Origin of the sequence: Marinobacter lipolyticus SM19 (assembly GCF_000397065.2) — a bacterium.
Taxonomy (GTDB): Bacteria; Pseudomonadota; Gammaproteobacteria; order Pseudomonadales; family Oleiphilaceae; genus Marinobacter; species Marinobacter lipolyticus.
In genome coordinates, this window is sequence record NZ_KE007325.1 from 553672 (window position 1) to 598755 (window position 45084).

General features: G+C 57.5%; 36 protein-coding genes and 1 riboswitch. Of the genes, 28 read left to right on the top strand and 8 right to left on the bottom strand.

The genetic code is table 11. The features are described 5' to 3' along the window. The first annotated feature begins 159 nt into the window (after window positions 1-159). The 3 genes from MARLIPOL_RS11935 to MARLIPOL_RS11945 all read left to right on the top strand — a co-directional run bounded on the left by MARLIPOL_RS11935 (window position 160) and on the right by MARLIPOL_RS11945 (window position 4676). On the top strand, window positions 160-1962 hold the full coding sequence (locus MARLIPOL_RS11935; protein ID WP_012138388.1) for an acyl-CoA dehydrogenase: 1803 nt from the start codon (window positions 160-162) through the stop codon (window positions 1960-1962). 162 nt (window positions 1963-2124) lie between these two features. Then, window positions 2125-3231: a zinc-binding dehydrogenase gene (locus tag MARLIPOL_RS11940; protein WP_012138389.1), complete on the top strand. Its 1107-nt coding sequence runs from the start codon at window positions 2125-2127 to the stop codon at window positions 3229-3231. Between the two features lie 29 nt (window positions 3232-3260). After that, window positions 3261-4676, top strand: coding sequence for an aldehyde dehydrogenase family protein (locus MARLIPOL_RS11945; RefSeq protein WP_012138390.1), 1416 nt, complete (start codon window positions 3261-3263; stop codon window positions 4674-4676). 233 nt (window positions 4677-4909) lie between these two features. On the opposite strand, the gene MARLIPOL_RS11950 is transcribed toward MARLIPOL_RS11945, so the two are convergent. Continuing rightward, on the bottom strand, window positions 4910-5431 hold the full coding sequence (locus tag MARLIPOL_RS11950) for a QsdR family transcriptional regulator (protein ID WP_012138391.1): 522 nt from the start codon (window positions 5429-5431) through the stop codon (window positions 4910-4912). A gap of 115 nt (window positions 5432-5546) precedes the next feature. Here MARLIPOL_RS11950 and MARLIPOL_RS11955 point away from each other — a divergent pair, with 115 nt between their 5' ends. From MARLIPOL_RS11955 to msrB, 5 genes are all read left to right on the top strand, one after another. Then, window positions 5547-6527, top strand: a complete 981-nt coding sequence (locus MARLIPOL_RS11955) for an NAD(P)H-dependent flavin oxidoreductase (RefSeq protein WP_012138392.1) — start codon at window positions 5547-5549, stop codon at window positions 6525-6527. Window positions 6528-6662: 135 nt separating this feature from the next. Continuing rightward, window positions 6663-6959 carry a hypothetical protein gene (locus MARLIPOL_RS11960; protein ID WP_012138393.1) on the top strand — a complete coding sequence of 99 codons (297 nt, stop codon included), beginning with the start codon at window positions 6663-6665 and terminating at the stop codon, window positions 6957-6959. 36 nt (window positions 6960-6995) lie between these two features. After that, window positions 6996-7706 carry a response regulator transcription factor gene (locus MARLIPOL_RS11965; RefSeq protein WP_012138394.1) on the top strand — a complete coding sequence of 237 codons (711 nt, stop codon included), beginning with the start codon at window positions 6996-6998 and terminating at the stop codon, window positions 7704-7706. A 3-nt stretch (window positions 7707-7709) separates the two neighbouring features. Then, window positions 7710-9185, top strand: coding sequence for a sensor histidine kinase (locus MARLIPOL_RS11970; RefSeq protein WP_012138395.1), 1476 nt, complete (start codon window positions 7710-7712; stop codon window positions 9183-9185). Between the two features lie 124 nt (window positions 9186-9309). Continuing rightward, window positions 9310-10485 carry a peptide-methionine (R)-S-oxide reductase MsrB gene (msrB, locus tag MARLIPOL_RS11975; RefSeq protein ID WP_012138396.1) on the top strand — a complete coding sequence of 392 codons (1176 nt, stop codon included), beginning with the start codon at window positions 9310-9312 and terminating at the stop codon, window positions 10483-10485. On the opposite strand, the gene MARLIPOL_RS11980 is transcribed toward msrB, so the two are convergent. From MARLIPOL_RS11980 to MARLIPOL_RS11995, 4 genes are all read right to left on the bottom strand, one after another. Next, window positions 10474-11199 (bottom strand): 3'-5' exonuclease, encoded by a 726-nt coding sequence (locus MARLIPOL_RS11980; protein ID WP_012138398.1) that lies wholly within the window; start codon window positions 11197-11199, stop codon window positions 10474-10476. The genes msrB and MARLIPOL_RS11980 overlap by 12 nt on opposite strands. Further along, window positions 11192-13066 carry a putative nucleotidyltransferase substrate binding domain-containing protein gene (locus tag MARLIPOL_RS11985; RefSeq protein WP_012138399.1) on the bottom strand — a complete coding sequence of 625 codons (1875 nt, stop codon included), beginning with the start codon at window positions 13064-13066 and terminating at the stop codon, window positions 11192-11194. The genes MARLIPOL_RS11980 and MARLIPOL_RS11985 overlap by 8 nt, the downstream gene beginning before the upstream one ends. Before the next feature lie 123 nt (window positions 13067-13189). Next, window positions 13190-16192 (bottom strand): parallel beta-helix domain-containing protein, encoded by a 3003-nt coding sequence (locus tag MARLIPOL_RS11990; RefSeq protein ID WP_012138400.1) that lies wholly within the window; start codon window positions 16190-16192, stop codon window positions 13190-13192. Window positions 16193-16208: 16 nt separating this feature from the next. Next, window positions 16209-18659 carry an amidohydrolase family protein gene (locus tag MARLIPOL_RS11995; RefSeq protein WP_228677613.1) on the bottom strand — a complete coding sequence of 817 codons (2451 nt, stop codon included), beginning with the start codon at window positions 18657-18659 and terminating at the stop codon, window positions 16209-16211. Between the two features lie 220 nt (window positions 18660-18879). On the opposite strand from MARLIPOL_RS11995, the gene cobU reads away from it, so the two are divergent. Beyond that, window positions 18880-19404: a bifunctional adenosylcobinamide kinase/adenosylcobinamide-phosphate guanylyltransferase gene (cobU, locus tag MARLIPOL_RS12000; protein ID WP_012138403.1), complete on the top strand. Its 525-nt coding sequence runs from the start codon at window positions 18880-18882 to the stop codon at window positions 19402-19404. A gap of 6 nt (window positions 19405-19410) precedes the next feature. Here cobU and MARLIPOL_RS12005 read toward each other — a convergent pair whose 3' ends face one another. Both MARLIPOL_RS12005 and cobT read right to left on the bottom strand, forming a co-directional pair. Next, a complete protein-coding gene (locus tag MARLIPOL_RS12005; protein WP_012138404.1) occupies window positions 19411-20016 on the bottom strand; it encodes a histidine phosphatase family protein in 606 nt (201 codons plus the stop codon). A gap of 9 nt (window positions 20017-20025) precedes the next feature. Continuing rightward, window positions 20026-21081 (bottom strand): nicotinate-nucleotide--dimethylbenzimidazole phosphoribosyltransferase, encoded by a 1056-nt coding sequence (gene cobT, locus MARLIPOL_RS12010; RefSeq protein WP_407638088.1) that lies wholly within the window; start codon window positions 21079-21081, stop codon window positions 20026-20028. 283 nt (window positions 21082-21364) lie between these two features. On the opposite strand from cobT, the gene cbiB reads away from it, so the two are divergent. The 11 genes from cbiB to bluB all read left to right on the top strand — a co-directional run bounded on the left by cbiB (window position 21365) and on the right by bluB (window position 36622). After that, window positions 21365-22306 (top strand): adenosylcobinamide-phosphate synthase CbiB, encoded by a 942-nt coding sequence (cbiB, locus tag MARLIPOL_RS12015; protein WP_036191540.1) that lies wholly within the window; start codon window positions 21365-21367, stop codon window positions 22304-22306. Then, window positions 22303-23328, top strand: a complete 1026-nt coding sequence (gene cobD, locus MARLIPOL_RS12020; protein ID WP_012138407.1) for a threonine-phosphate decarboxylase CobD — start codon at window positions 22303-22305, stop codon at window positions 23326-23328. Before cbiB ends, cobD begins: the two co-directional genes overlap by 4 nt. Before the next feature lie 11 nt (window positions 23329-23339). Next, a riboswitch (cobalamin riboswitch) is annotated at window positions 23340-23554 on the top strand. Between the two features lie 147 nt (window positions 23555-23701). After that, window positions 23702-25504, top strand: a complete 1803-nt coding sequence (locus MARLIPOL_RS12025; protein ID WP_012138408.1) for a TonB-dependent receptor plug domain-containing protein — start codon at window positions 23702-23704, stop codon at window positions 25502-25504. A 22-nt stretch (window positions 25505-25526) separates the two neighbouring features. Then, the gene (locus tag MARLIPOL_RS12030) at window positions 25527-29741 is read left to right on the top strand and encodes a cobaltochelatase subunit CobN (protein ID WP_012138409.1); all 4215 of its coding nucleotides are present in this window, start codon (window positions 25527-25529) and stop codon (window positions 29739-29741) included. After that, window positions 29735-30631 (top strand): cobalamin-binding protein, encoded by an 897-nt coding sequence (locus tag MARLIPOL_RS12035; RefSeq protein ID WP_012138410.1) that lies wholly within the window; start codon window positions 29735-29737, stop codon window positions 30629-30631. The genes MARLIPOL_RS12030 and MARLIPOL_RS12035 overlap by 7 nt, the downstream gene beginning before the upstream one ends. Window positions 30632-30703: 72 nt before the next feature. Continuing rightward, window positions 30704-31618 (top strand): FecCD family ABC transporter permease, encoded by a 915-nt coding sequence (locus MARLIPOL_RS12040; protein ID WP_323807375.1) that lies wholly within the window; start codon window positions 30704-30706, stop codon window positions 31616-31618. Next, entirely contained in the window at window positions 31618-32388 is a 771-nt protein-coding gene (locus tag MARLIPOL_RS12045) for an ABC transporter ATP-binding protein (protein WP_012138412.1), read from the top strand. The genes MARLIPOL_RS12040 and MARLIPOL_RS12045 overlap by 1 nt, the downstream gene beginning before the upstream one ends. A 20-nt stretch (window positions 32389-32408) precedes the next feature. After that, window positions 32409-33740, top strand: a complete 1332-nt coding sequence (locus MARLIPOL_RS12050; RefSeq protein ID WP_012138413.1) for a cobyrinate a,c-diamide synthase — start codon at window positions 32409-32411, stop codon at window positions 33738-33740. After that, window positions 33733-34344: a cob(I)yrinic acid a,c-diamide adenosyltransferase gene (gene cobO, locus MARLIPOL_RS12055; RefSeq protein ID WP_012138414.1), complete on the top strand. Its 612-nt coding sequence runs from the start codon at window positions 33733-33735 to the stop codon at window positions 34342-34344. Before MARLIPOL_RS12050 ends, cobO begins: the two co-directional genes overlap by 8 nt. Before the next feature lie 13 nt (window positions 34345-34357). Then, window positions 34358-35872 carry a cobyric acid synthase gene (locus tag MARLIPOL_RS12060; protein ID WP_012138415.1) on the top strand — a complete coding sequence of 505 codons (1515 nt, stop codon included), beginning with the start codon at window positions 34358-34360 and terminating at the stop codon, window positions 35870-35872. Between the two features lie 39 nt (window positions 35873-35911). After that, a complete protein-coding gene (gene bluB / locus MARLIPOL_RS12065; RefSeq protein ID WP_012138416.1) occupies window positions 35912-36622 on the top strand; it encodes a 5,6-dimethylbenzimidazole synthase in 711 nt (236 codons plus the stop codon). Window positions 36623-36628: 6 nt separating this feature from the next. Here the strand turns inward: bluB and MARLIPOL_RS12070 are convergent, their stop codons facing one another. Next, a complete protein-coding gene (locus tag MARLIPOL_RS12070; protein ID WP_012138417.1) occupies window positions 36629-37612 on the bottom strand; it encodes an integron integrase in 984 nt (327 codons plus the stop codon). Between the two features lie 340 nt (window positions 37613-37952). On the opposite strand from MARLIPOL_RS12070, the gene MARLIPOL_RS18420 reads away from it, so the two are divergent. The 8 genes from MARLIPOL_RS18420 to MARLIPOL_RS12105 all read left to right on the top strand — a co-directional run bounded on the left by MARLIPOL_RS18420 (window position 37953) and on the right by MARLIPOL_RS12105 (window position 44971). Continuing rightward, entirely contained in the window at window positions 37953-38153 is a 201-nt protein-coding gene (locus MARLIPOL_RS18420; protein ID WP_222102464.1) for a hypothetical protein, read from the top strand. Further along, window positions 38122-39198 (top strand): LPO_1073/Vpar_1526 family protein, encoded by a 1077-nt coding sequence (locus tag MARLIPOL_RS12075; protein WP_012138418.1) that lies wholly within the window; start codon window positions 38122-38124, stop codon window positions 39196-39198. The genes MARLIPOL_RS18420 and MARLIPOL_RS12075 overlap by 32 nt, the downstream gene beginning before the upstream one ends. Window positions 39199-39308: 110 nt before the next feature. After that, window positions 39309-39752: a sulfurtransferase TusA family protein gene (locus tag MARLIPOL_RS12080; RefSeq protein WP_012138419.1), complete on the top strand. Its 444-nt coding sequence runs from the start codon at window positions 39309-39311 to the stop codon at window positions 39750-39752. Between the two features lie 213 nt (window positions 39753-39965). Beyond that, a complete protein-coding gene (locus MARLIPOL_RS12085; protein WP_012138420.1) occupies window positions 39966-40286 on the top strand; it encodes an antibiotic biosynthesis monooxygenase family protein in 321 nt (106 codons plus the stop codon). A gap of 547 nt (window positions 40287-40833) precedes the next feature. Beyond that, window positions 40834-43299 (top strand): SIR2 family protein, encoded by a 2466-nt coding sequence (locus tag MARLIPOL_RS12095; RefSeq protein WP_036191553.1) that lies wholly within the window; start codon window positions 40834-40836, stop codon window positions 43297-43299. Between the two features lie 142 nt (window positions 43300-43441). Next, window positions 43442-43663 (top strand): GDCCVxC domain-containing (seleno)protein, encoded by a 222-nt coding sequence (locus tag MARLIPOL_RS18820; RefSeq protein WP_012138424.1) that lies wholly within the window; start codon window positions 43442-43444, stop codon window positions 43661-43663. A gap of 88 nt (window positions 43664-43751) precedes the next feature. After that, window positions 43752-44435, top strand: coding sequence for a hypothetical protein (locus MARLIPOL_RS12100; protein WP_012138425.1), 684 nt, complete (start codon window positions 43752-43754; stop codon window positions 44433-44435). 131 nt (window positions 44436-44566) lie between these two features. Continuing rightward, window positions 44567-44971, top strand: a complete 405-nt coding sequence (locus MARLIPOL_RS12105) for a hypothetical protein (RefSeq protein WP_012138426.1) — start codon at window positions 44567-44569, stop codon at window positions 44969-44971. Window positions 44972-45084 lie beyond the last annotated feature (113 nt).

The window sequence follows — 45084 nt, forward strand, 5'->3', positions numbered from 1 at the left end:
AGCCGCGTAGGTCGGATTAGGCGAAGCCGTAATCCGACAGTCGGGTTACGCCGTTGGCTAACCCGACCTACATGGTCAATCCCGCAATCGTAGCTCGTAGGTCGGATTAGCAAAGCGTAATCCGACAAAACCGCTGACATTTACCAGGAGTGTGAGGTCATGGCACAAAAAATCATCAACACTCAGGACCTTGCGTTCCAGCTGTTCGAGCTTCACGAAGTCGAACAGACGCTGGGATATGACCGCTATGTCGAGCACAACCGTGAAACGCTTCAGGCTGCACTCGATCTGGCGTTGAAGGTGGCAGCTGAAGAGTTTGCGCCCCACGCCCGCCTGGTCGACGAAGACGAGCCCAGGTTCGAAAACGGTCGGGTGGAGATGCGCCCGGAGGTCAAGAAGGCGCTGGACGTGCTGCGTGATACCGGCCTGATGGCCGCCGGTCAGGATTTTGAACGTGGTGGTATGCAGCTCCCGGCAGCGGTAGCGCAGATGTGCGTGGGGCTGCTCAAGGGCGCGAATGTGGGTACCCAGGGCTACGCCGGGCTGACCATTGCGGCGGCGAACCTGATCAAGGCCCAGGGCAACGAGTACCAGCAGAAGAAATACGCCGAGCCGATGATGGCTGGTCGGTTTTTCGGAACCATGTGCCTGACCGAGCCCCATTCAGGTTCTTCCCTGGGCGATCTGAGGACCCGGGCGGAGCCGCAGGATGATGGCAGTTATCGTCTGTTTGGCAACAAGATTTTCATATCCGCCGGTGACCACGAGTTGAGCGAGAACATCATCCACATGGTGCTGGCCCGCTTGCCGGATGCCCCTCCCGGGGTAAAAGGGATTTCGCTGTTTATCGTGCCGAAGATCCTGGTCAATGAAGATGGCAGTCTTGGCGAACGGAACGACGTTGCGTTGGCGGGGTTGATTCACAAGATGGGGTACCGGGGTACCACCTCCACCATGCTCAACTTTGGTGAGAAGAGTGGCGCTGTCGGTTATCTGGTGGGCGAGCCCAACAACGGCCTGGCGGCCATGTTCCACATGATGAACGAAGCCCGCATAGGCGTCGGCCTGGGGTCAGTCATGCTTGGCTATACTGGCTACCTCCACGCCCTCGAATACGCCCGTGATCGTAAGCAGGGCCGCCCGGTTGGGGAGAAAGACCCCAACACCCCACAAGTGCCATTGATCCGCCACGCCGATATCCGCCGTATGCTGCTGACCCAGAAAGCTTACGTGGAGGGCGGTCTGGCCCTGTGCCTGCAGGGCGCCACGCTGGTGGACGAGAAAAAACACGGAGCGACCGAGGAACAGCGGCAACTCGCCGCCGGCCTGCTGGATCTGCTGACGCCAGTCATCAAATCCTGGCCGTCCCAGTTCTGCCTTGAAGCCAACAGCCTGGCAATCCAGGTGCATGGTGGCTACGGCTACACCCGCGAGTATCCCGTTGAGCAATTCTATAGAGACAACCGCCTCAACCCGATTCACGAGGGCACCCACGGCATCCAGGGCATTGACCTGCTGGGCCGCAAAGTCTCCATGGCCGGTGGCAGGTATTACGAAGAACTGATGGACCGAATAGAAGCCACCATCGGCAAAGCCCGTGATGTCGAACGGCTGGCACTGTGTGCCGACCATCTGGACCGGGCCGTAAAATCCCTGGCCACGGCGACGGACGCCATCAACGCAGAGAAAGCCAACGGCAACGTGGAAAAAGCCCTGGCCAACGCTTCGCTCTACCTGGAAGCCTTCGGCCACACCGTCGTCGGCTGGCTCTGGCTGCGACAGGCCCTCAAGGCCGTTGCCGGACTGGAAGGAAACGGTGAGCAGACAGCAGAATTCTACGAGGGTAAGGTGAAAGCCTGTGAGTATTTTGCGCGCTACGAGTTGCCGAAAGTGCTCAGCCTGTCCGGGTTACTGAGCGCTGTGGATACCACGGCGCTGGGCATGCAGGACTCTGAGTTCTAGCGGATATTGAGTTTGTCAAAACGGTCGTGGGGCGGGGTGCCTTTTCTGGCGGGAAAAAGATGTCTGAGCGCAGCGAGTTATTTTTCCCATAAGAAAAGGCACCCCACCCCGCGACCAGTTCCCAAAACAAGAAGGCTACGTAAAACCAAGGAGCAAAACAGAATGGACAGAAAGGCAAAGGCAGTCGTCTGCCGCGAGTGGGGTCAGCCCATTCAGGTAGAGACCATCACCGTGGAAGGCCCTAAACGGGATGAGATTACCATCAAAATCGGTGCCTGCGGCGTCTGCCACAGCGACCAGTCCGCCACCACCGGCAAAATCCCATACCCCGCGCCCCTCGTACTTGGCCATGAAGCCGCCGGCGTCGTCATAGAAGTGGGCGAGGGCGTCACCGCCTTCAAGGAAGGTGACCACGTCGTCAGTTCCTTCATCTCCATGTGCGGCAAGTGCCGCCAATGCGTACGTGGCCGTCCTGTACTCTGTGAAAACGCCCGCAAGGCCATGTTTACCCTGCCCGATGGCACCGTTCGTACCAAAGGTGCGGATGGCGAAGACCTCAACGTCTTCGGTGCCTGCGGCGTAATGGCCGAATACGCCACTATGCACGTGGATAACTGCGTCAAAGTGGACGACACCATACCCATGCAGAACGCCGCCCTGGTGGGCTGTGCGATGATGACCGGCGTTGGTGCCGTATTCAATACCGCGAAAGTCGAGCCCGGCTCCCGCACAGCCGTCTTCGGTATTGGCGGTGTCGGCCTGAACGCCATTCAGGGCTGCGTCACCGCTGGCGCGGAAATGATCGTTGCAGTGGACAACAACGAGAAAAAACTGGCAATGGCCCGGGAGTTCGGCGCCACCCACACCGTCAACATCAGCGAAGTGGAGGACGGCGCCAGGGCCGTGAAGAAACTCACTGGCGGTGTCGACTACGCCTTCGAATGCGTCGGCGCCGGCCCGGTGGTGGAACAGGCTTACAAATGCCTGGGCCGTGGCGGAACCGCCGTGGTGGTGGGCGTCTCCGACCCCAAGGACAAAACCTCAATCACCACCCTGACATTGCCCGCGGATGAGCGGGTGCTGAAGGGCAGCTGGCTGGGCTCCGCCCGCCCCCAATACGACTTCCCCCGTATCCTGGGGCTGTACAAAGCGGGCAAACTCAAGCTCGACGAACTGGTCACCCGCACCTACCACATTGATGACGCACCCCAGGCGTTCGATGATATGTTGGCTGGCAAGAACGCGCGTGGCGTCATCATTTTCGAGTGACAGTTCCAGAGAGACACAGGAGTGATCAAATGAACAATCTCAGCAAGAATTACATTAACGGCCAATGGGTGAACTGGACCGGCGACACCATTGATGTCCACGAATCGGGTACCGGTGAGGTGATTGCGAAAGTCCCGGCCTCCGGCCGCGAAGAGATGGAGCAGGCCATTGCCGCTGCCGATGCCGCGTTTGCAACCTGGTCCGAAAGCACCCTGGAACAACGCATCAAGGTGCTGGAGCAGCTCCACGCAGGACTGAAAGAGCGCGCAGGTGAAATCGCGGAAACGGTATGCCGTGAAGTGGGCATGCCGATCAAACTGGCCACCGGTATCCAGGCGGGGTTGCCGGCCACGATCACCAAGACCTACCTGAACCTGCTGCCGGACTTCCCGTTCAGTGAGCAGTCCGGTAACTCGGAAGTGCAGTACGCGCCTGTGGGCGTGGTGGGTTGCATCACACCGTGGAACTACCCGCTGCACCAGGTCATCCTGAAAGTGGTGCCGGCCATTGCCGCCGGTTGTACCGTGGTGCTGAAGCCCTCGGAAATCGCACCCCAGAGCGCTTATATCCTGGCGGAGATCCTGGACGGCACCGACCTGCCCAAGGGCGTATTCAACCTGGTGTGTGGTGAAGGCCACACCGTCGGCGATACTCTGATCAAACATCCCGACGTCAACATGGTGTCCTTCACCGGCTCCACCCGCACCGGCAACCTGATTGCCCATGCCGCTGCGGATGACTTCAAGCGCATTGCCCTGGAAATGGGGGGGAAATCCGCCTCGGTGATCCTGCCGGACGCGGATCTGGCGGCAGCAGTAAAAGGCACGGTAAACAACTGCCTGCTCAACTCCGGCCAGACCTGCACCGCGTTGACCCGCATGCTGGTGCCGGCGGAACAGCACGACGAAGCCTGTGAACTGGCCGCTGCTGCCGTCGCCAAAATGACCCCGGGCAACCCGCTGGAAGAATCCACCCGCCTGGGTCCGCTGGCCTCGGCGCAACAACGTGACAAGGTCATCGACTACATCAAGCTCGGAATCGAGGAAGGTCATACCCTGGTCGCCGGCGGCCCGGAAGCGCCGGAAGGCTGTGATAGAGGTTACTTCGTCAAGGCCACGGTATTCGGCAACGTCAAACCGGACAGCCGCCTGGCTCAGGAAGAAATCTTCGGCCCCGTGCTGTGCGTGATTCCCTACAGCGATGAGGCAGAAGCCATCCGTATCGCCAACGGCACCCAGTACGGACTGTCCGGCGCAGTCTGGTCAGCGGACGCCGACAAGGCGAAACAAGTGGCCAGCAAACTGCGCACCGGCCAGGTGTTCGTCAACGGCGGCGCGTTCAATCCAATGGCCCCGTTCGGCGGCTTCGGCCACTCCGGCATTGGCCGCGAGTTCGGCAAATGGGGGCTCGAGGAGTTTCTGGAGGTCCGGTCGCTGCAGTTGTAAGGGCCGATAGCCGGGTGTCGGATTACGCTTCGCTAATCCGACCTACGGGAATTGTACGAGGGCTTCATCATGTAGGTCGGATTAGGCGAAGCGTAATCCGACAGAAGCCCTCAGCAGTCAGGTCGGTCACGGGGTGGGGGTACCTTTTCTGCCGGGAAAAAGATGTCTGAGCGAAGCGAGTTATTTTTCCCAGAAGAAAAGGTACCCCCGCCGCGGGACCAGCCCCCCAGGTTCTAGGCTTTGCCGCCAAGCAGAATTCGCACTGCCGTACAGGCGTCTTCCAGCTCCTCATCACGGGGTTCGCGGCCGTTGATGATGTCGCTGTACAGACAGGATTCGGCCAGGCGCACCATGAAGTAGGACAGGCTGTTGACGTTCAGGGGCGGGTGGATATGACCGGATGCTATCTGGTCCCGAAGCGTGCGGGTGTTGGCTTCCACCGTGCGGCTGTGAATGGTGGACTGGGATGAGGTCAGGATCTTCAGCGCGTATTCGGGATCCTGATGGATAAACCGCCGCAGAGGTTCGGAGTGGAGCAGGATCGAGTTAACGTGTCGGTACACCCCAACCACGAAATCCACACCTTGCCCGGGAGTTGTACTCAGGGCTTCCAGTCTCAGGGGTTCGTAAAGTGACCAGAGCACTTCCCCCAACAGTAAATCCTTGTTGCCGACCCAGCGAAACAGGGTGGCCCTTCCAATGTTCAGTTCTGCGGACAGTGATGCCAGGTGAATTCTTTCACCCTTCAGCCACATCCTCCTCGCTCGCCGGAGTGCGTCAGCAGGTGTTGCTCGTGTTGTTGTTTTTTCTGTCACTGCAACCTCGTATCGCTATTTGATCTCATTCTAACGACATAACAGGAAACCCGCTATGAAGACCAGAATCACCGAATTGTTTGGTATCCGTCACCCGATCATCCAGGGTGGTATGCACCATGTCGGCTATGCGGAGCTGGCTGCAGCCGTTTCCAACGCCGGTGGCCTCGGTATTATCACCGGATTGACCCAGCCTACCCCGGAAGACCTGTCCAGGGAAATTGCACGTTGTGCCGAGATGACCGCCAAGCCATTCGGCGTCAACCTGACGTTTTTACCATCCTTCAAGGCGCCTCCGTACCCGGATTATATCCAGGCTATTATCGACGGCGGTGTGAAGGTGGTGGAAACCGCCGGGCGCAGCCCTGAGCAATACATGCCGCAACTGAAGGCAGCCGGTATCAAGGTTATCCATAAATGCACTTCCGTGCGCCATGCTCTGAAGGCCGAAAAAATCGGCTGCGATGCGGTCAGCGTGGATGGATTCGAGTGTGGCGGTCACCCCGGGGAGGATGATATTCCCAACTTTATCCTGTTGCCCCGGGCTGCGGAGGAGCTCACCATCCCGTTCGTTGCTTCCGGCGGCATGGCTGATGGTCGTAGTCTGGTGGCGGCCATGGCCCTGGGGGCCGAGGGGATGAACATGGGCACCCGGTTTCTTGCCACCACCGATGCCCCCATTCATGACAACGTCAAACAGGCCATCGTCGAAGCCGACGAGCGGCAAACCCGGCTGATCATGCGTAACCTGCGCAACACCGAACGGGTGATGAACAACGCCGCCGTGGAGGAAATCATCCGCATCGAGAAAGCGAAGGGCGGGGCCGAAACCATTGATGATATCCGTCACCTGGTGACCGGCGTGAAGGGCCGGCTGGTGCTGCAGGAAGGCAAGATGGATGAAGCCGCCTGGAGTTGCGGCATGGTGGCGGGTCTGATCCACGACATTCCCAGTTGTGAGGAGCTGATCGGCCGCATCATGGATGACGCCGACAACATCATTCGTCAGCGTCTGCTGGGTAGTCTGGAGGGATGAAGGCGACGTGACAGATTTGTGAACTTTCCGCTATACACTGTTTAACACCCTGTGATTATCCCGTGATGGCGCGCCGCCAGGATGGGTACCGAGCGTGCCAGTCCGGCAGGCCAAAACCCTTACGGAGACATCACAATGAACAAGTTCACGACAGTTGCAGCCATGTGCCTATTCGGCCTAATGGCCAGTGCGGTCCAGGCGGATGAAATGGCGTCCGAAGGTGGCATGATGGACGACGACATGAAGGAGTCCATGGCTCACGAGAATATGAAGAAGGATGACATGTCCGACTCCATGGGCGATGGTATGAAAGACAACATGTCCGGAGATGATATGGGGATGAAGGACGATGGCATGGGCATGAAGGACGACGAGGCCATGCACGATGACATGAAGGATGACGGCATGGATAAGTCGGACTCAATGAATTAACCGGGCGCTTCCGAAGGACACGAGAACCAGTAACCTATGACACGAAACGTATTGATTGTTGAGGACAATCCAGGCATTGGCGAGCTGGTGCGCATGCATGTGGCGGATCTCGGCATGACCCCCATTCTGTGTGACCGGGGCGATACCGGCCTTGAGCGTTTTCGTGAAGGGGATATTGATCTGGTGGTTCTTGACCTGATGTTACCCGGAATGGACGGCCTCTCGGTTTGTCGCGAGATCCGCTCCGGCCCGGGTTATGTGCCCGTGCTGATGCTGACCGCCAAAAGCACCGAACTGGACCGAGTACTGGGCCTGGAAATGGGGGCGGACGACTATCTCACCAAACCCTTCAGCGTGGCCGAGTTGTCGGCGCGGGTGAAAGCCCTGTTCCGGCGTGTGGATGCCATGGCGTCTGCTCCGGCCGAAAACACCGGTAACGTCGGGACGGGAGAGTTGCGGGCCGACGGTTTACGGATCGATCCGGATCGCCGCCGGGTGTTTGTGCGGGAACAGGAGGTGGAACTGACAGCCCGGGAGTTTGACCTGCTCTGGCACTTTGCCAGCCATCCCGGCCGGGTGTTCAGTCGTGCCCAGCTTCTGGACAAGGTCTGGGGTTACAACCATGAAGGGTATGAACATACCGTCAACACCCACATCAACCGTCTGCGGGGGAAGATTGAGCAAGATCCGGCCAAACCAGAGTTCATCGAAACCGTCTGGGGGGTGGGCTATCGCTTCCGGGACTGATCCATGGTGAAGACCCTATACACCCGCCTGGCTCTGGGCCTGTTCCTGCTGTTACTGGCCGTCGGCCTGCTGTACACCTTTATCAGCCTCTACTCATTGCGGGAGTACAACGCCTCGGTGAATCAGGAGCTGCACCGGGATCTGGCGAAAAACCTGGTGGCGGACAGAAATCTGGTCAGCGAAGGACAGCTTGACCGCAGTGCCCTGAAAGAACTCTTCGCGCTGTACATGACCATCAACCCCAGTATTGAAATCTATCTGCTGGATCTGGATGGCACCATCCTCTCCTACTCCGCAGACCCGGCCAAAATCAAGCGCAAGCAAGTCTCTCTGGAACCCATACACCGACTGATGGACGACATGAGCCGCTATCCCGTGCTGGGCGATGACCCGCGCAGCCATGACCGGCAGAAAGTGTTTTCTGTGACCCCGGTGCCATCAATGGACAATCCGGAAGGCTATCTCTATGTGGTGCTGCGGGGTGAAGAATACGACGCTGCGGAAACCATGGCCCGGGGTGGCCAGCTGCTGGAGCTGAGTGCCTGGGCCCTGCTGCTCAGTCTGGCGGTGGTCATGATTGCGGGGTTGGCGGTCTTCCGCCTGCTGACCCGACGGCTGACATTGCTGACCCGGCTGGTGGAGGCGTTTGAGCACAGTGACATGAGTCATCCGCCGGTCAATACCTGGCGTGACAGGCGGCCGGTAGTGCGTGACGAGATCGACTACCTGGGAGCAACCTTTGATGACATGGCACGCCGCATTGCTTCCCAAATTGAGCAACTGACGGAAAAGGACGCCCAGCGCCGCCAGCTGGTGGCTCAGGTGTCCCATGACCTGCGCACGCCAATGGCCTCAATGCAGGGTTACATTGAAAGTCTGAAATTACGGCGCGACCGCCTCAGCCCGGAAGAGCAGGACCGATTTCTCGACATCGCCCTCAAGGAAGGTCGACGCCTGAGCCGTCTGGTGGATGAGCTGTTCGAGCTGGCGGCACTGGAAGCCCGGGAAAAACAGCCGGTGCCAGAACCTTTTCCCCTCGCTGAGCTGGTGCACGATGTGGTTCAGAAACACGGCCGGGAGGCCCGCAACAGGCAGCTTGATCTGACCGTCAATGGCGACCCGGATCAGCCCCTGGCCTATGCGGACCTTGCCATGACCGAACGGGTGCTGGACAACCTGATCGGTAATGCCATTGCCTACAGCCCTGCCGGTGGGCGAATCGAGGTGGTTTTCGGGCAGGAAAATGGCTGGCCGCAAGTTTGTGTGCGGGACAGTGGTCCTGGCATTCCGGAGCAAGACCTGCCCCATATCTTCGATCCCTTCTATCGCGGTGAATCTTCTGATGGGACTGGCGGCCATGCCGGTCTCGGACTCGCCATCGCCCGCAGGATCATGTCGCTCCAGGGGGGTGATATTGACGTTGCCAACCTGCAGTCCGGTGGCGCTTCGTTTTGTATACGATTACCGGTGGCGCCCTGAAGCTGAACTGTGTGCATCCGTACTGATCTCTCCGACGTTATACAAACGTAATAAACTGGAGAAAAGGGTGTGATGAATTCCGTGCAGACTGGTTACAGTAATCAAAGGGCAAGAGGTTAAAGTTATGAAACGGTATCTGTTACTGATGTCCATGGCGGTGGCCATAGCACTCACCGGTCTCCAGGTGGGTGCTTCCAACGATTCGGACTCAAAATACGCACCCGACGATCCAGACCTGGCGATAGCTACTTTCGCCGGTGGGTGTTTCTGGTGTGTTGAAGAAATGTATGAAGAGAAAGTGCCGGGGGTCGTCGAGGCGGTATCCGGGTACAGCGGTGGCGAGGAAAAAGATCCCTCATATAAACAGGTCTCTGGCGGTCGTACCGGACACACCGAGGCTGTCCAGGTCTATTACGACCCGGATGTCATCACCTACGAAGGCCTGCTCCAGGCTTTGTGGCGCACAGCAAACCCGACCGACGCGAAAGGCCAGTATGTGGACCGGGGCAGCCAGTATCGGCCCGCGATTTTTTATCACAATGAAGAGCAGAAGCGTGCTGCCGAAGCTTCGGTGAAGGCGTTGAAAGAGTCCGGTCGTTACGACGATCCGGTGGTGATTGAAATCGTACCTTTCAAGTCCTTCTATGACGCGGAGGAATACCACCAGGATTACTACAGCAAAAATCCGGTGCGGTACAAGTTCTATACCTTCAACTCTGGCCGTTACCAGTTCATCGAGAAGGTCTGGGGTGACGAGCAGGATGTTGATTACTCTCAGTATCAGCCTGAAGAGGACACCATGAAGAACGACGCGCGAGACCTGCAGTCTTTTGTGAAGCCGGACGATAAAGAGCTCAAGCGGATGCTGACCAAAGAGCAGTATTACGTGACTCAGGAAGATGGCACCGAGAGGGCGTTCGCAAACGAATACTGGGACGAGAAGCGTCCGGGATTGTATGTGGATGTCGTGTCCGGAGAGCCGCTGTTTTCCTCCAGAGACAAGTACAAGTCCGGCACTGGCTGGCCCAGCTTTACCCGTCCGATTTCAGAAGATGCGGTTGTGGAGAGAGAGGACCGCTCCCTGTTTACGACCCGCATAGAAATTCGTAGTGCCATTGCGGATTCTCACCTGGGGCATGTGTTCAATGATGGCCCCGCGCCCACGGGTCTGCGCTACTGCATGAACTCGGCCGCCCTCCGCTTTATCCCACTGGAGAAGATGGAGGAAGAGGGTTATGGCGAGTACATCAGTGAAGTGAAACCGGACAGCGATAACTCAATGGCGGCATCAAAGCCATAGGTCCTTGACCGCGGTGTCCAGGCTGAAATGATGGCGAACCTGGGCCTGCAGTAACTCCGCCGTGGCAATGGCGTCAATCAGCGCGTTGTGCGGCGGGTAGTGAGGCAGGCCGTATCGGGTCCGGCTATCGGCCAGGCGAATGGAAACCGGCTTCATGCCCTTCAGCTTTTGCCACCGGGTTGGCTGTCGATTGGGATACAGATGTGCTTCGATGGCCATGGTGTCGATGACCGGAAAATTGATGCCCTCATTGAGTCGCCATTTCAAAGCCACATCGAAGAATGGCCGTTCGATACTGCGATAATGGACCACCGCAATCCTTCCGGCCATGGCTTCCAGTATTTCCTCCAGAACTTCGCTCAGATCCGGTGCCTTGTCGATGTCTGTGTGGGTGATGCCGTGAATGGTGATGGAGGTCTGATGCAGTGGTAGCTGTGGTCGTACAACCCAGTGGCGGCCCCGGCCAAGCTGTATGCCATCTATGGAAAACGGCACCAGACCAATGCTGACAATGGAATGCTGATCAGGGTTCAGTCCGGTGGTTTCGAAATCCAGCGCCACCAGGGGAGCATCGGCCAGGGGGGTCTCCGGTGCTACGCATCCGGCCTGATAAAAGACTTTGAGCCGGGGATCCCTGGCATTTTCCGCAAGCTGAATGAACCGGTCTGGCCAGGCGTCGTTGGATTTTGAAACGGGATCCTTCTGATCAGCCATGCCGGCCCACCTGGCTATGGTACCGGAATTTAAGGAATTTCTGGGCGTTGCTGACCACCTGAAACGCGTCTTTCAGGTGGCTGCGTTCAAACGGGGACAATTCTTCCGGTCGAACGTTGTTGTCCGGCTCCCGCCCGGCTTCGATGGCCAGCGCCTGGTGGCGGATGCGGACGATGGAAATGAACTCCAGAGCGTCCCGCAGGTTGCCCACGCCGTCGTCCGGAATCAGTTTGGTTTCGGCGATGGCCTTGAGTCGGTTGAAGGAGTTCTGGGCCCGGGACCCGCACGCCAGGGCATGCACCCGGATCAGGTCTGACAAAGGCGCAGTGCCTCGACGTTTCAGGTTAAAGGTGTTGTTCTGCTTGCCGTCTTCTTCCATCACAAAGGTGCGGAAGAAGCCCAGGGGCGGTGTGCGGTTCAGGGCGTTACGGGCCAGCATGGCGAGGAAACGCTGACTGTTGCTGGCTCTTTCCGCCACCAGGATTTTCAGCTCCTCTGCGAATTCGGTTCGGCCGTAGATGCCGTCAAGATCGAAGAAGATATTGCTGTTCAGCAGGGCTTCCGCCTTGGGATTGTCGATCCAGTCAATAAAGTAGGACTTCCACACCTTCAGCGGCTGACGCCACTTTTCGTTGGTGGCCATAATGTCGCCGGTACAGTAGGTATAGCCACAGGCATCCAGACCGTCGCTGACGAATTTCGCCAGCGCCAGGAAATAGGCATCGTGTTCCGGGGGGTTAAAGCTGTCGTCCAGGATCATGGCGTTGTCCTGGTCGGTCACTACCAGTTGTTCGTCCCGTGCCATGGAGCCCAGGGCCATGAAACAATAAGGCACTGGCGGCGGCCCCAGCTTCTCTTCGCCGAGCTCCAGCAAGCGCTGGGTGAAACTGCGGCCGATGCCGGCCATGGCGCTGCCAATCATATGGGAGTTGGCATCTTCGTTGACCAGACGAACAAAACTGTCACGGACATCGCGACTGATCTTCTTGAGACCCTTGATATCCTGCTGGTGGTAGATGTTACTGACCAGGTACAGGCTACTTTGGCTCTCATACTTGGCGATGTCCGACAGAGCGATCACCCCACGTACTTCGTCGTTATCCATCACTGGCAAATGGTGGATATTGTTGTGCAGCATGGTGAGCATGGCCTCGAAGATAAAGCTTCGCGCGCGGGTGGTGATCGGGTCATCGCTCATGATTTCGCTGATCGGCGTTTCCGACGGTAGCGCTTCGGTTACGGCGCGGGTGCGCAGATCCCGATCGGTGATGATGCCTTTAAGCTTCGGCCGGTCGCCTTCCTCGTCCATCAGCAACAGCGCGGACACCCCCTGGTCGGTCATGATGCGGGCGGCTTCCTGAAGGCGCACGGTGCAGGGCGCGGAGACGGGCTTCCGCGAGATCAAGCGGGTGACCTTCGAGGTCATCAGTACGTTGGACTTTTCCCGCCGGGAGACGGCGGAACGCAGTCGGCTTCGGCCCTCGGTGTCCGCAAAGTCGGCAAAGTTCTCATCGTTTTCCCACAGGTATTGGAAAACAGTGTCAGGAATCCGGTAGATCAGGCAGTCTTCAATCGCTTTTGCCGGGAAGCGCACGGTCTTGTGCATCATCAATCCGAACTGGCCAAAGAACTCCCCTTCGCCCATCCGGCTGTAGAGTTCACCAGACCGACGGTAGATCTCGACCGCGCCGCTGCGCACATAGAACAGCCAGGTATTGCGCTGGCCAAATTCCAGGATGGGCGTGCCCGCGCGGAAATAGGAAATCTCGATGCTTGAAACCACCTTATCAAGCATTTCCTCCGCCATCTCGTCAAACGGCGCATGCTGGGCCAGATGGTTGCGGATGTCGATAAGCTCTGCCTGCATGAAGTCTCCCTGAGCGGCTGTCGCGTTTGGCGTTCTCAGGGAGCAATATAGCAGCGAGGATGGGAGAGGGCCACGAAAGCGGCGCCAGAAACCGGGGCAGCCGTCAGAGCCGCCCCGGTATGCTTAGTTCAGCGACTGGAAGATACTGCCGTTGCCACAGGCATCGCCATTGGCGTAGCCGCTGTCCACCACGTTGTTGATCCAGTAGTTGATCAACTCCACGCCTTCCATGTGGGTGACACTGCGGGCAATCGGTGGCATTTGCCGCTGGGGATCGCCGCTGGCCGTGACGCGGCAAGAGACGATGGAGCTGTCAGCGTCTCCGGGCACCACAATGTGCTGGCGACCACAGGAGCCACCCCCGGTGGCAGTGGGCTTCTTGCAGATGCCATACCCGGCGTCCACTTCCCGGTAGTGATCCAGATAATAACCGGTGTTGGACGCCGCACCGCGGTCGTTGTGGCAGTGCTGGCAGTTCACCTCCAGGTAGGCTCGCAGGCGGGCTTCCACATCGGCATCGGAGCCTGCGACTTCGCCGCTGTCACCGGCCAGGTTCCAGTGGGGCAGGCGCTCGATGTTGGTGGCAATGCCACGTCCATCGATCTGCAGGGTCGGCACATTGGTAAGAATGCCCTGATCCTGCCAGTACTTGAGCTGGTTGACGCGGGGGAAGCCGCCTTGTCCGCGGGTGCCCATAAAGGTGGATTCCGGCGCATAGGCGCGGTTCAGGTTGCGGGGTTTCGGGCCAATGGGCGCGCTGCCGGATTCCACGTCATCGTTGCTGTGACAGGTGATGCACTGGTTGGCATTGGGAATGGCGTAGTTGTCCGTGCTGCCCGCCAACAGTTCGCCGGTGATTTGGTCCTGATAATGCCAGCTTACCGTGCGGGTGCCGCCACCCAGGGCGAGTTTCGCGACCGGTTGGCCATCGCTGTCTTTCTCCCAGATATAAGTCGGACCGTCCCAGAATGCCTTGCCGCTCTCGCTGACCCGTTTGATCAGCAGGCGGGTTTCCACCAGTTCTTCGGTGCCCTTGCTTTCATCGGTAAAGGCAAAGGTCTTGGCAATCACCGTACCGGTGGGGAAGTGGATGGTACCGTTCAGGTTGCTGCCGCCCTGGCCGTCCATGTAGACCGCCTTGGTGCCCGTTGGCACGAAGGCGACCCGGTATTTCGTGGCGTAGTCGGAGAACAGTTTGCTGTTGAGCACGAACGGCACACCGCCATCATTCGGGGTGCTGCGGGGATCGTGGGGATCGGCAAACAGGTTGTACTGGTCCAGGGTTGGACAGTTCACTTCCAGGGCATCCCGATTGACGCTGCCGGACTTGCCGCGTTTGCTGCAGAGCCGGTTGACGTATTCCTCGCTGGGGGCAGGATCGATGGCACCGCTTGGTTCGAATGGCGGGATTGTCACACGGGGCAGCGGTGGCAGTAGCTTGCCAAAGCGGGCCTGGCAATCGTGAACCGATTTGTCGGTGTCTGCCACCACGCCCGTCAGCCCTTCCAGTACCGACTGCAGACCCTCGAGGGAGAGAATGCTCGGGTCCTGTTCGGCCGCGGCCAGCACCAGCTCCAGTCCCTCGGTGCCATGGAAGTTCATGTAGGCCTGGCTGTCGGCCGCCAGGTCGTTGTCATGGAAGCACGAACCCCACTGGGGCAGCTTGCGCTCGCCATTGGCGTTGAACTTGTAGGCGTTGTAGTGGCACGCCGGGTTCGGATGCTGATTGGTGTGAATGGGCTTGCCATTCTCATCGGCCGGCACCGGATCACCGTTGGCATCCACCGGGAAGGGGCAGTCCTCATCCAGCTCATCCAGCAGCCCGTCCCAGACGATGTGCGCACCTTTGCCGGGGTTGGTGATGTTTTTCAGGCCGATCAGGGTGGGCAGTACGGTTTCCACCTGGCCTTCCAGCAGCACCTTTTCAAAGTTGGGCGGGGGAAGGTCGTAACCGGAATTCCGCATCACGTTGTTATGGATGTGAAGCCCTTCGGTGTATGGGTCCAGTTTCTTGTCCGAGGTTTTATCCTTGCCGTCAATCAACTCGTAGCTGGTATAGATCACGGCGGCGGTGCTGTGGTCCTCGAAGGTATTGTTGAACACTTCGATATTGTCGTAGCCCAGGGTGATGAAGCCGGTACCACGGGGCACGGCGGACACCAGGCCACTGTGGGCGAAGTTGTAGGTGTTGTTGTTGCTGGCCAGGTTGTTGAGCATCACCGAGGTGTCGCCGTACTGGGTGATGTTCTCGAGATCGTAGATCAGGAAACCACCGGTGTTGCACTCGGCGACGTTGTTGTCGTATTCGCCGCCCTGGACGTTTTCGATCTCGAAGCCCATGACGTTATACACGGCGCGACTGTTGCGGATGATGGCGGTGTTGGTCTGGCCGACATAAATACCGGCATCGGACGCGCCCACGGATTCGGAGTTATCCACCAGGATGTTTTCCGACTCCACCGGGTAGATACCGTAGCGCCCGCTGGCGGAGCTGGGAATGTAATCCGGCGTGGGGTCGCCCTCGTTCAGTGGCGGGTTGGTGCACTGCACATGCAGCCGATCCGAATAGTTACTGGCGGTAATCGGTTCACCACCGCCGGACCAGATGGCCCGTACGTTGAGCAGCGTACCCCATTTCACCCCCTTGAGTTTGAAAGCGTCCCCAGGTGAGTCGGCGATGGTGAGGTCCTGCACGGTAATACCGCGCACGTTCAGCGCTTCCAGACCGGTGACGTTATCGCTGTCGCGGAAGGACAGCACTGTGCTGTCTTTGCCACACCCCTTGATCAGGACGTCTTCGGTGGCCTGTATCAGCAGGCCGTGGTTCAGTTCGATAAAGCCGCAGCCGAATTCCAGAGTATCGCCCGGACGCAGTTGGATCATCGCGCTGACCATGTCGTGGGTGGCATCGGGGCCGGCTTCCACGAGGAACGTGCGGCCGTCGCTGAAACGATCAACCTGTTGCCCGGCGACATTGGAGTTACCGGGATTTTCGTTAGCCGCTGTCGAGTCTGACGAGCCGCCGCTGCCACCGAAACAGCCAGAGAGCAGTGCGGTGGCTGTCAGCACAGGGATAACCCCTGAATGCCAGCGTCTTGTGTTGTTGAAGAATGTCTTGGAGTTCATGACGTTGTCCTTGTTGTTATAGTGGCGTGCTTTCAATCCGTTCCCACATCCGCAGGTAGGCTTCAGCGGAGGTGAAAAGCTGATTGATGGCATCGTCAATTTGTTCGGGATCGGCATCGCTGTTGCGAATCATGTCTGCGATCTGGTCCGGGTACAGGCCGTAATGGGCGACACCGCGACCGTCGTAGAGGCTGAATTCCCGGTCGCCGGTACGCTGCACATCGAAGCGGACCCGTCCGTCGATGGAGGTGAACGGGTAGAGGCCTTCTTCGTCCTCGGTAGTGCCGGGATTGGACGCCAGCTGTGCAATGCCGTTGACGTCAGAGGCGAAGCCGGCGCCGCTGAAGGGGCCTACCTTGAGGTCTTCGCGGCGGGGACGGTTGCCATCCCGTGTCAGTTTTCGCACCCAGTCTTCACGGGTGCCGCCGAAGGACGCGGTAATGCCGCCCTGGGCCGCGATACGATCCCGCAGTGCTTCGGTGCCGCCCCAGCCGCCATGGCTGTTGATCACCGGGTAATCCAGTGGCCGGGTAATCTCCAGAATCCGGGCGGCGGCCTTGCGGCTGATGTGGTCGGTTTCGATCATCATCTTACGGCGCACCAGCTCCTGGATCAGGAAGTCCCCGAGATCACTCAGACCGCGACGGTTACAGAGCTGGTCGGTCCCCCGACGGGGGTCGAGTGCCGCCATTTCCTCCGGGGTCTCCGGGAAACGCTCTCCGAGATAGTCCATCTGGTACAGCAGCTGATCGAACAGGCCAAAAGGCTGCAGGTCGGCGTTCTGGTCTGGCTCACCGCCGGTGTATTCAACGCTTTCGGGGCATTCCTCGAATTCCACCGGGTGGCCGGTTTCCAGCAGGTTGCCGCCATAGAGAATGGGGCCGATGCCAATGCCGGTGGACAGGTCCGGCAAGTGCCCGCCAAAGGCGTTGTCGAACTTGTGAACCGGGAAGATGTTGCGAACCCCGAGCTGGTAGAACTGATCCAGCCGTTCCACGATCTCTTCGCGGGTGCATTCCGCCACGCCGAGGAATTCACCGCACTTGAAGACCTTGGACATCTCTATGCCCAGCACCACAGCAAGTTTGCCGTCATCGATCACGTCGCGGGCCTGGGCCGGACTGGTGACGATCTGGAACCAGCCTTCCCCCGGGCCGCCGTGTTGGGCATCAATGTAGTCCTGCATCTCGTACATGCGCTGGATCTGCAGCAGGATGGATTCCATGGGGTCGCAGTCGTTTTCTTTCTGCGGGTTGATGCGGCAGAGAATCTCGTTGTGCACCAGATGATTCACCAGGATTTTCATGCCCGCCAGGTGGGCTCGCTCCATCCAGCGGTAATAGCTCTGGTGGTGTTGCAGCGAGTTGTAGCGGGGCCAGTCGTTGAATGTGGGCCAGCCCTGAGTGTCGTGGGTGCCGATACCGCTGGTGGCCAGCTCGACAAATCCGGTGGCACCCCAGGGGCCGTGGACGGCTTCGCAGTCGTGCAGGGCATGAGTCACCCCAAAGCGGTGAAAGGGGGCGCCGTAGTTGACCCGTCCACCGATGAACTCATAGGCCGAGATGTGGGAATGGGTGTCGACAAAGCCGAAGACGTCGTCCTTGTCGAGGCCTTTGACCTGGCGGAAACGATCCACTTCCTTCAAATAAATCGCCGGGCCCTTGGCGTCGACGACTTCGGCGCTGAGTTCCGCTTCCGGGTATTGGTCACATCCTTTGGCCTCACGCAGGGCAAAGGCACCGGATTCGTCAATGACCGAGGGAGACACCAGAGCCAGGCCATCGTCCGTGGCGGCCAGCATCAGGCCAGTGACGTCAGAGGCCAGAGTATAGCGCTGTTCATCGCCTTTGCGTTGCAGTTGCCATACCGCCAGGTCGCTGGGTGAACCCACCATGGCAAGCGAGGGATTGATGGTGGTGTCACCCAGCTGATCACCGGTGAACTCAATACTCTCACCGATCGAACGCAGGGCATCTCCCAGCGGCGCCACCGGATCCAGGATCAGGTTGGTGGTATCCCCGAGGCCGGCAACCAGATAGGAGATCTCGCCAATGAAATTACCGGCGTCATCCAGGAATTCGCCGGCGGGGTCGCTGATGCCAAGCAGCTCAAACAGGCCGACTTCCCCGGTGTTGCGTTGGTAACCCGACATCATCAGGTAGGCCCCGAGACGGGTGGGACGCATCCGGAACGCAGTGGCCTGACCGGCATCGCGAGTCGTGGAGTATTGGCCTGTTTGTGGGTCGGCGCTCAGATAATGTCCTTCGGCTTCCAGGGTGTAACAGCCATTGGCGAAGCTGTAACGGTCAATCGCGGCCGGTTCCTTGAAGGTCTGAGTATCCGAGGAAATGACAGAGTCGTTGGGGGGTGTTGATGGTCCCTGTTGCGGGCTGCCTTCGTTGCCATCTTCGGAACCGCCACATCCGGTGATCAGCAGCGCGCCAGCCAATGCCCACGCTGTACGCATGGGTCGTTTCTTATAGTTCATGTGAACCTCTCGTTCGTCGTCATTACCGGCGTGCCCGGCAATTCGTTTTTTATTGTTGAGGCATTTCGATTATTGTTGTGATTGCCCGGAAAGAGCCCTCTCCGTGGTAACGTGACAGTTTGTAGCATATTGGATAAATGTGATCTGCATCACATTGGGCCATTTTTTGATCACACCCACTGAACCCGAAGGAGCATGCATGGGCGTATCTCGAACTCTCGTTATGGGAGGCATCCGCTCAGGGAAAACGGCACTGGCGGAACAGCTGGCAACCGAGTCTGGTGATGCAGTGGTCTACGTGGCCACGGCCACGGTGGGGGATGAGGAAATGGCGCAGCGGGTGAAACGGCATGTCGACAGCAGGCCGGATCACTGGGGATTGGCGGAAGCTCCGCTCCGGCTTGCCCGTGTCCTGGAAACCTATAGCGACGAGACCTCGCCGCCGTTCCTGTTGGTCGATTGCATGAGCCTGTGGATCAGTAACCTGTTGTTTGCCGGGGAGGAGGCCTTCGCTCATGAGCGTGAGGCATTCCTGGCGGCGTTGCGGAATTATCCCGGCAGCATCGCCATTGTCAGCAACGAAGTCGGTTTGGGTACTATTGGCATGGACCCATTGACCCGTCGTTTCTGCGATGAGCTGGGCTGGTTGAATCAGGCAATTGCAGCCGGCTGTGACCGGGTGGTGATGAGTGTTGCGGGGTTGCCGCTTTGGCTCAAGGAGTGAGGGGGCTCAGCCACCATGGCTCAGTAAAGAGCTGAAAATACCGTGCTCGGACTGGTCAATACGCACCCGGCTGCGACAGGCATAGGGAACTGCCAACGCCGAGAAACTCCGGTTCAGGGGGATGCCCATCACCTCGGCCAGTATCATGCGAATGACGCCACCGTGGCATACCACCAGAACACGCTGCCCCGCGGCTTCACGACACCAGTGATGCCAGCTGTCCCGCACCCTGGCGTGAAACTCATCCATCGTTTCACCGCCGGGTGGCGGATAGGCGACAGGATCGCTCCAGAACCGGTTTAGCGCTTCCGGGGCATCAGCCTGGATGGCGTCGGCAGTCATGCCTTCCCAGGCACCAAAACTGATTTCCCGCAGACGTTCATCCCGCTCCAGGGGAAGTTGCCGGTTGGTTGCCAGCTGCTCGGCAAATCGGTGGCAACGGAGCAACGGCGAAGTAACCACCAGATCCCACTCTTCGGTATCTGAAATGGCGGATCGCATCTGCTGCCATCCCAGATCACTGAGCGGGTCATCCTGGCTGCCCCGGAACATCGGGCCCCCGGCGGGTTCGCCGTGGCGGATCAGGTCAATGGTCGTCGTGCTGTTTTTCATCGTGGTCCTTCAGGAAGCCGTGTCCTTGTTGCTGACACCGGCATCGGCAAAACTGGCCATATTGTTGTGAAGTGCACAGGCCGCTCGCAGCAGGGGCACCGCCACTGCGGCACCGCTGCCTTCGCCCAGTCGCATGCCGAGATCGAGCAGGGGCTTTGCGTCTAGGGCTTCCAGAACCCTGGCATGCCCTGGCTCCGCCGAGCGGTGGGCGAACAGCAGCCAATCCCGCAAGGCGGGTTGTTGGAAAACGCCCAACAGCGCAGCCACCGAAACAATATAGCCATCCACCAACACCGGGATGCCTCGCGCCGCGCAGCCGAGTATCGCGCCGGTCAGTGCCGCGATTTCAAATCCGCCGAGAGAGGCCAGTACCGTCAACGGATCGGTGTTGTCACCGTGTCGTTTCAGTGCCCGGTCCACCACCTGACTTTTCCGGGAAATTCCCGCGGTGTCCAGGCCCGTGCCGGGACCAACCAGCGACTCAGGTGATTGATTCAGCAATGCACAGGCCAGGGCTGCGGCACTGGTGGTGTTGCCAATACCCATGTCGCCGCCAATAAATAACCGACATCCGGCGTCAGCAGCACGTTCTGCCGCCGCGTCGCCACTGGCCAGTGCGGCGCACACCTGGTCTTCCGTCATCGCGTTGGTCACCGCCAGATTGGCTGTCGCTGGAGCGATCTGTTCATCCCGGACACCGGGCAACTCCGGTACTTCTCCTACAGTGCCCAGATTGACGACCTCCAAAGAAGCATCCAGCTGTTTTGCCAGCACACTGATGGCAGCGCCGCCGCCGGCGAAGTTGGCGATCATTTGCGCCGTCACTTCTTGCGGAAATGCAGACACACCTTCCTCACACACACCATGGTCACCGGCAAATACAGTGATTCGCACGGGATCCACCGTTGGCTGTTCAGTCTTCTGCAGACCAGCCAATTGGACGGCCAGCTGTTCCAGACGCCCCAGGGAACCCGGTGGCTTGGTTAGAGCCTGCTGGCGATCCGTTGCTTGTCGGATTCGGAGCGTATCTGGTTTCGGTGGCTGCTGGGTCCAGCTTGGAGGCAGAGAAAGCATGGGTGAATCCTGGCCGGTGAAAACAGCAAATGGTCTACCCGGTCCGAAAAGGTGTCAAGGCCGACGGTGACTCGGTTAAACTCCTTCCTGATCAAGAACACCCACAATTCGGGGAATTGTTTGGATAGGGCCCTCCAAAACCCTGCGGAGCCATGGATGGCGGAGCGGAGCGTACAGGGATGTATTCACAGCGTGTTTTGGAGGGCCCTATCCAAACAATTTCTTGCTCCCAAGTTTTGTCTGCTTAAGAGATGCTGCCAATTTGAGCTCTTTCATATTTTCCGTGATCGTTTGCCTTGTTGCCGTGCTTTTGGACCGCTGGCTCGGGGAGACCCGCAGGTGGCATCCGCTGGTGGGGTTCGGGCGTCTGGCTGCGTTAGTTGAACGGCGGTTGAATCGGTCGCCGGAGCACACGGGCCGGTCAAAATTCTTGGGGCTGTTGGGTGTGTTAATCGTCGTGTTGCCTGCGCTTGTGGTCGCCGAGTCGTTGCGATGGACGCTGGATGGCTGGACATACCTGCTGCTGCAAGCTGTGGTGTTGTATTTTGCTCTGTCGATCAGGGGGCTGACGGAACACGGCCGGGCAGTGTCGGATGCGTTGCATAGCGGCGATCTTGAGCAAGCACGGGAGCAGGTAGGCCGGATTGTCAGCCGCAAGGCCAGCGAACTGGATGAACAGGGCGTGGCTGCGGCGGCCAGTGAATCCATGTTGGAAAACGGGGCGGATGCGGTGTTTGCCAGTTTGTTCTGGTTTCTGGTGGCGGGTATTCCCGGGGTGTTGCTGCACCGGATGGTGAACACGTTGGATGCCATGTGGGGCTATCGCAATGAACGTTATCTGTATTTCGGGCGGGTGGCCGCCCGGCTGGATGATGTCATGAACTGGATACCTGCCCGGCTGACAGCGGTGACCTATGCCTTGCTTGGTAACACCCGGCTTGCCTGGCGTTGCTGGCGGACCCAGGCGTCGGCTTGGGACAGCCCGAATGCCGGGCCGGTGATGGCAGCCGGGGCCGGGGCCCTTGAGGTGTCTCTGGGCGGTCCGTCGCCCTATGCCTCGGGCATAAAGCAGCGACCGGTGCTGGGGCACGGACCGGCCGCCAGTGCGGACACGGTGGATGGCGCTCTTCGTCTGGTGTGGAAGGGCGTCTGGTTGTGGCTTGTTTTACTCGCTCTGTTTGCGGTGGCAGGTCTTCTTTTGAGGGTCGGGACATGACACCACCGGAACATGGCGGACGACTCAACGCAGCCGTAAAACGCTGGGGCATTCCCCGCGATCAGTGGCTGGACCTGTCCACAGGTATTAATCCCCAAGGCTGGCCGGTGCCGGATTTGCCGTCCGAGGTTTGGCAGCGGTTACCGGAACCGGATGATGGCCTCGAGGCTCTGGTGCAGCAGTGGGCGGGGGCTCCCGCTGACGCTGCCTGCGTGCCGGTGGCGGGCAGTCAGGAGGCGATCATGGCGCTGCCCCGGCTGCGGCCTTCGTGCCGCGTGGGCGTTCCCCGCCCCGGCTATCAGGAACACGGTCACAGCTGGTCCTGTGCCGGACATCAGGTGGTCAGTCTCGATTGGGCACGGGTGACCGGTGACGATGAATCCTGGCTGGACGATCTGGAGGTGCTGGTCTGGATCAACCCTAACAATCCTACCGGAGAGACCATTGATCCAGAGCGTCTGTTGCGCTGGCATCAGCGGCTACAGCAACGGGGTGGCTGGCTAATTGTCGATGAGGCGTTCGTGGACGGCTACCCGGAGTTGAGTCTGGGGTTCGCCACCGGGCGGGAGGGTTTGGTGGTGTTGCGATCTCTCGGTAAGTTCTTTGGTCTTGCGGGCGTGCGGGCAGGCGCGGTGCTGACCGCACCAGAGCTGGCTGACCACCTGCGGAACACGATGGGTCCCTGGACGGTCAGTGGTCCCGCCCGTTACGTGATGCGCCAGGCGCTGGCGGATGCACGCTGGCAGGCGGCGACTACCGAGCGATTGTCGGCGGATAGTCAGCGGCTGCGGCGGTTGCTGGATGCTCACGGCCTGGACGGTTCCGGGGGCACCTGGCTGTTTCGCTATGTTGAGCACCCACGCTCGGCGGATTTGGCCGATGGGCTGGCCCGGCACGGCATCCTGGTGCGTCGGTTTGATCGGCCGCCTGCGGTGCGGTTTGGCCTGCCAGGTTCCGAAGCGGAGTGGCAACGGCTGGCGCATGCACTGGCGGCTTGCGGAATGTCATTGACCAATCGTTAACCGATTGTTAGCCTTGCCCCACTTTTTCAGGTGCCCCGTGCAAAGCGACACAGGGGTGAAACGGGAAGCCGGTCAGATTCCGGCGCTGCCCCCGCAACGGTAATTGAGTCAACGGTGATCGAATGCGCCACTGTGCCCCTGAGGGTATGGGAAGGCGATTGCCCGGGTCTGCCCCACGCGCAGACCGCTCATAAGCCCGGAGACCGGCCTGGAATTGCCAGACGTTGCGGTGGGCGACAGTATGGCAGGGGCCGGCTACTCCGACCTGACCTGGATGCTTCCCGACCACCTGCTTCTCTCCTGCCAGATTGCCTACCCCAACGTCATTACCTAATGCATTCGTGCGGGCGAGCACGAGTTTGAGGACGTTGAGATGAAGTACGCACTACCAACCCTGACCCTGTCTGCGGCAACCCTGTTGATCACAAGCCAGCCTACCCTGGGCGACGAAGTCTCCGAATCCACACTGGACCCGATCGTGGTCACCGCGACCCTGGGCCCGAAAACCCGGGGTGAAAGCGACTCCTCTGTCACCGTGATCGATAACGAGGACATCGAACGCCTGCAGCCTCAGACGTTTGAGGAATTGTTGGTGGGGCAGCCGGGCCTGGACATCACCAGTAACGGCTCGTTCGGCAAGAACATCAGCGTTTACACCCGCGGTACCGGCAGCGAATCCACCGTATTTCTGGTGGATGGTGTGCGTCTGCGTTCGGCCACCAGCGGCAGTGCCGCGTGGCAGTATTTCCCGCCGCAGATGATTGAGCGGGTGGAAATTGTGCGCGGTTCCCGCAGTAACCTGTACGGTGCCGATGCCGTTGGCGGCGTTATCCAGGCCTTTACCCACAGCGCGCCGACGGGCAATGAGGGCTGGGTTCAGGCCGGTGGCGGCAACTTCAACACGCAGGAGTATATTGCCGGAGCCGCCGGTACCGAAGGCCGCATGAAATACAGCCTGAGTGCCAGCCATCTGGAAACCGACGGCACCGCCATCGTGGAAGGCGGCGAAGACAAGGGCTTTCGTAACACCTCCGCCCTCGCATCCGTAGCTCACCAGTTTGACTCCGGCGGCGAGGCCGGCATCGTCATCATGCGGGCTCAGGGCAATACCGAATTCGAGGGCGGTGACACCGACTTCGCCATCCAGACCCTCGGTTTCCGCCTGGATACACCGATCAGCGACTACTGGCGCAGCCGCATCCTGCTGGCGGAATCCCTCGACGAATCGGACAACCGCGATACCTTTGGCGACAGCACCTTTGATACCAAGACCCGCAGCGCCCGCTGGGAGAACCAGATCAGTATCGGTCGTCACGAGTACATTGTGGGGGGCGAGCTTTTGGTGGACGAGGTCGACAGCACCACGGAATACGAAGAATCCAGTCGCACCAACGCTGCTATTTTTGGTCAGGCCCTGCTGAATTTCGGTCCCACGGACTTTCAACTGAGCCTGCGGGCAGACGACAACGAGGCCTTTGGTCGCGAGGAAACCGGAGCCGTGGCCATGGGCGTTGACCTCGACCGGAACCATCGGGCCCGGGTGAGCTACAGCACGTCCTTCCGCGCACCCACCTTCAACGACCTCTACTTCCCCGGTTTCGGCAATGCAGACCTGCAACCGGAAACCGCTGGCAGTGTGGAATTGGGTATTGGAGGGCAGTACCAGCACTGGTTCTGGGACGCCGCGATTTATCAGACCGACGCTGACGACCTGATTGTGTTCACCATGAAGGATGGACGTTTCGCCCCGTTCAATGTCAACGAGGCGCGTATCCGGGGTGCCGAGCTCAGTGCCGGTCTGGAACTGGATGCATGGACCTTACAAGCGGCCGCCTCGGTCACTGACCCTCGGGACGAGGAGACCGATAACCGCATTCGTCGCCGCAGCGCCAAGCAATTCCGCGTGGATGTTGACCGGGCCTTTGGCCAGGTTTCCCTGGGCACCACCGTGAAGGGGCAGGGCTACCGCTACGACGATGCCGACAATGAGGAACGTATTGCCGGTTTTGCCACCTGGGACCTGCGGGCAAAGTGGCAGATTGACAGTCACTGGACCACCAGCCTGACAGTGGACAATGTGTTGGACCGGGAATACGCCACGGCCCTGCGTTTCGATGGCAGTGAGTATATCGCCGCCGGTCGAACCGCGATGCTGACCTTACGCTACGACATCTGACAGGCCACGGAGAGGCACTGGCATGAACCACACACGTCCAGACAGAAGCATCAGGCGCCCGGTAGTGGCTTTTCTCCTGGCCCTGGCAATGCTGCTCTCTTACCCGGTTTTCAGTGCCACGATCGTCGGCGTGGTGTCGGAACGATCAGCAGCGGAAATGGCCGCAGGAGCGGAACGGTTCCTGGCTGCCAATCCGGAGCACAGGGTAGTCCTGAGGACTCCGGCACAGGTCGCCTCGCTGGATAATCTGGCACTGGATGAACTGGTTGGCCGCGCTGATGCCTTGCTACTGGCGGCGGTCTTCGGCGATCAGGTGGGGCGGCTCGAACAGGCAGTGCGGGATCAGGCGGCAGACCGTTCGTTTCCGATACTGGCGGTCAACGGCGACCGTGCGCTTACCCGGTTGTCACGGCTGGAAGGCCTGGGCTTACTGGACGGGCTGGAGGCTTCTGGCCTCAACGATCTGATGAAAGCCCCGGACCCCGGAACAGACCTGAAGGCCCACCAGGCAACCTTGCGCCAACAGTTCCCACAACAGGTTCCCTGGCTGGAAGGGCGGGCCCTGTATCAGGGACGAACCCCACAACACCTGGATGGCCTGCTGCGCTGGCTGCTGGTGCAGGCGGGCCATGACCTGACCGTGCCCGAATTGCCACCCCGGGCCCTGATTCGCTACTACCGTAACGGGGAGGCGGTCGAGGATGCCGGGGACCTGGCGCTGCAACCCGGCCCCGTGGTTACCCTGCTGGATCTGGACAGCGGCGACCGCCCGGGCGACCGTGCCCTGCTGGATGCCACCTGTGCTGCCCTGGAAGCCCGGGATATCCAGTGCTTTGCCATCCTGTCCCGCTGGGGTGGCGCCAGCCTGGAAGCGGTTCGCACCCTGGATAGTGCCGTTGGCCCGGCCACCCTGGCCGGCATCATCAGCCTGCAGGACTTCACCATTGGCGGCGGTGAGGGGCGGCGCCAGGTGACCGAGGCGCTGACCCAACTGGATGTTCCGGTGATCAAGGGGCTGCGACTGGCCTCCCGCACTGTTAACCAGTGGCAACTGTCGGTGGACGGTATTCCGGCGGACAAGGTGCACTACAAGCTGGCGATGCCGGAACTCCAAGGGATCACTCAGCCCATGGTGCTGGCCACGGCCGAACCGGAAGTGATCGACGAACTTACCGGCGTGGCCCTGACCCTGACACAACCAGTGGCGGACCGGGTGGCGGCCGTGGCTGACCGCCTGAAACGCTGGCAGGTTCTGCAAGCCAAGGACAACGCCGACAAGCGCGTGGCGATCATCTACTACAACCACCCGCCGGGGCGCCAGAACATTGGTGCGGACAACCTGGATGTGCCCGCCTCCCTCTACGAAATGCTGACCTGGCTCAAGGCAGAGGGCTACGCCACCGGCCCGCTGCCGGACAGCCCGGAAGCCCTCACGGACCTGATCCAGCAGCGCGGCGTGAGCCTGCCGGATGATCCCCGGGCGCTGCGGGAAATGGCGGGCCAGGTGGCGTCCATGGACAGCGACACCTACCGGCGCTATCTGGAAACGTTGCCGGCAGTGGTCCGCCAGGAAATGGCCCACGGCCCCCTGGGCTATCTGCATGAGCGGCTGAAACAGGCCCACGGCCTGGGTGAGAAGGAACTGGCAACCGGGCTGTTGAACCGGGGCATCCGCGATCTGCGTCATCTGATCGAACATGTCCAGCACCCCAACCGCAAGAACGCCCTGGCCCGTTTGGATGAATACGAAGCCCTCTGGCAGCGCCGCTTGAACGAAGGTGGTCACAAGGGTGAACTGGCAGCCGCCCGAAATGCCCTGGCAGACACCGGTATCCCCGGCCTCAGGGGCTGGGGCGAGGCGCCCGGGAAATCCATGGTGGTGGACGACCGGCTGATCTTCCCCGGCCTGCGATTCGGCAACATCTTTATCGGCCCGCAACCCCCTCGCGGGTGGGAAGTGGACGAGGAACTGCTGCACGCCAACACCACCTTCCCACCCACCCATCAGTACGTGGGCTTCTACCACTGGCTGCGGGATCACTATCAGGCGGACGCCCTGGTGTACGTTGGGCGCCACTCCACCCGGGAATTCCTGCCCCGCCGCCGCGCCGGGCTGACCGGGGATGATTACCCGGACCTGCTGGGTGGCGACCTGCCGCTGATCTATCCCTACATCGTTGACGGCGTGGGCGAGGGCATTCAGGCCAAGCGCCGGGCCCTGGGGGTAATGATCAGCCACCTGACCCCGCCGCTGGCGGCCACGGAACTCTATGACGACCTGCTGGAATTGCGTCAGTTGGTGGAAACCTGGGAGTCCGCCAACGAGCCCGACAGCCCCACCCGGGAGCGGGCGCTGGATATGCTGCGGGAGAAAATCCGGATACTGGACATCGGCGAAGACCTGGAGCGGGAAATCGCCAGTGAAATGGGGCTGGCGGTCGAGGATGTCTCGGTGGATGAGCTGTCCCCCGAACTCTTGGTCCACGAAGCGGGCCACTACGTCACCGATATGCAGGAGCACTTCATGCCCCTGGGCCTGCACGTGTTTGGCCGTGACTGGAGTGCGGATATGATCGATACCATGCTGGAGTCCATGGCGGGTGGGGCTGGCACGCCCAAGGCGGAATGGCGAAAGAATCTGGTGGCTTCACCGGCTGCGGAACGCCGAAGTTTTCTTGCCGCGCTGGATGGCCGCTTTGTGCCACCGGGCCAGGGCAACGACCCGCTGCGAACGCCGGAGGTGTTGCCCACGGGCCGCAACTTCCACGCCCTGTCCGATGACCTGATCCCAACCCGCGTGGCCTGGTCCCTGGCCACCGAGCTGGCGGAAGAAGCCATGGCCGACAAGAGCAAACAGCCGGGCGAGAGTGACGCCCTGGTGCTCTGGGCCTCCGATACCGTGCGGGACGAGGGGGTAATGATTGCTTTCGGCATGAAACTGCTGGGCATCCGGCCGGTGTGGAACAGCCGGGGAATCGTGAAAGGGCTGGAGCGATTGCCTGCCGGGCCAGAGACCGACACGTCGGTTCGGCGCAATGTGGTCTTCACCACCTCCGGACTGTTCAGGGATCTCTACGAAAGCCAGCTGGAATGGCTGGACCTGGCCTCACGCTTCGCCCTGGCTGGCGCGGCGAACACCATCGAAGCGGAACACCCCGAGATGGCCGAAGCGCTGGAACAGGCGTTATCAGTGTTGCCTGCGGACATGAGTGAACGGGGCGATGAATCCCTGTCGACCAACGGAGTGGCGGCCCGCTGGGTCGCGGACACTCGGGTGCTGATGGCCGCGGGGGCCTCCGCGCGGGATGCCGGTTCCCGGGCCGCCCATCGGGTCTTCGGTACCGCACCGGGAGCCTACGGCGCCGGCGTCAATCGCCTGGCCACCCGCACAGGTGCCTGGCAGGACCGGTCGCAACTGGGCGATGCCTACCGCCGCCGCATGGGACACGTCTATGGCAAGGGCAGCCAGGGCGAGCCCGCTCACCAGGCCTTGGATCGCCAGTTACATACGGTGAATCATACCTACCTGGGCCGGGCCAGCCATCTTTACGGTCTGCTGGATAACGACGACGGATTCGACTTCCAGGGCGGTCTGTCCAACGCGGTGGAACACCTGCGTGGCGAGCCCCCGCAGAACCGGGTATTGCAGTACGCGGATCCGAAGAACCCGCGGGTCGACTCGCTTCAGCGAGCGCTACAGGTGGAACTGCGTGCCCGCAACCTCAACCCGCAATGGCTGGCGCCGCTGATGGAGCATGGTTATGCCGGCGCCCGCACCATGGGCAGCGATTTTCTCGACAACCTCTGGGGCTGGCAGATCACCAGTCCACAGGTACTGCGCTCCAGCATGTGGGACGAGATCAACGAAGTATACTTCCAGGATCGCCATGGCCTGGGGCTGGATGAGTTCCTCGCGGAGGGGCACAATGTCCACGTCAAGACCCATATGCAGGCCATTGCGTTGCTGGCGGCCAAGCGGGGATTCTGGGAAGCGGATGTATTCACCCGTCGTGCCCTGGCCCGTGACTTCGCTGGTAACATCATCGACCATGGCCTGCCTGGCAGTGGTCATACCCGTCCGGATCATCCGCTGATGGACTGGGTGGCGGACCAGCTTGAGCCGCAACAGCGGGAAGCCTTTGAATCGGCTCGCAAGGGAGGCTCGGCCGCCTACCCCCTGGGGTCTGCTGCCAACGATGATTGCCAGAACCTTTTTAGCCGGACAGCCTCATGCTGAATGTTTCCAGACGATTGATCGTTATCGGCGCAGCCGTGCTTGCCATGTGGCAGGCGCCTGTTCTTGCCGCCGAGGTGTGTGCTGTTGATGACACCGGCAAGGAGGTCTGCCTTGAGCAGCCGGCCAAGCGTATAGCGGCGTTATCTCCCGGTGCCACCGAGCTGGTCTGGGCGGCGGGAGCCGGAGAAAACGTGGTCGCGGTGGTGTCCTTCAGTGACTACCCGGAAGCCGCAACAAAGGTGCCCTCCGTGGGCAGCCATACCCGTATGGATCTGGAGCGGCTGATGGAACTGCAGCCGGACCTGGTGATCGGCTGGGTTACCGGCAATCCGCCGGAACAGCTTGAAGCATTGGCAGACCTGGGGTTACCGGTGTTCTCCATCGAACCCCGTACGTTTGAGGCGGTGTCCCACACCATTGAACGGCTGGCCACCCTGGCTGGTACCGAAGAAGAAGGCTTTGCCGAGGCCGAACGTTTCCGCCAGGGCATCGCCAGACTGGAAATCAAATACCGCGATGCGGATCCTGTGCCGGTGTTCTATCAGGTGTGGGACGAACCACTCATGACCGTGAACGATGAACACCTGATCGGCAAGGTCATTACCCTGTGTGGCGGCGTTAATGTCTTCGGCGACCTGGACCGACTGGTGCCACGCATCAGCCCCGAAGCCGTGATCGGTGCCAACCCGGAAGCCATCCTCGCTGGCGGCATGGGCGAAGAGAATCGGCACTGGCTGACCCGCTGGGAGGCGTTTCCCGGCATCGAAGCCACCGCCAAAGACAATCTTTATTTCATTCCGCCGTCCCTGGTGCAGCGCCCGACGCCCCGCATGCTGGAAGGCTCACAACTCTTCTGCCGGAAACTGGATAATGCCCGTGCCAAACGCTGACCGGAGACTGCACCCGTGAGCCGGCCACTGCTCAAGCCTCTGCTGATTTTGGCGCTGGTCAGTCTGGCGGCGATGGTGCTGTCTGTGGGCACGGGTAGTGTCAGCGTGGCGCCGGGGCAGGTGCTGGCGGTGCTTCTGGGGGAGGGCAGTAACCTGCAACAAACCCTGGTGCTGGAGTTGCGATTGCCGCGAACCTTATCGGCATTTGCCACCGGCGGGCTGCTGGCGGTGGCCGGAGCCCTGATGCAGGTGTTATTGCGCAATCCGCTGGCAGACCCCTATGTACTGGGTCTTTCAGGTGGCGCTGCCGTGGGTGCGCTGCTGGCCATGCTGGCCGGGCTGGGCGGTTTGATCATCTCCGGTTCGGCCTTTGCGGGTGCCCTGCTGGCCACCCTGATGGTGTTCGGCCTGGCCCACGGTACCGGTAGCTGGACACCGTCCCGTTTGCTATTAACTGGTGTGGTGGTGGCCGCCGGCTGGGGCGCGGTGATTACCTTGATGCTGGCCATCAGCCCCGCCCAGCGCCTGCCCGGCATGCTGTACTGGCTGATGGGGGACGTGTCCTACGCCCGTTCGCCCTGGCCGGCTCTGGGCTTCCTGTTATTGGTATGCCTTCTGGTTGTGCCGCTGGGCCGCAGCCTGAACGTGCTGGCACGGGGACCCATGCAGGCAGCCGCTTTGGGGGTGGCTGTGCGACCGCTGGAGTGGACGATCTACATCCTTGCCAGCCTGCTCACCGCGACCGCGGTCACCATGGCTGGCAGTATCGGTTTTGTGGGGCTGGTGGTGCCGCACATGCTGCGCCTGGTGCTGGGTAACGACCAGCGCCTGATCCTGCCCGCCTGTGCCCTGGCCGGTGGCACCCTGCTGGTGCTGGCGGATACCCTGGCGCGGGTGGTGATTGCGCCGGAACAGCTGCCGGTGGGGGTGATTACCGCGCTGCTGGGCGTACCTACATTCCTTTACCTGCTGTATCGGAGCCGCTGATGAATCCGTTACGGGCAAAAGCACTGGTGATCGATATTCCCGGTCGCGGCGACGGCCAGCCCCTGGATTTCACAGTGGAGCCGGGGCAGATGTGGGGCGTGCTGGGTCCGAACGGCGCCGGCAAGACCACACTGCTGCATACCCTGGCTGGCTTGCGGGCGCCACGCCATGGGGCAGTTCATTTATGTGAGCACTCACTGACGGAACTCCGGCGCCGGCAGATTTCGCAGCAACTGGGGCTGGTGTTCCAGGAACGGCAGGACGGTTTTCCGGCGACGGTACTGGAAACCGCGCTGATTGGCCGCCACCCCTGGCTGTCGCCATGGCAGATGGAATCCGGGGACGATGAGCGCTTTGCACGGCGGGCTCTCGATCAACTGGATGTGGGCCATTTGAGTGACCGCCTGGTGAATACCCTCTCCGGTGGCGAGCGCCAGCGCGTGGCCATCGCCACGGTGCTGACCCAGGCGCCGGACACCTGGCTGCTGGATGAGCCCACCAACCATCTGGACATGCACCATCAGGTGTCGGTACTGCAGTTATTGACCGACCAGGCCCGCGCCGGTCGCTCAGTGTTCATGTGCCTGCACGACCTGAACCTGGCCGCCCGCTGGTGTGACCATCTGTTACTGCTGTATCCCAACGGTGACGCCTGCTGGGGGCCTGCGGAGCAGATGCTGGTGCCCCAAGCTCTGGAACGCCTGTATGACCAGAAACTGATCACCGTGGAAGCGGATGGGGCTCCGGTGTTTGTACCGGTTAAATCGTAAGCTTTGGATTTTCTGACGATATGAAAGCAACCGTAGCAGCCGCAATGATTACCGCTCCCGGTTCCGGCCAGGGTAAATCCATGGTGACCGCAGCCCTGGCCAGACTGCACCGTAATGCCGGGCGCAAGGTACGGGTGTTCAAACATGGGCCGGATTACCTGGACCCGATGGTACTGGAAGTCGCCTCTGGTCAGCCGGTGTATCAGCTGCACCCGTGGATGACCGGAGAAGACGAGTGTCGCTGGCACCTGACGGAAGCCGCGCAGGATGCCGACCTGATTCTGGTGGAAGGTTCCATGGGGCTATTTGATGGTGGTCCCTCAAGCGCGGATCTGGCCAAGTTGATGGGGATTCCCGCACTGCCGGTGATCGACGCCCGGGGCATGGCCCAGACGTTTGGGGCAGTGGCACTAGGGCTGGCGAGTTTTGATCCGGAATTGCCGGTGTATCAGGTGATCGCCAACCGCATCGGCAGCGCCCGCCACGGGGATATGTTGCGGGCAAGCCTGCCGGAAGGTATCGAGTTGCTGGGAGCCATTCCCCGCAACGAGGCCATGAACATTCCGGACCGGCACCTGGGGCTGGTTCAGGCTGGAGAGTTGGGAGATCTGGATCAGCGTCTGGATGCGGCCGCAGAGGTGTTGGCCGAGGCCGGTCTGGACGGCTTGCCGCAACAAGTGACCTTGACCGCCGAAACACCGGAACCCCCACCCCGGTTGCTGGAAGGCACTCGCATCGCCATCGCCCGGGATGCAGCGTTCAGCTTTATCTACCGTGCCAACCTCGATCTGTTGCGGGCCATGGGCGCGGAACTGTTGTTCTTTTCGCCGCTGGCGGATTCGACACTTCCAGACGCCGACGCGCTCTGGCTGCCGGGCGGCTACCCGGAGTTGCATGGTGCCGCGCTGGCCGCCAACAAGCCGATGCTTGAGGCGATTCGTCAGCATCATACCGCCGGCAAGCCGATTCTGGCCGAGTGCGGTGGCCTGATGGCCTGTTGCGAATCCCTGGTGGACAAGAACGGCGAAAGCCACCGCATGCTGGGCCTGATGCCCGGCCGTGTGCAAATGGCCGGCAAGTTGCAGGCACTGGGGCTGCAAAGCCTGGCAACGGAGCAGGGCGAACTGCGAGGTCACACCTATCATCATTCCCGCTTGGACACCGACTGGGCCCCATGGGCCCGGACCCGCAAACTGGCAGGTACTGAGGCCGAGCCGGTGTTTTGCCATAACGGTCTGGTGGCCAGCTATTTCCATGGCTATTTTCCGTCTGCACCGACACTGGTGGCGGCCATTTTTCGGGGTGAATCTCTGACCCCGGCATCGACAGCGAAGGAGCAATCTCATGCGTGAACGCGCCAAAGACCCCGAACGCCATGCCCGCCGCATGGAAGCCAAACAGAAAATCATGCAGGAACGCATTGCCAACGCCCAGAAAGAGCAGGGCGTGTTGCTGGTGCTCACCGGCCCCGGCAAAGGCAAGAGCAGCTCCGGTTTTGGCATGGTGGCCCGGGCCCTGGGCCATGGCATGAAAGTGGGCATCGTCCAGTTCATCAAGGGCGCGTTCAGTACCGGTGAGGAAGCCTTCTTCCGGGACCTGCCCAATGTCGATTACCACGTGATGGGGCAGGGCTACACCTGGGACACCAAGAACCGGGAACAGGATGTGGAAGCCGCCAACGCCGCCTGGGACGTCGCCGCCGCCATGTTGAAGGATGACGGCTACGATCTGATCCTGCTGGACGAACTCAACATCGCCCTGAAATACGACTACATCGACCTGGACCGGGTGCTGGATGATCTGCAGGCCCGGCCGGAGATGCAGCATGTGGTGGTCACCGGCCGCTCGGCACCAAAGGAACTGGTGGACCTGGCGGACACGGTGACGGAAATGGGTGTGGTGAAGCACGCCTTCAAGGACCAGGGCGTGAAAGCCCAGAAAGGCGTAGAGCTTTAACAGGCCGGACCCCATGACCACACTGATGATTCAGGGCACCACTTCAGACGCCGGCAAGACCACGGTGGTGGCCGCCCTGTGCCGGTGGCTGGCGCGCCAGGGCGTCTCCGTGGCGCCCTTCAAGCCACAGAACATGGCCCTGAACAGTGCGGTTACCGTGGATGGTGGTGAAATTGGCCGCTCCACCGCCCTGCAGGCCCTGGCTTGCGGCCTGGAACCCCACAGCGACATGAACCCGGTGCTGCTCAAACCCCAGAGTGACTGCGGTGCCCAGGTGATCCTGCGGGGCAAGGTCCATGGCAACATGGACGCACTGGATTATCACGCCTACAAGGCGGAAGCCATGGCCTCGGTCATGGACGCCTGGCGTGCCCTGAGCGCCCGTTATGATGTGATCATCGCCGAAGGCGCCGGCAGCCCTGCCGAGATCAACCTGCGAACCAATGACATCGCCAACATGGGCTTCGCCGAGGCGGCGGACTGCCCGGTGCTACTGGTGGGTGATATCGATAAGGGCGGTGTGTTCGCGCAACTGGTAGGCACCCTGGAACTTATCTCCGACAGCGAACGCGCACGCACCCAAGGCTTCATCATCAACCGTTTTCGCGGCGATATCGGCCTGCTGGAGCCGGGCCTGGATTGGCTGGCCGAACGTACCGGAAAGCCCGTGACGGGTGTTCTGCCTTACCTGCACGGGCTGGTGATCGACGCCGAAGACAGCGTGGGCACCAGCGGTGCCAGCGAGGCCGGCGCGCTGAATGTGATCGTCCCGGTGCTGCCCCGCATCAGCAACCACAACGACTTTGACCCCCTGCGCCTGCACCCCGGGGTTAATCTCCAGTTTATCGGCCCCGACCAGCCCATTCCCCCGGCGGACCTGATTCTGCTGCCCGGCAGCAAAAGTACCCGCCACGACCTGCAATGGCTGAAGGCGCAGGGCTGGCCCCAGGCGATCCGTAAGCACCTGAGATACGGCGGCAAAGTCTTCGCCATCTGCGGTGGTTTTCAGATGCTCGGTACCGAGGTACAAGACCCGGACGGACTGGAGGGCGAGGCCGGTAACACCGAAGGCCTGGGCCTGCTGAACATGACCACACGCATGGTGGCCGGTAAACAACTGAAGAACGTCACTGGCACACTCACGATCGGCCCGGATAAAACGGGCTTCACCGGCTATGAAATGCACAACGGCGTCACCACCGGTCCAGCTCTGGCATCGCCCATGGCTGTACTGGACGGCAACCCGGACGGTGCAATCAGTGAGGATGGTCTGGTCGCGGGAACCTACGTTCACGGCATCTTCGATCAACCGGAAGCCTGCACCGCGATTCTGCACTGGGCAGGCCTGGGTACCGACACGGAGCTGGCCGGCGAGGCGGTGAATTACCAGCACCACCGCCAACAACAGCTGGACCGAATGGCAGATCTGGTGGAAGACCATCTCGACACAGACTGGCTACGCAACCTGCTCGGCTTGGGAAAACAAACCACCAACGCAGACGACCGAACCAAACGTAGGTCGGGTTAGCGCAGCGTAACCCGACACCCAACCAGGACCCCACAATCAATGACCGACCACAACCGCCCCTTCACCGACGAAGAGCGCCAGGGCCTCTACCGCGCCATCCACGAACGCCGTGACGTCCGCTCCCAGTTCCTGCCCGACCCGATCCCGGCGGACGTCCTGGCCCGCCTGCTCACCGCCGCGCACCATGCCCCCTCTGTGGGCTTTATGCAGCCCTGGGACTTTATCGTCATCGACAGCACCGAGGTGCGCCAGTCCGTCCTCGACATCTTTGAGGAAGAAAACCGCAAGGCCGCCGACAACTACAGCGGCGAGCGCAATACCCGCTACAAGAGCCTGAAACTCCAGGGCATCCTTGAAAGCCCCATCAACCTCTGCATCACCTGCGACCGCAGCCGCGGTGGCACCCACGTACTGGGCCGCAACTCCATCGTCGAAACCGACCTGTTCAGCACCTGCCTGGCGGTACAGAATCTGTGGCTGGCTGCCCGCGCCGAAGGAATTGGCGTGGGTTGGGTCAGCATCCTGGATCAGCAGAAGCTAGCGAAAACCCTCAACCTGCCAGAACAGGTCTACCCCCTAGCCTACCTGTGCCTGGGCTATGTCAGTGAATTCCTCGAGCAGCCGGAGCTGCAGGCCAAAGGCTGGAGGTCACGGCTGCCAATCGAGGAGCTGGTGCATGGAAATGGTTGGGGGCAGCCCCAGGAAAACCTCGAGCTGAAGGCAGCACTAAAAGAACAGGAGCGGAATTAAGGACAATCAGGCATCCAGTGGGCTACTGATACCCCGTTCGTGGGTACCGACCACATGGGTGTATATCTGAGTGGTAGTGAGGTCATTGTGGCCCAACAATTCCTGAATGCTGCGAATGTCCGTGCCTCGCTTTAACAGATTGGTCGCGAAGCTGTGGCGGAAAGTGTGGCAACTGGCTTTCTTTCGTATGCCAGTTGCCCTGATCGCGTCATTCACTGACCGACGAATCTGCTGTTCACCTACATGATGCCGCCGTCGAACTCCTGAGCGGGGATCAATCGACAGGCGCAGTGCCGGGAAAACGTATTGCCACGCCGGGCTGCGCGCTGCCTTGGGGTACTTTTTGGCCAGCGCGCCAGGCATGTAGACCTCACCAAAACCATCTTCCAGATCCTGACGATGGAGAGAGAGGGCGAATTCCACTTGATTCTTCAGGCTCTCACAAATCGAGGCTGGCAGGATGGTGCGCCGCCATTTGTCACCCTTGGTTTCCCGTATAAACAGACACGGTTCGGAGAAATCCACATCTTGCACCCGCAAGCGCGCTGCCTCCATAACCCGCAAACCGGAGCCGTACATCAGGCTGGCTACCAGCCGGTTAGTGCCCTGCATATTCGACAACACGGACATCGCTTCATCATGACTAAAAACCGTCGGTAACTTGCGTCCACGATTGGTGTTGGTGAACTGTAGGTTGCCCAGCTCTCGGCCGAGAAACTGGTGATACATGAAAACCACTGCATTCAGCGCTGTTTTCTGCGTGTTCACCGCCACATTGCGGTTATTCGCCAGATGGCTCAGCCAGGCATTGACCTCTTCTGCTCCCATGGATTCCGGGTGGCGCTTGTCGTGAAACCGGATAAATTCACGCACCCAGTTGCAGTAGGTTTTCTCGGTGCGATAGGCCAGGTGCCGGGCGCGAATAAATGCGCGGAATCGATCCATAAACCGGGTTGGGATAGCCGGCAGTGGGACTGGAATGTCATCCATCAGTACAAATCCTTTTGATGCTGTATGTTTGTACAGCTTATGCGTAGTATCGAGGGGTTACAACTGGAAAAATGATCATTTCGACTATGAACTGGGTGAGTTTTTAAAAACCTGTAAAATTCCTTTATAAATCAGAATCCTGTAATGGTGGTTGAAAAAGTGGATAGTCGTCTTTGTGATCATTTTTGTTTGGGGCGGCGGTCAGGAAAATAGTCAGAACTTATTGACCTGACGGGATTTTCTGCCTAGTTTTGGAGGATTGTTGAATTGAGATATGAGTCGCTGGAAAAGTGATCATGAAGACTCATACACAAATGTTAGAATTCAATCGGAGTAAATTTTGGACACTATTATCGAATGGTTTAGTAATAATCACACTTGGGTGTTCAGTGGGATAGGGATATTTATCATTGGTGGGGTAATCGCTATTTTCAAAAGAAAGGGGGCTAACGGAATTAGTCAGAAACAGCGTTCAGGAAATAACTCCACGAATATTCAGGCAGGTGGGAATGTTGAATTTACTCAGAAAAATGACAAATAAATCTAGCCAAAAGCAAGACGCGGGTGACAATTCCACAAACCTGCAAGGCCAACAAGTAATAGTTAATCAAGGCATTTCCTATACAGACGCCAAGGAAATTGCTAATGATGTTTTTAAAGCCAATTTTATTGAGCTAAAGCAAGAAGCGGCTATTATAGCCCAAGAAAGAGCTGAAGAGGTGACCGAGAAGGTTATTTCAGAGCTTAATGAAAGACACCCGGAGTCCTTAAGTGAGTTCGAACAACCGGCCATGCAAGATGCATTGTTTAATGTGCAAAAACAATATGCAATCAGTGGTGATCAAGACTTGGGCGACCTCCTGGTAGATATCTTGGTGGATAGGGCTTCTGAACCCAAGAGGAACATGGTTCAAATCGTTCTTGATGAATCTCTTAGTATTGCACCAAAATTGACAACGGAACAATTCGATACTTTAACACTCAATTTTTTGTTGGTAAGCACCCGAAGAATGGATGTTAAAAACTATGACGAGCTCATTGCTCATTTCAAGAAAAGAATTGTCCCATTTGTAGAGAATTTATCCGATTCTCACTCAGACTATACTCACCTAGAGTATTTGGGGTGTGGTCATGTAAGAGCTGGAAATTACGGGCAGTTGGAGCAACTGCTGAGAGATACGTATAAAGCTTTTTTCTCAAGTGGATTTACCCATGAAGAGCTAATTGCTGAAATAGGTGAAGGTCATAACCTAGCAGGGCTAATAATTCCATGCTTTCATGATTCTAGTAAACTGCAGATTGGCGTCTTAGATGAAAGCGTTCTTGAGCACATTTCACGCGAAAATGGGCTTGACCAAGGACTAGTCACTAAGCTCAAGCAGTATTTTACTAAAACAACAAAAAATCAAAATGACATAAAAACCATGTTAATAGATGCCATTCCAGAGATGGAGAAAATCTTTGATACATGGAATAAGTCTTCTTTTAATCAATTTGAATTAACTAGCGTAGGTATAGCAATAGCACACGCAAATTATAGAAGAAGAACAGATGAAACTATGGATCTTTCAATTTGGATCAAATAATTCTAACAAGTAGCTGCACCGGAAAAAATACTCGCTGAGCTCGAATTTTTCCGGTGAGCTAGGCGTTATCACAATATTGGTAACGGGTATTTATTTGGATTAAGTTTTCAATGAAAAAATGGGTTTTTATCGCGTATTTAATAATGATGGCCGGGGGGTTCGCATGGATATTTTATGCAGATAGTAACTCAAACTATACTGAAAAATTTGATTTAATGGTCGAGTCCAAAGTGAGGGCACCGCAAGGCGCAAAATGGGTGGTGAACAACGGAAATAGATATCAATTGGTGAACTTGGGAAACACTCGATTTATTTTTGTAGGGCTGAAGTACGGAGATGTTTTAGAGGTAAGGGTGAATGATAAAAAAAATATAATCGCTTCGTTGCGATTCGAGGGAAATCAAATATATACAGTGGAAGAATATGAGAAAAACCTAGAGGGTTTAGTAGATGCAATGTATAGAACGATGCGGAATATTTCGATAGTTTTTCTCGTTATAATGCTTTTCCTTGTGAGAAATCCGCATATAAACAATAACTTGTTTTCAGATTAATTAAAATTCATGTCAGTTTATAACCGTAAGAGATAACAATCTCTCGCAAGTGGTAAAATAATCGAGCTAAGTGGGGTAACGTCTATTGCAACACTACCTGCAACTAGCAGATAACAAGTGCAGGCAGGGCGACGGTTTAGTCGTTGCTCCTTCGTCACAACAACTAAACCGCGCCTGCTGCCGGCGTTACACAGCAAGGGAGAGTGCGCAGTAATGATCGCCAGGGAATGGAAATGCCGGGTGCCTGAATTCCACAGTGAAGGGTTCACGGGCTACCTTTATGAAACCGGCATCAAAGATTCTTCCGCAACGCCCGGGTTTCAAGGCGCACAGATTTTCCGTCGTTCTCTCGCGGGCAAAGTCGAACTCACCCTAATCACATATTGGGACAAGCTGGCATCAATCCACGCCTTCGCTGGCGACGATATTTCGCAGGCCCGTTTGTACCCAGAAGACGAGGTTTATGAGCTTGAGCCTGAGCTGACGGTGCAGCACTATGAGGTAATCGAGCATCAACTTTCACCGGAGCTTTAGGGGTAAACGGGTGTTCTTGCTTTGTAACAAGGCAATCAAATTCGTTCCGGCCTTTGGCCTCCACCGGACGCCCTAGTCGGGCGCCGTTTATTGCAGCGTTAAAGGTAAAATCAGATGTACGAGTGCCCGCACTGTGAGAAACAGACCATTAGGGCGAGCAGGAAGCTCATGGCAGGTAAGGCAACACCTGCAATTTGTCCGCAGTGCGGCGGAAAGTCCTATCCTGACATTAAATCGGCCCTGACCGGGCTCGTGGTTCTTAACCTCGTAGGTCTCGGGATAGCGGTTCCAGCTGTGTTACTTGATACTCTCTGGTTGTTGAGTGGTGTTTTCGTATTGGCGGTTGTTTCAGCCAAGATTTTTGTCCTCAATAAACCGATGACCAAGGTGGGATAGTTATGCATGGATTGGGCATCGAGACCTTTAACAAGGCGGTCAACCGGACGCCGAAAGCGTGGCCGCTTTTGGTTCCCTCCGCTGCGCTCCGGCGCCGGTTACCTAAGCGTTATATTATCGATATTTAATTAGAATGAAGATGGGTACTTTCATGGAAATAGAAATAGATAAAACAAAGCTTAAAAAATCAAACGTAGATATCGAAGAATTTCTCGCACGGCTATCCACCGGAAAGGGGATTTTGTTTACAGGTGCTGGATTTTCTATAGCGACGAAAGATGTTTCAGGTGAAGAGCCTTCTGTAGCCAAGGAGTTGGCAAAAGAAATTTGTCGGCTTGGTGAGTTTGATGAGGATGAAGATCTACGTTTTGCAACGGATTATTATATTTCAAAATTTAATAAAGCGAAACTAGTATCACTCCTTAAACAAAAATATACGCTTCAGGGCACCTCAGAAATTCAGAATAAAATTTGCTCTCTTAATTGGAGGAGATTTTACACTACTAACTATGACAAGGCAGTTGAAATAGCTTCTGCGAATTCAGGAAAAGTTGTCGAATGTATAGATTCAAGCTTTCCTGCAACTACTTATTATAAGCGTAATGGATTATGTATTCATCTCAATGGTTCCATTGATAGCTTGTCTGAAGAGTCCTTAGAGAGTAGTTTTAAGCTGTCAACATCATCATACATTTCACCCGACTCTTTTTTGAACTCTGACTGGCATTATTATTTCAAGAAAGACTTAGAAAGAGCCAGTGCCATCGTATTTGTTGGGTATTCAATGTATGACGTGGAGATTCAAAAAATATTATTTGAAAATCAATCTTTAAAAGAAAAAACATATTTTATTACCAGAGAAAACCCTAGTCCAAAATCAGAGTTCACGCTTTCAAGATTTGGCCATGTTCTACCTATAGGTGTGGAAGGGTTCGCCAGCCTAATTAAAGATAACGAATCTGAATTAATAGGTTCGGATGCATGTGAAATCCTTCAGTCACTCGAACTATATGAAGTGTCCCAAGAAAGTGCTGAAATTAGGGATGCTGATGTTGAAACAATGATCATGTATGGTGATATATCTGATAGTCTGGTGGATGACGGGGTTGTTAGCGAGCAAAGAATACCTTACCTAATACTTAGATCTCAACTAGATGAGGCTAAGAAGTTTATAGACAATAATAAAAATATTGTTTTCTACGGCGACATGGGTAATGGTAAAAGCATGTTGCTACGAGAATTGCAAACGCATCTGTCTCTAAATTCCATAGATTGTTACAATATAATTGATTGGGAAGGAGATTATGTCGGCGATATTGATTTACTCTCAAAAGGTGGGAAAAAATCTGTAATATTTATAGATGGATATGAAAGATATCTCGATTTGGTTAAGCACTATTGCGGATCGATGCCCTCTAATATCATGTTGGTTGCTACGGCAAGAACTGCTGAGCATGAAAGGCTTCGTCAATATCTAAAAAATATAGAATTTGAATACAACGAATTATGTATAGATCTTTTATCAATAGAAGAGTCAAGTGCACTAGTAGATATTGTTGACAATCTTGGCATGTGGGGCGAAAAGGCAGGGATGTCTAATGGTAGAAAGATTGATTTTATTCAAGACAAAAACTCCGCGCAAATATCTTTAACACTGCTTTCTATATTTAACTCTCCTCAAATAAGAGATCGCGTAGCATTAGTTTTGGAAAGTTTGATAGCAGATTCTAGAGTCAAAGATACTATCTTTGCCATAGCACTTATTGAAGTTTTGGATATGCCATGTAATTTCAGTCTTATTTCTGATATAGCAGGCGATGATATAATTTATAGTGCAGGTTTGCAGCAAAATGAAGCCTTCAGGAGCTTGTTCAAGTCGAGCGGTCTAGAAATAAAAGCAAAGTCGAGCATTTTCTGCCTTTCTCTAATTAAAAATCACTTCACTCCCACTTATGTTATAAGTCAATTACAAAAAATCGCCAAAAAATTGGATGGCTACAGCAGAAACGACTACGAACAGATGACGATATTTAAGTCAACCTTAAGATTCTCTTTTGTTGAAAGAATTATTCCAGGGGAAAGTAAGAAAAACAGCCTCAGGCGTTACTATGAAGACTTGAAAATATCGGTTCCATGGTTAAAAAATGACCCTCATTTCTGGCTGCAGTACGGAATGGCTAATATCACTTTTAAAGAGTATGGCAAGGCGCAGCAATTTTTTGATCAGTCATATTCGTTGGCCCGAAAAAAAGATGGCTACCATACAAGCAACATAGACACTCAGCAAGCGAGACTTTACTTGTTAATAGCGATGAAGGAATCAGATGGGTCTAAAATGTATGAAGGCTTCTCAAAGTGTCACAAAATATTGAATAGCCTCGATAATGATGTTTACAAATTTAGGCAGGTTGAAAAATATAGGGACTTCTACGAATCTTGCTTTTCAAAACTATCTAAAAAGAATAGGGTCGGATTCCAGCATGCGTGTAAAGCAATGAATGACTCTATAGACAGTTCAGTTTCGAATGGTGAAATAAACGTATCGGAGCAAAGAACCATAATAAAAGCTAAAAATAATTTAGAGCATGTACTATCCTCGATCGAAAAAATAATATAACAAGGTGGTCAACGGGACGCCAACTACGCTGCGCTCCGTTGGCGCCCATTACCACTGGCGTTATAGGCCTGGTCAGTTTCTGTGATGAGCATAGTCCAGTGTGGATTGGGCTGAAATTCATACTTTTCGGGAGGGCATAGCTATGGTCGATATAGTCTTGGAATCAACGATCAAATGTCCAAGCTGTGGTCATCAGAAAACGGAAACCATGCCTACCGACTCATGCCAGTATTTCTACGAGTGTGAGTCTTGCCATGTTTTACTAAAGCCCAAGCATGGGGACTGCTGTGTCTTTTGTTCATACGCAACAGTGCCGTGTCCGCCAATTCAACAAGGGTCAGGGTGTTGTGCTCCTGGCCCATAACAAGTCGCATCAGTTCGCGGCCTATGGCCGCCGGACGCCACTGTCGTGGCGCCGCTGTGCTCAGCGTTAAATCGGAAGGAGTGTTCACATGACATTCACGGCACAGAATTTCATTCCCTTTGTATATATCGTGGACTCTCCTTCAAGCCAGGATATCTTTAATGGATATAGTATCGGTATGGCGCTTCGCGATACATTGCATGCTATACGGGTTCCTACGTTTTATACGTTTGCTTCGAACAGAGATATGTTCGAGCAGGCGTTTCAAGCGAAACTACAGGGGGCTATAAATCAGTTTCAGAACGTCCCTTCAGCCAATGCCTACCCATTCATCCATCTGTGCATGCATGGACACAATGGGGGGATAGGGCTCACAAGCAATGAGTTCATTAACTGGCTAGACTTGAGGCGAATTCTTTGGTCGCACAACACCATCAAGGGATATGACCCGTTGGTTTGTATGGCTTCTTGCAATGGGATTGGTGGGACAAGCATGGCGCATGCTCATGACAGCGCGTTTAATTTTCTTATTGGGAATACTGGTGCGGTCTTGCAGTCTGATGTAACAGTGGCCTACCTAGCTTTCTATAACCATATATTCTTCAAAAATGCCACCATCGACCAGGCGGTAACGGCTATGAGGGCAGCTTCAGGTGACAACAATTTCTACTATACTAGCGGCAACGATATTCGTAACAAATGCCTACAAGCCATCGTGCCTCCCCCACCACCTCCTTCAAGCACGGGTGGCGGATGGCAATCCTCCATCTAGGTGAGAGGACTCTCGCTTGGCTGATAAAGATTTAACAATCGGCTGCACGGCGACCGATTTTCCGCCGCTTCGCGGCTCCAAACCGGCGCGTGAGCCGGGCGTTAGGCAAGAACTCAATCTTAGGAATCTGAATGGAAAATCGTGTTCCACTGCCCACGGATAATATCTACAAGTTTTATGCCTTGTTTGGCCTTCTGCTTATTATTTTCTCAATCGGTGCAATGCTTTACGTGAATCAGTCAACCAACGACTTGGCTTTCGAGGTGGCCGTCGAATATGAAACGTTGAAAGCTGACCCGATGCGTTCTGTGGCAGATGAGGCTCGATTCACTGTTCTAGAAAAGAAGCTCGAAATTGCGGGGCTGAACAAGAAGACTTTCATGTTTTGCCTCGGGGTGATCATCACAGTCGGGGGCTTCATGGTCTGGTACGGGTTTAGGAAATGGCACACCGAAGTCCAGCCCGTGCAGGATGAAATAGCAAGGCTGAATCTCTTGAAGCTAAGACGGGAAGTCGGGGAACACGGCGATGCCTAACCATTGCAGGCACGGCGACGTCTTTTCCATTGCGGCTTCGCCTCCATTCCAAAGCCGCGCATGCTGCAGGCGTTATACCAAAGGGAGAAGTGATGCTTCACGGAAGTTGTCTG

Coding starts and splice junctions, on each gene's coding strand:
- cobO (WP_012138414.1), top strand. CDS start 33,733: ATGCGTGAACGCGCCAAAGACCCCGAACGCCATGCCCGCCGCATGGAA.
- MARLIPOL_RS11985 (WP_012138399.1), bottom strand. CDS start 13,066: ATGCAGGCAGAGCTTATCGACATCCGCAACCATCTGGCCCAGCATGCG.
- MARLIPOL_RS12105 (WP_012138426.1), top strand. CDS start 44,567: ATGGAAAATCGTGTTCCACTGCCCACGGATAATATCTACAAGTTTTAT.
- MARLIPOL_RS12045 (WP_012138412.1), top strand. CDS start 31,618: ATGAATCCGTTACGGGCAAAAGCACTGGTGATCGATATTCCCGGTCGC.
- MARLIPOL_RS11945 (WP_012138390.1), top strand. CDS start 3,261: ATGAACAATCTCAGCAAGAATTACATTAACGGCCAATGGGTGAACTGG.
- MARLIPOL_RS11950 (WP_012138391.1), bottom strand. CDS start 5,431: ATGTGGCTGAAGGGTGAAAGAATTCACCTGGCATCACTGTCCGCAGAA.
- MARLIPOL_RS11940 (WP_012138389.1), top strand. CDS start 2,125: ATGGACAGAAAGGCAAAGGCAGTCGTCTGCCGCGAGTGGGGTCAGCCC.
- MARLIPOL_RS11960 (WP_012138393.1), top strand. CDS start 6,663: ATGAACAAGTTCACGACAGTTGCAGCCATGTGCCTATTCGGCCTAATG.
- MARLIPOL_RS11980 (WP_012138398.1), bottom strand. CDS start 11,199: ATGGCTGATCAGAAGGATCCCGTTTCAAAATCCAACGACGCCTGGCCA.
- cobD (WP_012138407.1), top strand. CDS start 22,303: ATGACACCACCGGAACATGGCGGACGACTCAACGCAGCCGTAAAACGC.
- MARLIPOL_RS12085 (WP_012138420.1), top strand. CDS start 39,966: ATGATCGCCAGGGAATGGAAATGCCGGGTGCCTGAATTCCACAGTGAA.
- MARLIPOL_RS12030 (WP_012138409.1), top strand. CDS start 25,527: ATGAACCACACACGTCCAGACAGAAGCATCAGGCGCCCGGTAGTGGCT.
- MARLIPOL_RS12100 (WP_012138425.1), top strand. CDS start 43,752: ATGACATTCACGGCACAGAATTTCATTCCCTTTGTATATATCGTGGAC.
- MARLIPOL_RS12060 (WP_012138415.1), top strand. CDS start 34,358: ATGACCACACTGATGATTCAGGGCACCACTTCAGACGCCGGCAAGACC.
- cobU (WP_012138403.1), top strand. CDS start 18,880: ATGGGCGTATCTCGAACTCTCGTTATGGGAGGCATCCGCTCAGGGAAA.
- MARLIPOL_RS12005 (WP_012138404.1), bottom strand. CDS start 20,016: ATGAAAAACAGCACGACGACCATTGACCTGATCCGCCACGGCGAACCC.
- bluB (WP_012138416.1), top strand. CDS start 35,912: ATGACCGACCACAACCGCCCCTTCACCGACGAAGAGCGCCAGGGCCTC.
- MARLIPOL_RS11935 (WP_012138388.1), top strand. CDS start 160: ATGGCACAAAAAATCATCAACACTCAGGACCTTGCGTTCCAGCTGTTC.
- MARLIPOL_RS18820 (WP_012138424.1), top strand. CDS start 43,442: ATGGTCGATATAGTCTTGGAATCAACGATCAAATGTCCAAGCTGTGGT.
- MARLIPOL_RS11990 (WP_012138400.1), bottom strand. CDS start 16,192: ATGAACTCCAAGACATTCTTCAACAACACAAGACGCTGGCATTCAGGG.
- MARLIPOL_RS11970 (WP_012138395.1), top strand. CDS start 7,710: ATGGTGAAGACCCTATACACCCGCCTGGCTCTGGGCCTGTTCCTGCTG.
- MARLIPOL_RS12025 (WP_012138408.1), top strand. CDS start 23,702: ATGAAGTACGCACTACCAACCCTGACCCTGTCTGCGGCAACCCTGTTG.
- MARLIPOL_RS11955 (WP_012138392.1), top strand. CDS start 5,547: ATGAAGACCAGAATCACCGAATTGTTTGGTATCCGTCACCCGATCATC.
- msrB (WP_012138396.1), top strand. CDS start 9,310: ATGAAACGGTATCTGTTACTGATGTCCATGGCGGTGGCCATAGCACTC.
- MARLIPOL_RS12080 (WP_012138419.1), top strand. CDS start 39,309: ATGAAAAAATGGGTTTTTATCGCGTATTTAATAATGATGGCCGGGGGG.
- MARLIPOL_RS12035 (WP_012138410.1), top strand. CDS start 29,735: ATGCTGAATGTTTCCAGACGATTGATCGTTATCGGCGCAGCCGTGCTT.
- MARLIPOL_RS12095 (WP_036191553.1), top strand. CDS start 40,834: ATGGAAATAGAAATAGATAAAACAAAGCTTAAAAAATCAAACGTAGAT.
- MARLIPOL_RS11995 (WP_228677613.1), bottom strand. CDS start 18,659: ATGCGTACAGCGTGGGCATTGGCTGGCGCGCTGCTGATCACCGGATGT.
- MARLIPOL_RS12040 (WP_323807375.1), top strand. CDS start 30,704: ATGGTGCTGTCTGTGGGCACGGGTAGTGTCAGCGTGGCGCCGGGGCAG.
- MARLIPOL_RS11965 (WP_012138394.1), top strand. CDS start 6,996: ATGACACGAAACGTATTGATTGTTGAGGACAATCCAGGCATTGGCGAG.
- MARLIPOL_RS12070 (WP_012138417.1), bottom strand. CDS start 37,612: ATGGATGACATTCCAGTCCCACTGCCGGCTATCCCAACCCGGTTTATG.
- MARLIPOL_RS12075 (WP_012138418.1), top strand. CDS start 38,122: ATGTTGAATTTACTCAGAAAAATGACAAATAAATCTAGCCAAAAGCAA.
- MARLIPOL_RS12050 (WP_012138413.1), top strand. CDS start 32,409: ATGAAAGCAACCGTAGCAGCCGCAATGATTACCGCTCCCGGTTCCGGC.